The organism is Azospirillum sp. (assembly GCF_035628975.1).
GTDB lineage: Bacteria > Pseudomonadota > Alphaproteobacteria > Azospirillales > Azospirillaceae > Azospirillum.
This window is the reverse complement of sequence record NZ_DASPIS010000026.1, coordinates 1-53,616: the sequence shown is the minus strand read 5'-3', so window position 1 is coordinate 53,616 and position 53,616 is coordinate 1. Positions and strand designations below refer to the sequence as shown.

34 protein-coding genes are annotated in these 53,616 nt (G+C 66.8%); 16 read left to right on the top strand and 18 right to left on the bottom strand.

Annotated elements, in window-relative coordinates; translation table 11 throughout:
- A partial coding sequence (locus tag VD964_RS05240) for a beta strand repeat-containing protein (RefSeq protein ID WP_414637094.1) occupies positions 1 to 4,050 on the bottom strand: 4,050 nt, incomplete at its 3' end.
- Between the two features lie 341 nt (positions 4,051 to 4,391).
- On the opposite strand from VD964_RS05240, the gene VD964_RS05235 reads away from it, so the two are divergent.
- The 5 genes from VD964_RS05235 (at position 4,392) to VD964_RS05215 (ending at position 15,376) form a co-directional block, all read left to right on the top strand.
- Complete coding sequence (locus VD964_RS05235; RefSeq protein WP_324866274.1) at positions 4,392 to 8,528, top strand: peptidase domain-containing ABC transporter; 4,137 nt, start codon at positions 4,392 to 4,394, stop codon at positions 8,526 to 8,528.
- Positions 8,529 to 8,588: 60 nt separating this feature from the next.
- Positions 8,589 to 9,911 (top strand): HlyD family type I secretion periplasmic adaptor subunit, encoded by a 1,323-nt coding sequence (locus VD964_RS05230; RefSeq protein ID WP_324866272.1) that lies wholly within the window; start codon positions 8,589 to 8,591, stop codon positions 9,909 to 9,911.
- A 212-nt stretch (positions 9,912 to 10,123) separates the two neighbouring features.
- A complete protein-coding gene (locus tag VD964_RS05225; RefSeq protein ID WP_324866270.1) occupies positions 10,124 to 10,951 on the top strand; it encodes an alpha/beta hydrolase in 828 nt (275 codons plus the stop codon).
- Positions 10,952 to 10,981: 30 nt separating this feature from the next.
- On the top strand, positions 10,982 to 12,166 hold the full coding sequence (locus tag VD964_RS05220; protein WP_324866268.1) for an efflux RND transporter periplasmic adaptor subunit: 1,185 nt from the start codon (positions 10,982 to 10,984) through the stop codon (positions 12,164 to 12,166).
- 24 nt (positions 12,167 to 12,190) lie between these two features.
- A complete protein-coding gene (locus VD964_RS05215; protein WP_324866266.1) occupies positions 12,191 to 15,376 on the top strand; it encodes an efflux RND transporter permease subunit in 3,186 nt (1,061 codons plus the stop codon).
- 18 nt (positions 15,377 to 15,394) lie between these two features.
- Here the strand turns inward: VD964_RS05215 and VD964_RS05210 are convergent, their stop codons facing one another.
- From VD964_RS05210 to VD964_RS05190, 5 genes are all read right to left on the bottom strand, one after another.
- A complete protein-coding gene (locus VD964_RS05210) occupies positions 15,395 to 16,423 on the bottom strand; it encodes a serine hydrolase domain-containing protein (RefSeq protein WP_324866263.1) in 1,029 nt (342 codons plus the stop codon).
- 264 nt (positions 16,424 to 16,687) lie between these two features.
- On the bottom strand, positions 16,688 to 18,613 hold the full coding sequence (locus VD964_RS05205) for an ATP-binding protein (RefSeq protein ID WP_324866261.1): 1,926 nt from the start codon (positions 18,611 to 18,613) through the stop codon (positions 16,688 to 16,690).
- Positions 18,614 to 18,820: 207 nt separating this feature from the next.
- A complete protein-coding gene (polA, locus tag VD964_RS05200) occupies positions 18,821 to 21,727 on the bottom strand; it encodes a DNA polymerase I (RefSeq protein WP_324866259.1) in 2,907 nt (968 codons plus the stop codon).
- A gap of 90 nt (positions 21,728 to 21,817) precedes the next feature.
- Complete coding sequence (locus VD964_RS05195; protein WP_324866257.1) at positions 21,818 to 22,570, bottom strand: response regulator transcription factor; 753 nt, start codon at positions 22,568 to 22,570, stop codon at positions 21,818 to 21,820.
- 118 nt (positions 22,571 to 22,688) lie between these two features.
- Positions 22,689 to 23,507 (bottom strand): transporter substrate-binding domain-containing protein, encoded by an 819-nt coding sequence (locus VD964_RS05190; protein WP_324866255.1) that lies wholly within the window; start codon positions 23,505 to 23,507, stop codon positions 22,689 to 22,691.
- Between the two features lie 486 nt (positions 23,508 to 23,993).
- Here VD964_RS05190 and VD964_RS05185 point away from each other — a divergent pair, with 486 nt between their 5' ends.
- The 5 genes from VD964_RS05185 to VD964_RS05165 are packed head-to-tail and all read left to right on the top strand — an operon-like array spanning position 23,994 to position 28,395.
- A complete protein-coding gene (locus tag VD964_RS05185; protein WP_324866253.1) occupies positions 23,994 to 25,688 on the top strand; it encodes a SpoIIE family protein phosphatase in 1,695 nt (564 codons plus the stop codon).
- Between the two features lie 19 nt (positions 25,689 to 25,707).
- Positions 25,708 to 26,253 (top strand): SiaB family protein kinase, encoded by a 546-nt coding sequence (locus tag VD964_RS05180; RefSeq protein WP_324866251.1) that lies wholly within the window; start codon positions 25,708 to 25,710, stop codon positions 26,251 to 26,253.
- A gap of 20 nt (positions 26,254 to 26,273) precedes the next feature.
- Positions 26,274 to 26,648, top strand: coding sequence for a biofilm regulation phosphoprotein SiaC (gene siaC / locus VD964_RS05175; RefSeq protein ID WP_324866249.1), 375 nt, complete (start codon positions 26,274 to 26,276; stop codon positions 26,646 to 26,648).
- Between the two features lie 38 nt (positions 26,649 to 26,686).
- The gene (locus VD964_RS05170; protein ID WP_324866247.1) at positions 26,687 to 27,616 is read left to right on the top strand and encodes a HAMP domain-containing sensor histidine kinase; all 930 of its coding nucleotides are present in this window, start codon (positions 26,687 to 26,689) and stop codon (positions 27,614 to 27,616) included.
- Positions 27,613 to 28,395 carry a GGDEF domain-containing protein gene (locus VD964_RS05165; protein ID WP_324866245.1) on the top strand — a complete coding sequence of 261 codons (783 nt, stop codon included), beginning with the start codon at positions 27,613 to 27,615 and terminating at the stop codon, positions 28,393 to 28,395. The genes VD964_RS05170 and VD964_RS05165 overlap by 4 nt, the downstream gene beginning before the upstream one ends.
- 67 nt (positions 28,396 to 28,462) lie before the next feature.
- Here the strand turns inward: VD964_RS05165 and VD964_RS05160 are convergent, their stop codons facing one another.
- From VD964_RS05160 to VD964_RS05120, 9 genes are all read right to left on the bottom strand, one after another.
- Positions 28,463 to 30,376 (bottom strand): AI-2E family transporter, encoded by a 1,914-nt coding sequence (locus tag VD964_RS05160; protein WP_324866243.1) that lies wholly within the window; start codon positions 30,374 to 30,376, stop codon positions 28,463 to 28,465.
- 129 nt (positions 30,377 to 30,505) lie between these two features.
- On the bottom strand, positions 30,506 to 31,537 hold the full coding sequence (locus VD964_RS05155) for an agmatine deiminase family protein (protein ID WP_324866241.1): 1,032 nt from the start codon (positions 31,535 to 31,537) through the stop codon (positions 30,506 to 30,508).
- Positions 31,538 to 32,098: 561 nt separating this feature from the next.
- Positions 32,099 to 32,932, bottom strand: a complete 834-nt coding sequence (locus VD964_RS05150; protein WP_014249599.1) for an ABC transporter permease subunit — start codon at positions 32,930 to 32,932, stop codon at positions 32,099 to 32,101.
- Positions 32,929 to 33,873 carry an ABC transporter permease subunit gene (locus tag VD964_RS05145; protein WP_324866238.1) on the bottom strand — a complete coding sequence of 315 codons (945 nt, stop codon included), beginning with the start codon at positions 33,871 to 33,873 and terminating at the stop codon, positions 32,929 to 32,931. Before VD964_RS05145 ends, VD964_RS05150 begins: the two co-directional genes overlap by 4 nt.
- On the bottom strand, positions 33,870 to 35,021 hold the full coding sequence (locus tag VD964_RS05140) for an ABC transporter ATP-binding protein (protein WP_324866236.1): 1,152 nt from the start codon (positions 35,019 to 35,021) through the stop codon (positions 33,870 to 33,872). The genes VD964_RS05145 and VD964_RS05140 overlap by 4 nt, the downstream gene beginning before the upstream one ends.
- Positions 35,022 to 35,119: 98 nt before the next feature.
- The gene (locus VD964_RS05135; protein ID WP_324866234.1) at positions 35,120 to 36,217 is read right to left on the bottom strand and encodes an extracellular solute-binding protein; all 1,098 of its coding nucleotides are present in this window, start codon (positions 36,215 to 36,217) and stop codon (positions 35,120 to 35,122) included.
- Positions 36,218 to 36,695: 478 nt separating this feature from the next.
- Positions 36,696 to 37,070 carry an EamA family transporter gene (locus VD964_RS05130; RefSeq protein ID WP_324866233.1) on the bottom strand — a complete coding sequence of 125 codons (375 nt, stop codon included), beginning with the start codon at positions 37,068 to 37,070 and terminating at the stop codon, positions 36,696 to 36,698.
- Positions 37,071 to 37,112: 42 nt separating this feature from the next.
- Entirely contained in the window at positions 37,113 to 40,016 is a 2,904-nt protein-coding gene (locus VD964_RS05125) for a UbiA family prenyltransferase (RefSeq protein ID WP_324866230.1), read from the bottom strand.
- 622 nt (positions 40,017 to 40,638) lie between these two features.
- Positions 40,639 to 41,982: a glutamine synthetase family protein gene (locus tag VD964_RS05120; protein ID WP_324866228.1), complete on the bottom strand. Its 1,344-nt coding sequence runs from the start codon at positions 41,980 to 41,982 to the stop codon at positions 40,639 to 40,641.
- A 168-nt stretch (positions 41,983 to 42,150) separates the two neighbouring features.
- Here VD964_RS05120 and VD964_RS05115 point away from each other — a divergent pair, with 168 nt between their 5' ends.
- Both VD964_RS05115 and VD964_RS05110 read left to right on the top strand, forming a co-directional pair.
- Positions 42,151 to 43,431 carry an FAD-binding oxidoreductase gene (locus VD964_RS05115; RefSeq protein ID WP_324866227.1) on the top strand — a complete coding sequence of 427 codons (1,281 nt, stop codon included), beginning with the start codon at positions 42,151 to 42,153 and terminating at the stop codon, positions 43,429 to 43,431.
- Positions 43,432 to 43,500: 69 nt separating this feature from the next.
- Positions 43,501 to 44,553 carry a hypothetical protein gene (locus VD964_RS05110; RefSeq protein ID WP_324866224.1) on the top strand — a complete coding sequence of 351 codons (1,053 nt, stop codon included), beginning with the start codon at positions 43,501 to 43,503 and terminating at the stop codon, positions 44,551 to 44,553.
- A gap of 191 nt (positions 44,554 to 44,744) precedes the next feature.
- On the opposite strand, the gene smc is transcribed toward VD964_RS05110, so the two are convergent.
- The 3 genes from smc to VD964_RS05095 all read right to left on the bottom strand — a co-directional run bounded on the left by smc (position 44,745) and on the right by VD964_RS05095 (position 49,640).
- A complete protein-coding gene (gene smc, locus VD964_RS05105) occupies positions 44,745 to 48,206 on the bottom strand; it encodes a chromosome segregation protein SMC (RefSeq protein WP_324866222.1) in 3,462 nt (1,153 codons plus the stop codon).
- Between the two features lie 246 nt (positions 48,207 to 48,452).
- Positions 48,453 to 49,100, bottom strand: coding sequence for a DsbA family protein (locus VD964_RS05100; protein WP_324866220.1), 648 nt, complete (start codon positions 49,098 to 49,100; stop codon positions 48,453 to 48,455).
- Between the two features lie 66 nt (positions 49,101 to 49,166).
- Positions 49,167 to 49,640: a DUF721 domain-containing protein gene (locus tag VD964_RS05095; protein ID WP_324866218.1), complete on the bottom strand. Its 474-nt coding sequence runs from the start codon at positions 49,638 to 49,640 to the stop codon at positions 49,167 to 49,169.
- 160 nt (positions 49,641 to 49,800) lie between these two features.
- Here VD964_RS05095 and mutY point away from each other — a divergent pair, with 160 nt between their 5' ends.
- From mutY to VD964_RS05075, 4 genes are read left to right on the top strand one after another with little or no spacing between them, the layout of a single operon-like run.
- The gene (mutY, locus tag VD964_RS05090) at positions 49,801 to 50,859 is read left to right on the top strand and encodes an A/G-specific adenine glycosylase (RefSeq protein ID WP_324866216.1); all 1,059 of its coding nucleotides are present in this window, start codon (positions 49,801 to 49,803) and stop codon (positions 50,857 to 50,859) included.
- Between the two features lie 59 nt (positions 50,860 to 50,918).
- Complete coding sequence (locus VD964_RS05085) at positions 50,919 to 51,617, top strand: DUF1194 domain-containing protein (protein WP_324866276.1); 699 nt, start codon at positions 50,919 to 50,921, stop codon at positions 51,615 to 51,617.
- 31 nt (positions 51,618 to 51,648) lie between these two features.
- Positions 51,649 to 52,788, top strand: coding sequence for an FAD-dependent oxidoreductase (locus tag VD964_RS05080; RefSeq protein ID WP_324866214.1), 1,140 nt, complete (start codon positions 51,649 to 51,651; stop codon positions 52,786 to 52,788).
- A gap of 28 nt (positions 52,789 to 52,816) precedes the next feature.
- Positions 52,817 to 53,332, top strand: a complete 516-nt coding sequence (locus tag VD964_RS05075; protein ID WP_324866212.1) for a hypothetical protein — start codon at positions 52,817 to 52,819, stop codon at positions 53,330 to 53,332.
- Positions 53,333 to 53,616: the final 284 nt, after the last annotated feature.

The window sequence follows — 53,616 nt, the reverse complement described above, 5'->3', positions numbered from 1 at the left end:
CGTCGGCGTGTCGGTGACCGGATCGACGGTGACGCGCAGAGTCTCGCTCTTGGTCGCCGCGACGGCAGTGCCGTCCTTGGCGATGGCGGTGACGGTCAGGTCGAAATCGACATCGCTGTTCAGAGGCGGCGTGATGGTCAGCCCGGTCAGCTGGGCCGGAGTCAGAGTCCAGGTGGTGGTGCCGTCCGTCTGCGTGATGGGCGTTCCGGCGCTGAGGGTCGCCGCTGCCGGAACACCGGCGATGGTGACGCTCAGCGCCTCCGACCCGTCGGTGTCGGTCAGGGCCGGGCTGATCGTCAGCGGGATGGCGCTGTCTTCATTGCCCCTAGCGGCCTGGACCGCCAGCGTCGGCATGTCGGTCACGGCGTTGACGGTGACCCGCAGGGTTTGAGCGACCGAGACCGGGGCGGCGACGCCGTCCTTGGCGGTGGCGGTCACCGTCAGGTCGAAATCGACATCGCTGTTGAGCGGCGGCGTGATCTTCAGCCCGGCCAGCTGCGCCGGCGTCAGGGTGATCGACCCGTTGCCGATGACCAGCGCGTCGCCAGCGGTGTTGCTGAGGCTGGCGCCGGCCGGAATGCCGCTGATGGTGATCGTCAGCGATTCCGACCCGTCCAAATCCGTCAGGGCGGGGGTGATCGTCAGTGGAATGCCGGTGTCTTCGTTGCCCGTCGCAGCGCTGACGGTCAGCGTCGGCGTGTCGGTGACCGGATCGACGGTGACGCGCAGAGTCTCGCTCTTGGTCGCGGCGACGGCAGTGCCGTCCTTGGCGGTGGCGGTGACGGTCAGGTCGAAATCGACATCGCTGTTCAGCGGCGGCGTGATGGTCAGCCCGGTCAACTGGGCCGGAGTCAGAGTCCAGGTGGTGGTGCCGTCCGTCTGCGTGATGGGCGTTCCGGCGCTGAGGGTCGCCCCCGCCGGAACACCGGCAATGGTGATGCTCAGCGCCTCCGACCCGTCGGTGTCCGTCAGGGCCGGGCTGATCGTCAGCGGGATGGCGCTGTCTTCGTTGCCCGCCGCAGCCTGGACCGTCAGCGTCGGAGTGTCGGACACGGGATCGACGGTGACGCGCAGGGTCCGGCTCACCGGCACGGCGGTGGCGACACCGTCCTTGGCGATGGCGGTGACGTTCAGAGTGAAGTCGACATCGCTGTTCGACGGCGGCGTGATGGTCAACCCGGCCAACTGGGCCGGAGTCAGAGTCCAGGTGGTGGTGCCATCCGGCTGGGTGACGGACGTTCCGGCGCTGAGGGTCGCTCCCGCAGGAACACCGGCGATGGTGATGCTCAGCGCCTCCGACCCATCGGTGTCGGTCAGGGCCGGGTTGATGGTCAGCGGGATCGCCGTGTCTTCATTGCCCGTCGCGGCGCTGACGGTCAGCGTCGGCGTGTCGGTGACCGGGTCGACGGTGACGCGCAGCGTCTCGCTCTTGGTCGCCTCGGTCGCCGTGCCGTCCTTGGCGATGGCCGTGACGGTCAGGTCGAAATCAACGTCGCTGTTCAGCGGCGGCGTGATGGTCAGCCCGGTCAGCTGGGCCGGAGTCAGAGTCCAGGTGGTGGTGCCATCCGGCTGGGTGACGGACGTTCCGGCGCTGAGGATCGCCCCTGCCGGAACACCGGCGATGGTGACGCTCAGCGCCTCCGACCCGTCGGTATCCGTCAGGGCCGGATTGATCGTCAGCGGGATGGCGGTGTCTTCGTTGCCGGTGGCGGCGGTGACGCTCAGCGTCGGGGTATCCGACACCGGGTTCACCGTCACCTGCAGCGCTTCGGTCCTGGTCGCTGCGACAGCCGACCCGTCCTTTGCGGTGGCGGTGACGGTCAGGGTGAAATCGACGTCGCTGTTCAGCGGCGGCGTGATCTTCAACCCGGCGAGCTGCTCCGGCGTCAGGGTGATGGAGCCGCCGGTGACCGTCAGCACCCCGTTCAGATCGTTGGCGAGGGTGGCGCCGGACGGGATGCCGGCGATGGTGACGGTCAGAACCTCCGTGCCGTCGGTGTCGGTCAGGGCCGGGCTGATCGTCAGCGGGATGGCGCTGTCTTCATTGCCCGTAGCGGCCTGGACCGTCAGCGTCGGAGTGTCGGACACGGGGTTGACGGTCACCGACAGCGTCTTGGCGATCGAGACCGGGGCGGCGACGCCGTCCTTGGCGGTGGCGGTCACCGTCAGGTCGAAATCGACGTCGCTGTTGAGCGGCGGCGTGATCTTCAGCCCGGCCAGCTGCGCCGGCGTCAGGGTGATCGACCCGTTGCCGATGACCAGCGCGTCGCCGGCGGTGTTGCTGAGGCTGGCGCCGGCCGGAATGCCGCTGATGGTGATCGTCAGCGCCTCCGACCCGTCCAAATCCGTCAGGGCGGGGGTGATCGTCAGCGGAATGCCGGTGTCTTCGTTGCCGGTCGCAGCGCTGACGGTCAGGGTCGGCGTGTCGGTGACCGGATTGACCGTGACCAGCAGCGGCGCGCTGGTGCTGGCGGGATCGGCTCCGCCATCCCGCGCGGTGGCGGTGACGGTCAGGGTGAAGTCGACATCGCTGTTCAGCGGAGGCGTGATCGCCAATCCGGCCAGTTGGCCGGGCGCCAGCGTGATGGTGCCGTTGCTGATCGTCAGCGTATCGCCGGCCGTGTTGCGCAGGCTGGCGCCGGACGGGATGCCGCTGATGGTGATGCTCAGCGATTCCGAACCGTCCGTATCGGTCAAGGCCGGATCGATGGTCAGCGGAATCGCCGTGTCTTCCGCCCCCGTGGTGGCGGCGACGCTCAGCGTCGGGGTGTCGGACACCGGATTGACCGTAACGCGCAGGGGCGCGCTGGTGCTGGCCGGGGTGGCGGTTCCGTCGGTGGCGGTGGCCGTGACGGTCAGGGTGAAGTCGGCATCGCTGTTGTTCGGCGGCGTGATCGCCAGACCGGCAAGCTGCGCCGGAGTCAGGGTTGCGGTGCCGTTTACCACCGCCAGCGCACCGCCGGCATTGCGCAGCACCGCCCCGTCCGGAATGCCGGACAGGGTGATGGTCAGCGTCTCCGACCCGTCGGTGTCGGTCAGGGCCGGGCTGATGGTCAGCGGAATTGCCGTGTCTTCCGCCCCCGTGGTGGCGGCGACGCTCAGCGTCGGGGTGTCGGACACCGGATTTACGGTGACCGGCAGGGTGGCGGTGACGCTGGTCGGGGCGGCGGTGCCGTCGGTGCTGGTCGCCGTGACGGTCAGGGTGAAGCTGTCGCCGCTGTTCGGCGGCGGTGTCAGGGTCAGGCCGGGAACCTGCGAGGAGGTCAGCAGGATGGTGCCGTTCACCACCGTCAGGATGGTGCCGGAGGCGTCGCGCAGGACCGCTCCGTCCGGAATGCCAGACAGGGTGACGCTCAGCACCTCCGTCCCGCCGGTGTCGGTCAGGGCGGCGTCGATGTTCAGGGCGATGGCCGTGTCTTCGTCGCCGGACACGCCGTTCACCGTCAGGTTCGGCGTGTCGGACACCGGGGCCGGAGTCGCGGCGGCATCGTCGCCGGTGGTCTCCGCCGCATCCTGGCCAACGGGCGCCGCGATGTCGGGGAGGGCTCCGTCATCGATCACCTGGTCGGGCGTCTCCGGCACCGGGATGTCGGACAGGGCGGCGGGCAGTTCGGTGAAGGCCGTGGTCGTGCGCACGTTGGACAGCAGGTCCACCCGCTCAACCGTCGTGGCGACCGTTTCGCGGCGCTCCTCCGTCGAAAATCCGGACCCGTCCGGTCCGGGTGGGCCGGAGCCCAGCGTGCCTTCCGTGCGCAGCACGTCGCCGGCCAGCAGGGCAGCCACCGCCGCCTGATCGGTCGCCACCGCCACCGACTCGCCGACCACCTCGCCGGTCTGCACGACTCCGCCGATCATCAGTTCCTCGGCGCCGCGATAGTCGGTCTGGACATAGCCGAGCGTGTCGTCCGGGCGCTGAAGCTCCACGGAACTGGCCTCGTGGATCACGCCACCCAGCCGGGTGGCGTCGACCTGCTGCAGGAGGGTCAGATCGTCCAGGATCTGACGGTCGTCGACCGCCGGGGTGTTGCCCTGAACCGCTTCCTCAGCCATCGGACCGCTCCATAAGTCGGGTGCAAAATCGCGCCACGCTACTCGTCACGACCCTAGGTTCTAGCCCTCTTAGTTGCTTGTGATAAGAAACTTCCTGTGATGATTTTCAACAGCTTGGCTGACGTCACCCTCGCCGCCGCCCCTGCATTGATAGGTACACGGACAACAGAAAACCGTTGAAAAATAACGGTTTAACGCCTCTTTCGCGCAGTTTCGAAAGGGTTGAGCGCAGGAAGCTTCGTCACTCGGTTGCCATTTGTTGCTATTCGTCGATTTACCTATCACTAGCAATTATGCTGTTGATTGTCTGCTCGGTTAACCCTGTGCACAGGTTGGTCGTTTTGCAGTCCGCATCCCCGTCTACCACCCGCATCGAACAGTCCGCCGCTTCCGCATCGGCGAAGACCGCATCGGCGAAGTCCTCTGCCGCCCGCGACAGGGTGGCGGAGAAGGCCGCGCGCCGCCTGCTGTCCGGCATGCTGGGGCCGCGCCGGGACCGGGCGATGCTGGTGCTGGCCTCCTTCGCGCTGAACGTCTTCGGGCTGGCGCTGCCGGTGACGCTGCTGCACGTCTACGACCGCATCCTGCCCAACGAGTCCTACGGCACCATGCTGCTGCTCGGTCTCGGCTGCGGGGCGGCGGCGGTGATGGAGGCGATCCTGCGGGTGGCGCGCTCGGCGCTGACCACCTGGATGGGCGCCCGGATCGAACACCGGTCGAGCGCGTCGCTGATCGACCGGCTGATGCACATGCCGCTGAACGCCTTCTCCCAGCAGGGGATCGGCACCCATTTCGAGGTCTACCGCGCCATCAAGATGGTGCGCGAGTTCTACTCGGGCCAAGCGCTGCAATCGGCCATCGACATTCCCTTCGCCGCGCTCTACCTGGGCCTGATCGCATTGCTGGCCGGCTGGCTGGTCGTGATCCCGCTGGGCGTGCTGGCGCTGTTCCTGGTCGTCGGCGCCGTCCTGGGCCGGCGGATGCGCCGGGCGCTGGAGAACCGCCATGTGCTGGAGGAACGCCGCCTGAACTTCATCAGCGAGGTGCTGAGCGGCGTCCACACTGTCAAGGGACTGGGGGCGGAGGCCGGCCTGCTGCGCCGCCACGAGCGCCTTCAGCAGGGCTGCAGCGAGGAGGACTTCAACGTCGCCCGGCTGAGCGGTTCGGCCTCCGTCGTCGCCACCACCCTGTCGCAGGCGACGATGATGCTGGTGGTCATCCTGGGCAGCGTGTCGGTCATCGACGGGATGATGACGACCGGCGTGCTCACCGCCTGCTCGATGCTGGCCGGGCGCTGTGTCCAGCCGGTGCAGTCCCTGTTCGACCGCTGGGTGCGCTATCAGTCGGTGTCGCTGTCGCTGCGCCGCATCGGCCATGTCCTGCTGGAGGTCGGGTCCGACGGCGGCACGTCGCGGGCCGGGGATAGGACCGGGACCGCCGGCGCGGTGACGGAGCCGCTCGTCCCCGGCACGATCGAGATGGACAAGGTCCGTTTCGCCTACGACCGCGGGCCGGAGATCCTGACCGACCTGTCGCTGACCGTCGGACCGGGCGAGTTCCTGGGCGTCGTGGCGACCAATTCGACGGGCAAGACGACCCTGCTGCGCCTGATCCTGGGCGTGCTGCGGCCGAATTCCGGCGAAGTGCGGGTGGGCGTGCGCAGCACGACGGAGACCGACGCCATGATCGGCATCGGCGGCGTCGTTTATGTCGGCGAGCATCCGGAGCTGTTCAAAGGCACCATCCTGCAGAACCTGACCCTGTTCGACCCCGGCCGGGCCGATCTGGCGATGGAGGTCTGCCGGCGCCTCGGGCTCGACCGCCGCATCGCCAGCCTGCCGCAGGGCTATGAGACCATCGTCGGCGACGCCTCGCAGGAGGCGCTGCCGCGCGGCGCCCGCCAGATGATCTGCCTCGCCCGCGCGCTGGTCCGCGAGCCGGCGGTGCTGCTGCTGGACGAGCCGAACTCCTCCCTCGACACCGAATCCGACAAGCTGTTCCGCCGCGCGCTGGAGGAATTGCGGGGCAGCGTCACCATCCTGCTGGTCACCAGCCGCCCGTCGCTGCTGACGCTGGCCGACCGGGTGGTGCAGATCGTCGACGGCCATGCGGTCAGCCGCGGCCCGTCCGGCGGTGAAGCCACAGGCGCCCAGCCCGCCCTCGTCTCCTCCAATCCGGGGGCCTCCAATTCCGGCACGCTGCCGGCCGGCGGGTCCGCCGCGCCGGATGCCGAACCCATCCGCACCGCCCATGACGACGCCGACATCCTGCGCCGCCGCCTGTCGGAAGCGTCGGCTGTGGGTGCCTGCATGGTGCCGCTGCTGGATGCGCTCGGCTGGCGTGGCGCCCCGCAGACCCTGGCGGAGGCGCTCCCCCACTTCTCCGAGGTTCAGACGGTCGAGGAGCTGTGCGACGTCCTCCAGCGCCTGCATTTCGAGGGGCGCAGCCTTCGCATCGACCTCGCGCGGCCCGATTCGTCCCTGATGCCCTGCCTGTTCCGCAGCCGCGACGGCGGCGTCTACACGCTGCTGTCCGCCGATGCCGACGGAGTCGTCGCCTTCAGCGGCCAGTCGCGCGAGACGGTGACGCTGAATTACGGCAAGGGCACCGCCTATGCCTTCACCGCGCTGGAGACCACGGCCGGCGCCGGGACGCAGAACTGGGTCGGCACGGTCATCCACGGCTATGTGCCGCTGCTGTGGGCTGTGCTGGGGCTTAGCGCCGTCATCAACCTGCTGTCGGTCGCCGCGCCTCTGTTCACCATGGCGATCTACGACAAGGTGATCGCCACCGGCTCCTTCGACACGCTCGCCACCATTGCCGTGGGTGCGGCGCTGGTGATCGGCGGCGATTTCGCCCTGCGCCAGATCCGCGGCCGGGCGCTGGCCCATGCCGGATCGCGCATCGCCCGGACCATCAGCAACGCCACCATCGACCGCATCCTCATGCTGCCGGTGGGCATGAGCGAGCGCGCCGCCATCGGCACGCAGATAGCCCGGGTGAAGGATCTGGAATCGATCCGCGACTTCATCAGCCAGGGACAGGTGGCGGCGTTGTTCGACGTGCCCTTCGCCCTGTTCTACCTGGGCGTGATGGCGGTTCTGGGCGGGCCGCTGGCACTGGTGCCGCTGGGCGCCGTGCTGATCACCGCCGCCATCGGCGGCGCCGTCCACCCGCTGGTGCGCGCCCGCACCGGGACCACCGCCCGCGCCGACACCGAGCGGCAGGAGTTCTTCGTGGAGATGGTCGCCAAGATGCCGGCGCTGCGCGCTATCGGCGGGCTGGCCCATTGGCGCGACCGCTACGACCGCCTGTCCGCCCGCACGGCACGATCGGGCCACACCGCCGCCAACCTGTCGGCCACCCATGCGGCGCTGGCCGGCCTCGTCGTTCCGGTCGCAGGATTGGCCACCGTCGGCGTCGGCGCGCTCCAGGTCTTCACCGGCGCAATGACGCCGGGCGCGCTGATGGCATCGATGATGCTGCTGTGGCGGGTGATGGTGCCGCTGCAGACCGCCGTCTCCATGCTGCCGCGCATCGAGCAGCTGCGTGCGAACGCCCGCCAGATCAACGGTCTGATGAGCATCCGGCCGGAGCGCGAGCCGCGTTGCGCCACCCTGCAGCCCCGCAAGCTGAAGGGCGAGGTGTCCTTCTCCCGCGTCTCGTTGCGCTACCGGAACGATGCCGATCCGGCACTGGTCGGCGTGTCCTTCACCGTCAAGCCGGGACAGATCGTCGCCATCGTCGGACCGGACGGCGCCGGCAAGTCGTCGCTGCTGAAGGTGATGCTGGGGCTCTACGCGCCGCAGGCCGGCAACGTTCGTATCGACGGCGTCGACATCCGCCAGATGGACCCGATCGACCTGCGCAAGTCGGTCGGCTATGTCCCGCAGGCCAGCACCCTGTTCTACGGCACCATCGCGCAGAACCTCCGCTTCGCCGACCAGACCGCCGGAGATTCCGAACTGCGCTGGGCGCTGTCGCTTGCGGGCGCCCTGGACGAGGTGGAAGCGCTGCCGCGCGGCCTGGACACCCGCATCGGCGACAATCAGTCGCTGCGCCTGTCACCAAGCCTGACGCAGAAAATCTGTCTGGCCCGCGCCTATATCCGCCGGCCGCGCATCCTGCTGCTCGACGAACCGGCCAGCCGGCTGGACTTCGACGGCGACAAGGCCCTGCATGCGGCGCTTTCGGCGTTGCGCGGGCACAGCACCATCTTCCTGGTCACCCACCGGCCGAGCCACCTGACGCTGGCCGACACGGTGCTGACCATGGATGCCGGCATGATCGCTCCCGCCAGCCCGGCCGGCGGCCTCCCCGGCCCCCGCCCCATCGGTCCGGGGACGGGTCCCGGCGCCGGTCCGGCGGGTGGTCCGGCCGGCGGCGGCAACAGCGTCGCCAACGGCATCGCCGGAGCGCTGCTGGGCGGGATCGGGCTGCAACGCCCGCCCGGCGTCGCCGCCAACCCTCAGCGCTGATCCGCCTTCCCCCCTTCCTCTCCGATCCCCAATCCTCTCCGATCCTGTGTGAACCGCAAGATGGCCGCTTCAGACCTCGCCCGCCCCACCGGCAAATCGCTCAGCGCCGACGATGCGACGCTGTCGCTGGTCCGCGCCACCATCCTCGTGCTGGTCCTGCTGATGGCGGCGCTGCTGGCCTGGGCCACGCTGATGCCGGTGAAGGAGGCCGTCGTCACCGCGGGGCAGGTGGTGCCGTCCGGCAACGCCCAGGTGGTCCAGCATCTGGAAGGCGGCATCGTGTCCACCATCCTGGTCAAGGAAACCGATCTGGTGGAGGCCGGCCAGCCCCTGATCGTCTTCGATCCCAAGCAGGTCCAGGCGGAGCGGGAGCAGATGAACGCCCGCCTGCTGACGCTGGAACTGCGGGCGGAGCGGCTGCGCGCCTTCGCCGCCGGGCGGGAGCCTGATTTCGTGCGCGTCGCCGGCACCGATACGCCGCAGACGGACGCACAGATCGCCGACCAGCGCCTGATCTACGACACCCAGCGCCAGGCCCGCGACACCGCCATCGCCGTGCTGCGCGCCCAGGTCTCCCAGCGCGAGGCGGAGCTGGCGCTGTATGAAGGCCAGCTCGCCAGCATCAAGGACCAGATCACCTTCATCACGGGATCGGTCGACATCCGCAACAAGCTGGAATCGATGGGCCTGTCGTCGAAGCTGCAGTCGCTGGAGACCCAGCGCGAGCAGTCCCGCCTGATGGGAGAGCAGCGGCGGATCGAGGGGCAGATCATCGCCACGCACCAGGCGATCACCGAAGCGGGCAACCGCATCCTCGACCAGACGGCCAAGCTGGCGCAGGACGCGGTGAACGAGATGGGCACCGTCACCGCCGAGATCGCCCAGCTGCGCGAGGCCCGCGCCAAGCTGGACGACCGTTCCCAGCGGCTGACCGTGCTGTCGCCGGTGCGCGGGCTGGTGCAGGACCTGCGCGTCAACACCATCGGCGCCGTGGTGCCGGAGGGCGGCGTCCTGATGCAGATCGTCCCGGTCGATCATGAGATGACGGTGGAGGCCCATGTCACCCCGCGCGACGTCGGCCACCTCCACGTTGGGCAGGAGGCGACGGTCAAGGTGCTGACCTACGACTTCGCCCGCTATGGCGCCATCACCGGCAAGCTGCTGCGCATCTCGGCCTCCACCTTCCTGGACGAACAGCACCGCCCCTATTACAAGGCGGTCATCGCGCTCAGCCGCAACCATGTCGGCCGCGACGACGTCCGGCACCCGGTTCTGCCCGGCATGACCACCCAGGTGGAGATGACCACCGGCGAGCGGTCGCTGCTGGAATATCTGCTGAAGCCGATCTATTTCGCCCTGTCCGACAGCTTCAACGAGCGGTGAGGACCGCCCTACGCCGGCCACGCCCGACAAGTGGCCGGCGATTGTTCATCCCAGCCGAATTGTGTTGCCGCTGACCCGGTATTTATTCGTACGCCTATGGGAGCCACACTCCACCGCAGTGCAATGCGGGAGGGGTGCCACGGCACCGGATGGCGATGGGACGGTCGACGAGGACACACGGGACGGGCACGGAGCGCGGCGGGGCACAGGGCATGGCGCCCTGCCCCTTCGCGGTCGATGACCGGACCATCGCCGGCCATGCCCAGGATATCCGGCTGCGGCTCTACCGGCCGCTGATCGGGCTCGCGGTCCCGGCACTGCTCTATCTGCATGGCGGCGGCTTCACCTCCGGCTCTCTGGAGGAGGCGGAGGAGACGGCGGCGGCCATCGCCGCCGAAACCCCGGCGCTGGTGGTGTCGGTCGGCTATTCCCTGGCCCCCGCCCACCCCTTCCCGACCGCCGCGCAGGATGCCTACCGCGCGGCGCTGTGGACCGCCGACGCGGCGCCGTCCCTGGGCGTCGCCCACGGCGGGCTTGGCGTCGTCGGCTATGATGCCGGCGGCCATGTCGCCGCCTCCCTGACTTTCCTGGCCCGCGACCTGGGCGGGGTTAGCCTTGCGGCGCAGGCGCTGCTCGGCCCGATGCTGGACCCCAGCCTGACGCGGGCCAGCCGCGGCGGCATCGGCGATGCCGACGGGAAGGCCGACACAACGGCCCGCCTGCTCGACAGCACCATCGCCGATTGCGCCCGCTGCTACCGAGCCTATCTGCCCGAGGCGGCGCAACGGCTGCACCCCTATGCCGCGCCGCTGGAATCGCGCCGGCTGGGCGGGCTGCCGCCGGCCCTGATCGTCACTGCCCAGAACGACATGCTGCGCACCGAGGCCGAGCAATATGCCGCCGGCCTAATCGCCGCCGGCGTGCCGACCGAGGTCACCCGCTTTCCCGCCATCTCCCACGACGCCCTGCCCGGCCACCGGCCGGCCCTGCAGGCCGTCACCGACTTCCTGCGCCGCCGGCTGCCCGCCGCGCGCGCCTGACATTTTCCTCCCCATCCGGAGACAGATCTCATGACCAAGTCACGCTCCAAGCTCGCCCTTCTCCTGATCGCCGGGGTCGCCGCGGCGGGCGCCGCCGGCATCGTCGTCAGCCAGGGCCACGCCGACGCCCCGCAGACGGCGGCAGCGGCACCGCCCCCGCCGGAGGTGGATGTCGCCCCCGTCGTGGTCCGCAAGATCACCGACTGGCAGTCCTATTCCGGCCGGCTGGAAGCGGTGGACCGGGTGGAGGTCCGTCCCCAGGTGGCCGGCGCCATCACCGCCGTGCATTTCCGCAACGGCGCGCTGGTTCGCCAGGGCGACGTGCTGTTCACCATCGATCCCCGCCCCTTCGCGGCGGAGGTCGCCCGGCAGGAGGCGCAGGTCGCCGCCGCACAGGCCCGCGTCCGCTTCACCGCGGCGGACCTGGAGCGCGCCCAACGGCTGGTCCGCGACGACACCATTTCCCGCCAGTCTCTGGAGAGCAAGGAGAACGAGGCCCGCTCCGCCGCCGCCAACCTGAAGGCGGCCCAGGCGGCGCTGGAGATCGCCCGCATCGATCTGGAGCACAGCCAGGTCCGCGCCCCGGTCTCCGGCCGCGTGTCGCGCGCCGAGGTGACGGTGGGCAACGTGGTGGCGGCAGGCGCCGCGGCGGCGCCGCTGACCACGCTGGTCTCGGTCTCGCCGATCTACGCCTCCTTCGACGTGGATGAGCAGACCTACCTCACCCACATCGCCGGGGTGAAGGACGCATCCGGCGTGCCGGTGCAGCTGGGTCTCGCCAACGAGGCCGGCTATTCCCGCGACGGCGCGGTCGAGCATGTCGACAACCGCATGGACGCGGCGTCCGGCACCATCCGCGTGCGCGCCCGCTTCGACAATGCCGACGGGCTGCTGGTCCCCGGCCTCTATGCCCGCATCAAGGTCGGCGGCAGCCAGCCGCATGACGCGCTGATGGTGGAGGACCGCGCCATCGGCACCGACCAGGACAAGAAGTTCGTCCTGGTGGTGGCGGAGGACGGCACCGTCACCTACCGCGCCATCGTCCCCGGCGCCCAACAGGCCGGCCTGCGGGTGGTGAAGAGCGGGCTGGAGCCCGGCGAGCGCATCGTCGTCAACGGCCTGCAGCATGCCCGCCCCGGCAGCCGCGTCAGCCCGCGCACGGTCGCGATGAACGGCACGCCGGACCCCATCCGCACCGCATCCACGGCGCAATGATCCTCGCCCGCCGGGAGAGCCGTCATGAACATCTCGAAATTCTTCATCGACCGCCCGATCTTCGCGGGGGTCCTGTCCGTGGCGCTGTTCCTGGCGGGTGCGATCTCGCTGTTCCAGCTGCCGATTTCCGAATACCCGGAGGTGGTCCCGCCCTCCGTCGTCGTCCGGGCGCAATATCCGGGCGCCAACCCCAAGGTCATCGCCGAGACCGTCGCCGCGCCGCTGGAGGAGCAGATCAACGGCGTCGAGAACATGCTGTACATGCAGTCGCAGGCCAACAGCGACGGCAACATGGCGCTGACCGTCACCTTCCGGCTCGGCACCGATCCGGACAAGGCGCAGCAGCTGGTGCAGAACCGCGTTTCCCAAGCCCTGCCCCGCCTGCCGGAGGATGTGCAGCGGCTGGGCGTGACGACGGTGAAGAGCTCGCCGACGCTGACCATGGTCGTGCATCTGCTGTCGCCCAACGACCGCTATGACATGACCTACCTGCGCAACTACGCCATCCTGAACGTCAAGGACCGGATCAGCCGCATCCAGGGCGTCGGCGAGGTGCAGGTCTGGGGTGCCGGCGACTATTCCATGCGCGTCTGGCTCGACCCCAACAAGGTGGCTGAGCGCGGCCTGACCGCGTCCGACGTGGTGGCGGCGATCCGCGAGCAGAATGTCCAGGTCGCGGCCGGCGTCATCGGCGCCTCGCCCAGCCTGCCGACCACGCCGCTGCAGCTGTCGATCAACGCGCAGGGCCGCCTGAAGACGGTGGACGAGTTCGCCAACATCGTCCTGAAGATCGGCAAGGACGGCGGCGTCACCTATCTGCGCGACGTGGCGCGGGTGGAACTGGCGGCCTCGCAGTACGGCCTGCGGTCGCTGCTGGACAACAAGTCGGCGGTGGCGCTGGGCATCAACCAGGCGCCGGGCGCCAACGCGCTGAGCATCGCAGACAATGTCCGGGCCACGATGGCGGAGCTGAAGGCCGACATGCCCGACGGCGTCGATTTCAGCATCGTCTACGACCCCACCCAGTTCGTGCGGTCGAGCATCGAGGCGGTGATCCACACCCTGCTGGAGGCCGTCGCCCTGGTGGTTCTGGTGGTGATCATCTTCCTGCAGACCTGGCGGGCGTCGATCATCCCGCTGCTGGCCGTGCCGGTGTCGATCGTCGGCACCTTCTCCCTCATGCTTCTGCTGGGTTACTCGATCAACGCGCTGTCGCTGTTCGGCATGGTGCTGGCCATCGGCATCGTGGTGGATGACGCCATCGTCGTGGTCGAGAACGTCGAGCGCAACATCGAGTCCGGCCTGTCGGCCAAGGAAGCCACCTACAAGGCGATGCAGGAGGTCAGCGGGCCGATCATCGCCATCGCGCTGACGCTGGTCGCCGTCTTCGTGCCGCTGGCCGCCATGACCGGCCTGTCCGGCGAGTTCTACAAGCAGTTCGCGATGACCATCGCGATCTCCACCGTCATCTCCGCCTTCAACTCGCTGACCCTGTCGCCCGCCCTGTCAGCGGTGCTGCTGCGCGGCCATGACCAGCCGCAGGACTGGCTGACCCGCGCCATGAACCGGGTGTTCGGCGGCTTCTTCCGCCTGTTCAACCGGGTGTTCCACCGCGCGTCCACCGGCTACGGCCGCGGCGTCGGCGGGGTGGTGCGGCACAAGGGCATGATGATGATGGTCTATGTGCTGCTGCTGGGCGCCACCGTGCTACTGGGCCGCGCGGTGCCGATGGGCTTCGTCCCGGCCCAGGACAAGGAATACCTGATCAGCTTCGCCCAGCTTCCCAACGGCGCCTCGCTCGACCGCACGGAGGCGGTGATCCGCGAGATGACCGACATCGCGCTGAAGCGCCCCGGCGTGCAGAGCGCCGTCGCCTTCCCCGGCCTGTCGGTCAACGGCTTCACCAACAGCTCCAGCGCCGGCATCGTCTTCGTCACGCTGAAGCCCTTCGCCGAGCGCGGCGACGCCAGCCTTTCGGCCAACGCCATCGCCGCCGACCTGCAGAAACGCTATGCCGGCCTGAAGGAGGCCTTCGTCGCCATCTTCCCGCCGCCGCCGGTGATGGGCCTCGGCACGTTGGGCGGCTTCAAGATGCAGCTGGAGGACCGCGGCGCGCTGGGTTACGAGGCGCTGAACGCGGCGGTCAACGCCTTCGTCACCAAGGCGATGCAGACGCCGGAGCTGGGGCCGACCTTCTCCAGCTACCAGATCAACGTGCCTCAGTTGGACGTCGATCTCGACCGGGTGAAGGCCAAGCAGCAGGGCGTGGCGGTCGGCGAGGTGTTCGACACCATGCAGATTTATCTTGGCTCGCTCTACGTCAACGATTTCAACAGCTTCGGCCGCGTCTACCAGGTCCGGGTGCAGGCGGACGCGCCCTTCCGGGCGGAGTCCGGCGACATCGGCCTGTTGAAGACCCGCAACGACCGCGGCGACATGGTTCCGCTGTCCTCGCTGGTCCGGGTGTCGCCCAGCTACGGGCCGGAGATGGTGGTGCGCTACAACGGCTACACCGCCGCCGACATCAACGGCGGGCCGGCGCCCGGCTTCTCCTCCGGTCAGGCGCAGGCGGCGGCCGAGCGCATCGCGGCGGAGACGCTGCCACGCGGCGTGCGGTTCGAGTGGACCGACCTGACCTATCAGCAGATCCTGGCCGGCAACTCCGCGCTATGGGTGTTCCCGATCAGCATCCTCCTGGTCTTCCTGGTGCTGGCGGCGCAGTACGAGAGCCTGACCCTGCCGCTGGCGATCCTGATGATCGTGCCGATGAGCCTGATGTCGGCGCTGGCCGGCGTGTGGATCACCGGCGGCGACAACAACATCTTCACCCAGATCGGTTTCATGGTCCTGGTCGGCCTGTCCGCCAAGAACGCCATCCTGATCGTGGAGTTCGCCCGCGAACTGGAGGAGCAGGGCCGCAGCACCGTCCAGGCCGCCATCGAGGCCAGCCGCCTGCGCCTGCGCCCGATCCTGATGACCTCCATCGCCTTCATCATGGGCGTGGTGCCGCTGGTGACCTCCACCGGCGCCGGGTCGGAGATGCGGCACGCCATGGGTGTGGCGGTGTTCGCCGGCATGATCGGCGTCACCCTGTTCGGTCTGGTGCTGACCCCGGTCTTCTACGTCCTGCTGCGCCGGCTGGCCGGCGCGAAGGCGGAGCGGTCGGCGGACATCCCCTCCACCCCGGCGGGAGCGGTGACGCACCACTGACCGCTCGACATTGGCCGCTTACCGTCTGAAGACTTCTTCCGCCACGGCATCCAGCAGGGCCTCGTCGCTCTGCTGGTTTCCGTTCGTCAGGAAGATCAGCGCGGTGCGGCGGCCGGGGTAATAGCGGACATCGGCCTCGAACCCGTCATAGCGGCCGTCATGGCCGACGCTACGCCCCCAGCGGTCCTTCGACAGCGCGACGCCCAGCCCCTGCCCCTCCTCGTTCTCGGACGGGGTCATCATTCGCCGGACCGTCTCGGGTTTCAGCAAGCGGTTGTCGCGGAACAGGGCGAAGACGAAGCGTTCCAGATCGCCGGCGGTGGTGACCAGCGGCCCGTCGCCGGTGGTCGCCGCCCAGGACCGACGGCTGACGTCGCCCTCCTCGGTATAGCCATGGGCAAGGCTGCGGTCGCGCGGATCTGCGCCCACGGTGGTCGAGCCCATCCCGGCCCGCTCCAGCACCCGGCTCCGCAGCACCTGCGCGAAGGGAACCCCGTCCCGCAACGCCGCGATGTGGCGGAGCAGGACATAGTTGCTGTTGGAATACTCGTAATGCCCGCCGACCGGCCCGGTCGCCTCCTCCCCCGCCGCATAGGCGAGCAGCGCGCCGCTGCGCGGCAGCCGTTCCGGCTTGGCCGCCTCGTCCTCTTCATAGGCATCGGTGATGTAATCGGGAATGCCCGAGCTGTGGTCGAGCAGATGGACCAGCCGCGCCCGGTTGGCATTGGCGACCTTACCCAGCGGCAGGTCCGGAGCCAGTTCCCGCACCGGCCGGTCGAGCGAGAGCAGCCCCTCCTCCACCTGCTGCATCACGGCGGCGGCGGTCGCCATCTTGCCCACGGAAGCGACGTAGAAGCGCGTCTCCTCCGTCACCGGCCGCTCCCCCCGCCGGTCGGCGATGCCGGAGACGACGACACGCCGGAGGTCGGGGCCGGACACCAGCAGGACGCCGCCGTCGAGTTCCTCCTCGGCGATGAAGCGGTCGAGGAGGCGCTGCAGGCGGTCGGCGGCGTGGGCGGACGGGGCCGCGGAGCCCAGCAGGAGCACCGCGGCCAGGGCAAACCTCAGCGTCAGTAAACACGTAGCCCAAGATGATGGGGCATCCGTTTCACTCGGTCTATCCTTCATACTCCTGTTCCCTACCCACGCAAGATGAGAGAAGCACGCCATAGAATGAGTTTGAAATCAGACCCAATGCCATACAACTATACGCGGACAAGAGCTGACGGCCATATCACGCAGCTGACGCAGCATATCTCCTTATTGAAAAGAAAATTTTTGCAATGCTTGCGCTCATTTTACACACATATCTTACGCAATAATTTCTATTGGAAGAACAATCTCTTCTGCTCCATTATCTTGAGAATGGCTCACTTTTTCTGATAACTGGCCATCAATATCCAATATCTCTTTGATTTTGTCAAAAAGCTGACGGAATGGCTCAAAGGCGTGCACAGGAAATGTTGGAACTACATGTTCGGCAAATCCAACTTTTGAGTTCTTTATAATCTCCCTGTGCCACTTCTCTTCCGATACATATTGGCCTATAACAACTCCATTTGATATTGCAGGAGCGGTTTTATACCTCATCTCAAGCCCATGCTCGTTTACGCGCATATTTAAAAACTGCTCATCAAACAGGAACTCTATAGGCAAGTTCTTTGCTTGAACATATTCTTCTTTCCCAGCAGGAGCAGGAAGAATAATGGCGAAAGCCTTGCCATTACGATGTTTCTTAAACCAGGATTCATTGCGCGGAGAAGAAAAGTTATTATCAAGCAAAAATGCTTTTTGCCCCTCAATGTCATTATCAAATATACCAATAGTTTTTCTCCCACCAGGGAGAACAGAACAGAGGTGTTTACTTAAAGTATTTGCACCAGCGCCACCGCCACCTTCTCCTGGCGGATGCGTATCGCAGGCCATCAATGCGAAGGGAGCATCTTCTTGATAAAGTTTATTCCAAGCAAACTTGATGATCATAGCGTCCGTCTTACCTTCGGTAAGCACGACGGGACGTATTTCGTCCCTAATCTTCTTAGCTAGCTCTTTCAGTTTATCATTCATAACCTCGGCATCATGCAATTTTTTCTTCAGAATATCATGAAGCGTAGATTGCATTTTTAAATGGCCAAGCTCTTCCGCAAGATCAATGTCGTCATCCAGCCTAAGGTTCTTTTTATTAATATAGTAAACACTTGTTCCCCCATCTCCGGCTTTTGCACGATAAAATTCACATCTCTCATCCGAGAGCGATATGAAAGCGGGGCTATGAGTTGTTATAATTACTTGAGACTTCCTTGAATATGCGCTAGCAAATCGCTCAAACAGCTCGGCAGCGCGCTTATACTCCATCGAATTTTCCGGCTCTTCAAATCCCCACATGAACCTCTTAGTTGATCTCTCCGAAATATAGTTAAGTATAGTAGGAATAAGGCGTAGTCGTATACCGTCACCACGCGCATCTATATCGATAACAGGCTCGCCACCTGCGGTAGCCGCTGTACGAATTCTTAAGGCCTGAAAAAGCTCAGCAAAATTCTCGGGAAGGGATATGCGAGCAGAAACACCGGTAGAGTTCTCAAAATCTTCTTGCAACATTCTTGCAGTCTTAGAAAGCTGCTCGTTAAATTTCCCAACCTCTCCTATAAAATCTCCCCCATCTTTTTCGCCTAATTCAAAAATGGATGATTGAAGATATTTAAGCACAACCTTGAACACATCTCTATCTTTGACCGCAGGGACATACACATATTGAATGCTATTCAAAAACATGCTCAGGCTACGCGCTGCATATCCTTCTTTGAAATCTCTGTCTTTTATCCTGGCAAACTGGTTCTTTAGATCGTCAGTTTGCTTTGGATCTTCCTGATCTCGGAACCAAGTACGCGTAACAGTAAACATTGGAGGAAGCGTATTCTCAAAGCTTCCACCTCGATTGAAAGTAACGGCAATCTGTATAAACTGTTTCCCTTTGATGCTATCACGTCTCACCTCCTCGCGGCGGCGAGTTGAAAAATCTTTTTCGAAAATAAAATGATCTAGCCAATCAGTTTTCCCATTAAAGAATAGATTTAGAGCACGAAGAATATTTGATTTACCAGCGTCATTTCCACCCGTTATGACTGTGAAATGCCCAACGGGATCCATTTTGACGTCAAAAATAGATCGGAAATACTTTATCTGTATCCTACGCACAAGGGGAGGATGTGAAGAAATATCAACAGATCGCGCCATGACAACCCTGAGATTAATTACATTTCCAGATACAGTGATACCACATGCATACGGCTCCGAGTAGGGTTTGTTAAGGCTACAGCATGACAGAGAGTTTCACGCATTATTCATCGGTAGCCCTGCCGTATTCACAGGATGGGCGTTCCAGATCAATGCATTAGGTGCCCTGTATATAGGATTATAGATGCGTGTGCTGAACAGCCTTCCTCAATGCGCCTCCTCCCAATTGTCCCCGATCCCCGCCTCCGCCACCAGCGGCACGCCGAGATGCGCGGCGCCCTCCATCACCCCGCGCACGATGCGCGCCGCGTCCTCGGCCTCCGCTTCCGGGACCTCGAACAGCAGTTCGTCGTGCACCTGCAGCAGCATCCGCGCGCTGCTTCCCGCCGCGGCCAGGGCTGCGGGCATGCGGTTCATGGCGCGCTTCATGATGTCGGCGGCGGTGCCCTGGATGGGGGCGTTGATGGCCTGGCGCTCGGCGAAGGCGCGGCGGGCGGCGTTCTTGTCCTGGATGCCGGGCATGTAGCAGCGGCGGCCGAACAGCGTCACCACATAGCCGTGCTGGCGGGCGAAGGCCTTGATCGACTCCATCCACACCTTCAACTCGTGGAAGCGCTCCAGATAGGTCTTGATGAAGGCGTTGGCCTCGCCGGGCGCGATGCCCAACTGGCGGCCCAGGCCGAAGCCGGAGATGCCGTAGATGATGCCGAAGTTGATCGCCTTGGCCTTGCGGCGGATGTCCGGCGTCATCTGATCCAGCGGGATGCCGAAGACCTGGGCGGCGGTGGCGGCGTGAATGTCCAGGCCGTCGCGGAAGGCGTCCTTCAACGCCTGGATGTTCGCCATCTCCGCCACCAGACGCAGCTCGATCTGCGAATAATCGACGCTCAGCAGCTTGTGGCCGGGGGATGCCACGAAGGCGCGGCGGATCTTCTTGCCCTCCTCCGTCCGGACCGGGATGTTCTGCAGGTTGGGATCGGTGGAGGACAGGCGGCCGGTGTTGGTCGCCGCCAGCGCGAAGGCGGTGTGGACCCGGCCGGTGACGGGGGAGATCTTCTCCTGCAGCGCGTCGGTGTAGGTGCTCTTCAACTTGGCGAGCTGGCGCCAGTCCAGGACGCGCTGGGCGATGGTGTGGCCCTGCTCCGCCAACTCCTCCAGCACGCTGCTGTCGGTGGAATAGGCGCCGGTCTTGCCCTTCTTGCCGGTGCCGAGCTTCAGCGTGTCGAACAGGATCTCGCCCAGCTGCTTGGGCGAGCCGATGTTGAAGCTCTGGCCGGCCAGCGCGTGGACGTCCTTCTCGATCTCGGCGAGGCGGATGGACAGGCTCTGCGACAGGTCGGACAGCGCCTTCTTGTCGATGCGCACGCCGGCCCGCTCCATGTCCGCCACCACCGGGACCAGCGGGCGGTCCAGAGTCTCATAGACGGTGACCATGCGGTCGTCGACCAGCCGCGGCTTCAGCAGCGTCCACAGGCGCAGCGTGATGTCGGCGTCCTCGGCGGCATAGGCCAGCGCCTTGTCCAGCGGCACGCGGTCGAAGGTGATCTGGTTCTTGCCGGTGCCGCAGACCTCCTTGAAGGGGATCGGCGTATAGGCGAGATGCATCTCCGCCAGCTCGTCCATGCCGTGGCCGTGGGCGCCGCCGTCCAGCACGTAGGAGATCAGCATGCTGTCGTCCACCGGCGACACCGCGATTCCGTTGCGGGCGAAGAGCTGGTGGTCGAACTTGAAGTTGTGGCCGATCTTCAGGACCGACGGGTCCTCCAGCACGTCCTTCAGGATCGCCATCGCCTCGACCGTCGGGATCTGCACCGGCGGCGGCGGGGCGTCGAAGTCCAGCTGGCCGGCGGCGGCGGTGGACGCGCCATGGGCCAACGGGATGTAGCAGGCGATGCCGGGCTCGGTCGACAGCGACACGCCGACCAGCGTGGCGGTGGCGGGGGTCAGGCTGTCGGTCTCCGTATCCACCGCCAGCACGCCGGTTTCCCGCGCCCGCTCGACCCAGCGGCGCAGCGTGTCGGCATCCTGCACCAGCTCGTAGCGCACCTCCGGCACATTCAGCACCGTCTTGCGGGCCGGGCGGTTTTCTTCGGCCGGTGTCGGGGTGGGCGCGGGGGACTTCGCTGCGGGCGTGGGTGCGGACCCGGGGGACGGGAGCGCGCTTCCGGCGCCATCGGCGATGCGGCCGTCCTTCTGCATCTCCATCTCGACACGCGAGACGATGCTGCGGAACCCCTGGGCGCGCAGGAAGTCGATCAGGCGCTGGTGATCGGGCTCGCGCACGCGCAGCTCGTCCAGAGGCTTGGGCGGCGGCACGTTCTCGTCCAGCAGGACCAGACGGCGGGAGACGCGGGCCTGATCGGCGAACTCGATCAGCTTCTGGCGGCGGGCCGGCTGCTTGATCTTCTCGGCATTGGCCAGCAAGGCTTCCAGGTCGCCATATTCGGTGATCAGCTGGGCGGCGGTCTTCACGCCGATGCCGGGCACGCCGGGGACATTGTCGACGCTGTCGCCGGCCAGCGCCTGGACGTCCACAACCTTCTCCGGCGGCACGCCGAACTTCTCGAACACCTCGTCGGGGCCGATGGCCTTGTTCTTCATCGGGTCGAACATGCCGACGCCGGGGCGGACCAGCTGCATCAGGTCCTTGTCCGACGACACGATGGTGACCTGACGCCCGGCCTCCTGCGCCAGACGGGCGTAGGTGGCGATCAGGTCGTCGGCCTCATAGCCCTCCAGTTCCAGGCAGGGCAGGCAGAAGGCCTCCGTCGCCTCGCGGATCAGGGCGAACTGGGGCTTCAACTCCTCCGGCGGTTCCGGGCGATGGGCCTTGTAGTCGGGATAGAACTCGTTGCGGAAATTCAGGCGCTTGCTGTCGAAGACGACCGCCACCGCTTCCGCCCTGGCGTCGGCCAGCAGCTTCAGCAGCATGTTGGAGAAGCCCAGCACCGCGTTCACCGGCGTGCCGTCCGGCCGCGTCAGCATCGGCAGCGCGTGGAAGGCGCGGAAGATGAAGCCGGAGCCGTCGACCAGATACAGCCCGCTGCCGTCGCCGTTGGAGGCGGCGGGGAGCCCGGCGGCGTCGTTCTGGGAGGCAGCGGTGGCGTCGGTCATGATGGTCTCTCGTCCCTTCCTTGCGGGCGCTACCATCGCCGAAGGAGGCCCGTGAGTCGAGTGCCGAGACCGGATATCAGCGGCCTGAGATCAGGGCGTGCTGTCCTCGACCACGCTGCTGACCACCGGGCCGACGAAGGCATAGCCGACACCGTGCACCGCCTGAACCGGCAGGGCGCAGCCGCTGCGCTCCTCCACCTTGATGCGCAGGCGGCGGACCAGCGAATCGATGGAGCGGCTGTAGGGATCCCAGTCGCGGCCGGTCAGCGCCACGGAGATGTCCTGGCGGGTCACCGGCTCGCCGGGAGCGGTGACCAGCAGGGAGAGGAACTTGTACTCGGTCGCGGTCAGCGGCACGGCGGCGCCGGTCGGCGGCTGGATGCGCCATTCAATGTCGTCGAACACCCAGGCCTTGCGCGCGTCGGCCGTGACCGCCGGTGCGGCGGACGTCGGCTCCGGTGCCGTGAGCGGAGCGGTCCCCTTCTGCATCCGGCGCATCAGCGCCTTGACCTGCGCCTCCACCTCCCGGAAATCGACCGGCTTGACCAGATAGACGTCGGCCCCGAGTTCCAGCCCGATGACCCGGTCGATCAGGCCGGACCGCGCCGTCAGCATGATGATGGCGGCATGGGACGAGGCGCGGATGCGCCGCGCGACCGAGAACCCATCCTCATCGGGCAGGTTGATGTCGAGCACGATGACGTCGGCCGGGCCGCTTTCCAGCAGCCGGTCCAGCTCCGCACCACGCGACGCCCCCCGCACCTCGAACCCGCAGCGGTCGAGATATTCGACGAGATCGTCACGAAGGTCGGCTTCGTCTTCGACCACAATGATCCGGGCCACGACGCCTATGCCCCCATTCACATTCGTATGAGATTATATTAATCACCCAATCGGGTTACGCAAACCCAATCGGTTCGACCGGACCAAACCGGTTCCGCGCAAGATCGGTTCCACAGCTTTACCTATGGGACAGGTACTGGTCGCCCACGGTCGCGGAGTAGCGCGCGACCGCGGCCTTGTCGATGGCATCGACCCGGCCCTTCCCCTTCAGCTCTGCAAGGCAGCGGTCGAAGTCGCCGCGCAGCGACTCGTCGCGGAACACCATGCTGTAGGGTGTCGGCGGGAAGATGGCGGTGAACTGCACCGGCTGGGCCGGGTCGAAGGGCAGGCCGCCACCAGCCTTGGCCTTGTCCTGAAGCTGGCGGTTGTATTCGGCGAAGATCAGCCCGTCGGCTAGGACCGCGTCGACCCGGCCGGCGAACAGCAGGTTGGAATGCACCATCTGGTCGGCGCGCTCGCGGAAATCACCGAAGCTCGGGATCGCATCGCGCAGGCCGGGCAGGACATCGGGCGCGCCGGAGAATGTGATCACCCGCTTGCCCGCCAGATCGGCCAGCGACTTCACGGTCAGGCCGCTGCTCTTCAGAATCGACGCGCCGTTCTGGTACAGGATGTAGGGGACGGAGCGCGCGCCCGGCATCTCCATGCCGGCGGGCACGGTGGTGACGGCATCGACCTGGGCGCCCTCGCGGAAATCGTTCCAATGGCGGCCGAACGGCACGACCTTGAAGCGTGCTTCATGGCCGCAGGCCGCCAGCGTCTCGGCGATGATGGAGGCCTCGCGCCCGGTGCCGTCGGCGGTCATCATCGGCGGCAGTTCGGGCGCCAGCACCGTCACCGGACGGGCCGCGGCAGGTGACGCCGCCATGTGAAGGGCGGCGGCGAGCGTGGCGGAAAAGACCCCTGCGGCACCGAATGCACGAACACCGAACGCCATCCTTCGCCCTCCACCATTGCGGTACAGGCCGCGACCGTCCTACCGGCAAGCGGCGGGCCGGGAAGCGGCGGGCGGGAAGGTAGCATGGGCAACTGTGCGGCCGTCCACCGAAAATCCCATACCGGGCAACGGCTTCGCTCCACCCAAGACACTATTCGGCCGGCGTCCGTTACAGTTCGTTGCAATTGGACGACATTGGTCGCCCCTGGTTGCCGGTCGTTCCCATTCTCTCGGGCTTTCTGACAATGAAGAAAGCCATTGCCGAATGTTATTTCACGACTGGCTAAAACGATCGTGCTATGGATAGGCTCATCCGCCACACGCATCATGCCCGCCGGCCCTTTCGATGACTGTCGGCGCATTGCACGCAGGGGTGGATTTACTGATGGGCGTGGGACTACCGCACTCCCGGTCAACCGGACCGGGGCTGCCATGAAGACCGTCATGAACGAACGCGCCCCGGTCACCCGGGTCAGGAGGATGTGGATGAGCGTCACAGGATGGGACGACACCGAATCCTATACGCTTCGCGGCTCCGGCCCCCGCGGCACGGACGAGGACGCCGCCCGCGCCGGCGGATCGTCGCTGCTGACCCGCGTCATCCTGATGATCGTCGGCTGCACTCTGCTGGTCGGAATGGTCGCCATGGGCGTTTCGTCCGTCCTGGTCGGCCGCCAGCAGCGCGAGGCGGTGACCCACCGCGCCATGCTGGTCGGCACGCTCCAGGCCTCGGCCATGGGTCAGGCGGTGTGGGAGTTCGATACCCGCGCGGTGGAGGGAATGATCCGCGGCCTGATGGCCGAGGATGCCGCCGTTCGCAGCGTCAAGGTGTGGGCGGCCTCGGGTGGCCGCGGCGGCCATGGCGAACCGCTGGTGGCGCTGGAACGCCCCGCGGGACGGGCGGAACTGACGACCGTCGAACGCCAGATTTCCATTTCCGGTAGCAGCGGCGAACGCACCATGGTCGGCCTGCTGCGCCTGACCTATTCGCTGGAGGAGGCGGAAAGCGCCACCATGACCGCGCTGGCTCCGATGGCCGGGCTGGTCTTCTTCTCCCTGCTGGCCGTCATCGGCATGATCAGCATCCTGCTGAACCGGCTGGTCCTGGCGCCGCTCGCCCGGCTGACCCGATCGGCCGGCGCCATCGCGGCCGGCGACTACCGGGTGCGGCTGCGCAACCGCCGCGCCGACGAGATCGGGCAGTTGACCGTCGCCTTCAACCACATGGCGGAAACCGTCCACGACTACACCGAACGGTTGGAACAGCGTGTCGCCGAACGGACGGAAGAGCTGCGCCAGTCCAACGAGCAGCTGGCGGTGGTGAACCGTCAGGTCATGGACAGCATCCAATATGCCAGCCTGCTGCAGTCGGCCATCCTGCCCGACGAGCGCGAGATGGCGCGGCGGCTGGACGGTGTCTGCGTGCTCTGGCGCCCGCGCGACGTGGTGGGCGGCGATTTCCATATCTTCCGCGAGTTGGAGGACGGCCGCTTCCTGATCGGCGTCGCCGACTGCTCCGGCCACGGCGTGCCGGGCGCCTTCATGACGATGACGGTTTCGGCCATCCTCGACCATGTGCTGTCCGACACGCCCGACAGCGATCCCGCGGCGATCCTCGGCCGGCTGAACCGCATGGTGCGCTCGGCGCTGGCCCGCGGGCGGGACAACCCGCGCTTCGACAACGGGCTGGACATCGGGCTTTGCCTGGTGCGGCCGGACCGCGGCGACCTGCTGTTCGCCGGCGGCCGGATCGGGCTGCACATCGTCGATACCCAAGGCGGCAATGCCAAGGTCGGCGGCTCCGCATCGGTCAGCGAGGTGAAGGGCGACGCCCAGAGCCTGGGCTACCGCCGGTCGGACATCGGCCACCGCTTCACCACCCACCGGGTGGAACTGGCGCCGGGCCGCAGTTTCTACCTCACCACCGACGGTTTCCTCGACCAGGCAGGCGGCGCCCGCGGGTTCGGGTTCGGCAACCGGCGCTTCAACGCCATGCTGCTCGATCACGAAGCCATTCCCATGGCGGACCGCAAGGCCGCCTTCGCGCAGGCTCTGGCCGACCACCAGGGCGACCGTGCCCAGCGCGACGACATCACACTGATCGGCTTCTCGCTGTCACCGGCATCGGCCGCAGCGGTTTCCGGGGCCGCCGGCCCCTCCTCCCAGTTCATCCACCCGTAAGGCAGGTCGTCAAGGTACGATGAAAGGCAACGAACTCTTCAACCTGCAGGAGCTGCTGTCGCGGCAGAAGCTGCTGATCTGCTTCAGCGGACCCTTCAGCCACAGCGTCATCGAAGAGCTGGGCAAGGCGGTCCGCAATCACCTGGAAAATGAGCAGATCGAGAAATCGGCGATCATGGACGTCTTCTCCGTCTATGTGGAGCAGGCGCAGAACGTCCGCAACTATACGGCGTCGCGCGAAGCGCTGGGCAGACCGATCCCCGCGAACAGCGGCATCGTCGTGATCGGCAAGGAGGACGAACATTACGTCGTCAGCTCCGGCAATCTGGTCGAGGCGGACGACGTTCCCGGCCTGTCGGCGATGCTGGAGAAGCTGCGCGGCCTGGACAAGGCGGGGCTGAAGGCCGCCTACAAGGAACAGTCGCGCAAGCCGCGCGAAGCGGGTGCCAGCGGCGCCGGCCTGGGCCTGATCGACATGGCGCGCAAGGCCACCCGGCCGCTGGAATATTCGCTGCGCGCGGTGGACGACCGCTATTTCTTCTTCAGCCTTGAAGTCCAGCTATAAGAAATCACGGAACACGCATAATGGACAGTTTGCGGATCGAGGCAACCTCCTGCTCGCCCCTGATCGATTTCGATCCGGCGGCCGGCCTCCTGCGCATCGAGGGGGAGTCCTACCCGGAAAACTCCTTCGATTTCTACGCGCCGGTGTTCAGCTGGCTGGAGGAGTATTTGAAGGAACCGGCGCCTTCGGTGGTGCTGGACATCGGGCTCAGCTATCTGAACACCAGCAGCATCAAATGCATGATCGACGTGCTGGAGATGCTGGACGTCGCCCATCAGAAGGGCCAGACCGTATCGGTGCGCTGGCATTACGACAGCGACAACGACCGCGCTCTCGACATGGCGGAGGAGTTCGCGGAAGACGTCTCCCTGCCCTTCGAGATCCTCGCCCATTGATGACGCGTCCATCAGCCGAAATGAACTGAGCACCCGAGATGACGATGCGGTCGCAGGAACAGGAGCTTCGTCAGTGGATCGAGCGGCTGGCCCAGGATCCGGCCAATGCCGACAATCCTCTGCTGGCGGAATTCCAGAAGCTGGCGGAGCGGCATGGCAAGCTGTTGCACCAGTTCCGCAAGATCGCCAAGATCAGCGACCGGCTGCAGACCGAGACGAAGGAGATGGCGCTCCAGCAGCGCCAATTCGTTCTGATGGTCAGCCACGAGTTCCGCACGCCGCTGGCGATCATCGACAGCGCCTCGCAATTGCTGGAGCTGGAGCCGAAGCTGCCGGTCTCGGCCATGCCGCGGGTGGGAAAGATCCGCAACGCGGTGCAGCGGATGCTTCACCTGATCGAGCGCTGCCTGACCGATGAACGGCTGGGGACCGCCGCCGCCCGGCCGACGGCCTTCGACCTCGCCGCCATGCTGACGGGGCTGGTGGGGGACATGGGGGCGTCGGCGGCCGGCCACAGGGTCGAACTGCAGGGCGTCGATCGGCCGGTGCCAATTCCCGGCGACCGCGACCTTTTGGCCGTTGTGTTTTCCAACCTGCTGGAGAACGCTGTGAAGTACTCGCCGAACGGAGGGACGATCCGCCTCGACCTCTCCACCGGCGAGGGGCACGTGACGGTGCGGGTGGCGGACGAAGGGATCGGCGTCAATGCGGCCGACGCGGCGCGGCTGTTCGACAAGTATTTCCGGGCGTCCAACGCCGCCGGCACCACCGGCGCGGGTTTGGGGCTGCATCTCGCCCGCTGCATCGTGGAGACCCACGGCGGCGGGATCACGGTGGCGAGCCAGCCCGGTCAAGGCGCCGCCTTCACGGTCCGCCTGCCGCTCGCCCGCACCACTCCCGCTCAGGCGGCTGCGGTTGCGGCGGAACCGCCTGTACCGGAGCCGTCCATGACGGAGCCGGCGACATGAGCGGCGGCGCGAAGTCCGGTGACGCGAGGGTAACGGGCCTGCCCAGGCGCTGGGCACTGCGGCGGGGAACGGTGGGGATGATGCTGCAGGAACAGAAGCTCCAGGACTGGCTCGCCCGCCTCGCCGAAAACGAGGATTACGCTGCCCACCCGCTGATGACCGAATTCCGCGCCCTGGCGGACGAACACCTGAAGCTGATGCGCCAGCTGACGAAGATCGCCAAGATCAGTGACCGCATGCAGACCGACACGCGGCAGATGGCCCAGGCGCTGCATGCGGCCTCGCAGACCGATCCGCTGACAGAACTGCCCAACCGCCGCCATATGGTCGATCGCCTGGAAGCCGAGCTGTGCCGCGTCGGCCGGAACGGCGGCGGTAGCGGCGGCTTCGCCCTGATCATGTTGGACATCGACCATTTCAAGGAGGTCAACGACGCCTTCGGCCATGCCGCGGGCGATCACGTGCTGGTGGAGGCCGCAGGTCTGTTGCGCCGGAACCTGCGCGGGCATGACCTGTGCGCCCGCTGGGGCGGGGAGGAGTTCCTGATCCTTCTGCCGGACACCGATCAGATCCAGGCGGAAGCGGTGGCGGAAAAGCTGCGCGGGCTGATCGCCCACCAACCCATCGCCCACCAGGGGAACAGCATCGCCGTCACGCTCAGCCTGGGCGTCGCCGCCTACCGGTCCGGGAGGACCGCGGACGACTGCATCCAGGCCGCCGACGATGCGCTCTACATTGCCAAGCGCGCCGGACGAAACAGGTGGGCCACAGCGGCATAAGCCGCCGTGATGCCGGCCTTTCTCAATCCACCCTTTCTCAATCCGCCCCTTCTCAATCCGCCCCTTCTCAATCCGTATCGACCTGCGGCTCGGCGGCTGCCGGTGCCGCAGCGACGATCTGCAATTCCTCCAGCTGCGCCAGGGCGCCGGCCATCCCGGTGGCGACCAGATTGGCATCGGTCTCCGCACTTGCGCGTTCCGGCACTTCGGCATCGGGGTGGGCGCTCCACAGGCAGAGCAGGATCGGCAGGCGGGGACCGAAATGCAGGCGCAGCCGGCGCAGCAGCCGGCGCGAATGACCCAGCGACGAGGGGTTGAGGGAGGACAGAACCACCGCGTCGATGCCCGCCGTGCCGAGGCTGGCGATGGCCCTGGTCGACACCTTCTCGCACGGGATCACATCGGTGCGGATGCCGCGGCCGGTCAGCAGGTAGGCGAGCAGCCCGGCCGCCGCCTCGTCCAGATTGTTGCGGGCGCCGATGCAGAGCACCCGTGGCGCATCCTCCGGCGGAGTGCCGGTTTCGGACAGTTCGTCCAGCAGGCTCGCCATCCCGTCCGCCACCGCCTGACGGCCCTCAGGGTTCAGGGTCCCGCGCTGGCGGTCCTGCTCGGCCAGCGACAGGGCGGGCAGCAGCAAGCCGTCCGCCATTTCCACCGGGGTGCCCTTGCCGAGCCGTTCCTCCGCGATCTCGGTCGCCTCGACCGGATCGCGGGCCAGCAGGCGCTGGTAAACCTTCGCCTCGTCGGGCAGGACGGGGCGGTCGCCCAGCATCACCTCCAGGAAATGCAGCTGCGGCACGTGGCGGCCCAGCACCACGAGGCAGACGGTCAGCGGCGTGGCCAGCAGCAGGCCGACCGGCCCCCACAAAGTCGTCCACACCACCGCCGCGATGATGATGGCGAGCGAGGACAGGCCGGTCGCCGTCCCGTAGAGCCAGGGCTCCACCACATTGTTGGAAAACAGCTCCACCGCCACGAACAATGCGATGCACAGCAGGGGCAGGGTCCAACCGGTGTCGACCGCAAAGGACAGCAGGATGGGAAAGGCCGAGGCGATCACCGGCCCCAGGAAGGGGATGAAGCGCAGCACCGTCGCCATCAGCCCCCAAAGCAGCGGATTCGGCACGCCGAGCAGCCACAGGCCGATGCCGATCGGAATGCCGTAGGTGACATTGACCACCACCTGCATCAACAGGTAGCGGCTGACCCGCTCGCCCGCATCGTTCATCGCCTCCGTGGTGCGGCTGAGATCGCCGGACCCGACCAGCCGGATCAGGCGGTCGCGCAGATCCTCGCGCTGCAACAGCATGAAGATGGTGAAGACCAGCACCAGGCCGGCCATGGCGATCGGCGTCATCGCCGGGCCAAGGACCCGGCGCACGAGGTCGAAGACGCCGGCATCGGATTGGTCGAGGCGGACCGGCACCGGCTCCCGGCGCGGCGGGCTGGCAGTCGTGCCGGAGGGCGTGCCGGATGGTGGCGCGGCCGGAGCGGCACCGGCCGCGGGTTGCGCCGGCTGTTCGCCGGCGGTCGCCTTCTCCAACTCCTGCTGAAGGTCGCGGAAGGCGTCGGTCGCCTGCTTCAGCGCGCCGCGGTCCCCGGTCGACGAGGTGGCGGTGCGCAGGGTCTGGATCTTGGTGTGGATGTTGCGCTGGTAGGTCGGCAGATTCTCCGCCAGATCGCCGAGTTGGCTCCCCACCACCGCGCCGAAGCCGATGATGGCCATGAACAGCAGGACCACCACCGCCAGCACCGACGGCACCCGGCCCAGATGCCAGCGTTCCAGCCGGCTTACGATGGGCGTCAGCACGAAGCCGAGCAGCACCGCCAGCGCGATCGGTATCAGGATGTCGGCCGCCAGATACAGCGTCACCACGATCAGCGTGATGATCAGCAGGATCGTCTGGGTCGAGGCGGGAGGCGCGGCCTTGGTCACCGCGATGGGGCGTGCCTGCAGCCGGCGGGCGGTGTCCTCGGCCATGATCGTCGGGCTTTCCGGAAGGGAGAATGCCCCACAGGAACACCGGCCATACCGACGCGTTCCCTCGCCCGCCGAACGCAGTGACGGAGAGGGAGCCGCAGCCAGGAAGTCGTCGTCAGGAACCCGCCGTCAGGGAAGCGGCTGCTGTTGCGTAATGCAGTGGATGCCGCCGCCGCCGCGAACGATGTCCATGGCGGCGATCTGCACCACCTCGCGGTCGGGGAAGGCCTTGCGGACGACACGGTAAGCCTCGTCGTCGGCCGGATCCTCGAAGGCCGGCATGACGATGCCGCCATTGGCGATGTAGAGGTTGGTGTAGGACAGGGTCAGGCGCACGCCGTTCTCGTCGCGGCGGGCGGGCTGCTGGATCGGGATGACCTCGAGCGCGCGGCCCTTGGCGTCGCGGGCGCGCTTCAGCCGGTCGAGATTGTCCTGGAAGGCCTTGAAATTGGCGTCGCGGGGATCGTCGGTGGTGATCGCCATCACCACGCCCGGGCGGACGAACAGCGCGATTTCGTCGATATGGCCGTCGGTCTCGTCGTCCTGATAGCCCTCGCCCAACCAGATGACCGTCTCGATGCCGAGATGGTCCTTCAGGTTCCGCTCGATCTCGTCCTTCGACAGGCCGGGATTGCGGTTGGGGTTCAGCAGGCATTGTTCGGTGGTGATCAGCGTCCCCTCCCCGTCCACATGGAACGAGCCGCCCTCCATCACCAGCGGGGCGGAAATGCAGGGAAGCTTGAGGTGGTCGAGAATCAGGCGGCCGACCTGTTGGTCCTTCTCGCAGCCGTCGTAATTGCCGCCCCAGGCGTTGAAGCCCCAGTGCACGCCGGCCAGCCCGCCCTTGCCGTCGACGACGAAGCTGGGACCGGTATCGCGAATCCAGGAATCGCTGATCGGCAGCGGCAGGATCTGCACGCCGGGACCGCAGGCGAGCGAGGCTTCGGCCACATCCGCCGGGTCGCACACCATCGTCACCGGCTCGAACCGGGAAATGGACTGCGCGACCTCGGCGTAGGCGTCGCATGCCGCGTCGAAAGCGCCCTCCGGCCAGGTTTCCGGCCGGCACGGCCACGCCATCCAGCAACCGCTGTGGCGAGCCCATTCGCCGGGCATGTGGAAGCCTTGACCCGTCGGCGTCGGGGCGTTCGGTGTCGTCATGCGTCGATCCCTCTACCCTTTTGTTCTCTGCGCATATCCCTTGGGCGCATATCCCTTGGCCCATTACGGCGGCGGCACCAAAGCCGGCCGGCACACCGTATGGTCGGGACATTTTTCATCCCAACCCACCCTAACCACGGGAGCGCGCGTTTGGCAATCGCGTCCACGGCAGCGGGCACTTGGCCTGATGGCAGAGGAACTTTTCAAAGGACGCGATCAAGGGGTCGCGTCGGCATGCCGGGAGAGGGAGCCGGCATGAAGTCCGGTCAGTGGCCGGACGGCGGGCGCAGGGCGCGGCGGGCGGTGACCGTACGGGTGGTCGAATAAGCAGTGGAAACGGGATTGAAGAATCCGAGCCTCAACAAGGGGAACCACAGGAGCGCGCGCATGGCACAGCCTCTTTCGCTGTTGACGATGGCTTCAACATAGCAAAAGAAACGGGCAATTGCCATCCGTAGCGGCACGGGTCTGCCGAGCGCGGATGGGTAGGCTGGTGAAAACGACTGCGGACCGGCCGGCAAATGCTTCCGGCCGGACCGCGCTAACCTCAATCCTCGAGGCTCAGCCGTTCTGGATCGCCATCTGCTCGTCGCGTTTGCGCTGACGCTCCTGGCGGGCCATGACGATGCTGGCGACGAAGATGCCGGTCGCCACCACCAGCACCATCAGGGTGGCCAGCGCGTTGATCTGCGGGCTGATGCCGAACTTCACGCTGGAGAAGATCACCATCGGCAGCGTCGTCGAGCCGGGACCGGAAACGAAGCTCGCCACCACCACGTCGTCCAGCGACAGGGTGAAGGCCAGCAGCCACCCGGCGACCAGCGCCGGGGCGATCAGCGGCAGGGTGATGACGAAGAACACCTTGGCCGGGCGGGCGCCCAGATCCATCGCCGCCTCTTCCAGGCTGCCGTCCATGCCGGCAAGCCGCGACTGGATGACCACCGCGACGTAGGACATGGTGAAGGTGGTGTGGGCGATGGTGATGGTGGTGATGCCGCGCCCGTCGGGCCAGCCCAGCCACTGCTCCATCGCCACGAACAGCAGCAGAAGCGACAGGCCGGTGATGACCTCCGGCATGACCAGCGGGGCGGTGATCATGCCGCCGAACAGCGTCCGGCCGCGGAACCGCCCGAACCGGACCAGCGCCAGCCCGGCGCAGGTACCCAGCAGCACCGACAGCGTCGCCGACACCGCCGCCACCTGGAAGGACAGCAGGGCCGCGTCCAGCAGGGTGTCGTTGTGGATCAGTTCCGCATACCATTTGGTCGAGAAGCCGCTCCACACCGTCACCAGCCGCGACTCGTTGAAGCTGTAGACGATCAGCAACGCGATGGGGACGTAGAGGAAGGCATAGCCGAACCACAGCGCCCAGGACAGGAACCCGATCCGTTTCATCGGCCGGCCTCCGCCTGTTTGCCCTGCACATGCTGGAAGATCATGATCGGCACCACCAGGACCAGCAGAAGCGCGATGGCGACGGCCGACGCGACCGGCCAGTCGCGGTTGGCGAAGAACTCGTTCCACAGCACGCGGCCGATCATCAGCGTGTCGGGACCGCCCAGCAGTTCCGGAGTCACGAACTCGCCCACCGCCGGGATGAAGACCAGCAGCGAACCGGCGATGATACCCGGCAGCGACAGCGGCAGCGTAATCGACAGGAAGGATCTGAAAGGCCGCGAGCCGAGGTCGGCCGCCGCCTCCAGCAGGCTGGGGTCCATCTTCTCAAGCGTCGAATAGAGCGGCAGCACCATGAAGGGCAGATAGCAGTAGGTCATGCCGATATAGACCGCCCAGTCGGAATAGAGGATTTCCACCGGACCGCTGGTGATGCCCGTCCATTCCAGCAAATTGCTGATGACGCCGTTGCCCTTGAGGATGCCGATCCAGGCATAGATGCGGATCAGGAAGCTGGTCCAGAAGGGCAGGATCACCAGCATCATCAGCGGCCCGCGCCGCGACGGCTCGGCCTTGGCGATGGCGTAGGCCATGGGATAGCCGATCGCCAGGCACAGCAGCGTGGTGACCGCCGCGATCCTCAGCGAGTTCAGGTAGGCGAGGATGTAGAGATCGTCCCCGCCCAGCCGGAAGTAATTGCTGATGTTCAGCAGGACCTGCAGCTTCGAGGTGCCGGCATCCTCGTCGGTCAGCCATTCCACCAGCGACGAATAGGGCGGCTGGGCGATGATCGATTCGGAGAAGCTGATGCCGAAGACGATCAGGAAGGGCACCATGAAGAACAGCAGCAGCCACAGATAGGGGACGGCGACGACCACGCCGCGCCCCCACAGCCCGATCCGGCTGAGGCCAGAAACGAGGATGGCGACGACCGTCCTCATTGGGTCAGCACCACGCCGGCGAAGGGACGCCAGGTCAGGGTCACCTCGTCCTCCCAGGTGATCGGCATTTCGGTGCGGCGGGTGACGTTGGGGGCGGTGACGCGCACCGTCTTGCCGGTCGGCAATTGCACCAGATAGATCGACACGTCGCCGAGATAGGCGATCTCCCGCACGATTCCGGTGGTGCGGTTGCGGCCGTCGCCGTCGGGGCCCGGCTCCTTCGACAGCGCGATCTTCTCCGGCCGGATGGCGACGGAGACCGGGGAGCCGGCCGGCGCCGGGGTGGCGTGGGCGATCAGCAGCTCGCAGCCGGCCTCCTCCGACGCGACGATCACCTGATCGCCGTCGGTCTCCACGACGCGACCGTCGAACATGTTGATCGAGCCGATGAACTCCGCCACGAAGCGGTTGTGCGGGTATTCATAGATTTCGGTCGGCGTGCCCACCTGCGCGATGACGCCATGGTTCATCACGGCGATGCGCGAGGACATGGTCATCGCCTCTTCCTGGTCGTGGGTCACGACGATGAAGGTGACGCCCAGCTTTTCCTGGATGTTGACCAGCTCGAACTGCGTGCGCTCGCGCAGCTTCTTGTCGAGCGCCCCCAGCGGCTCGTCCAGCAGAAGCAGCTTCGGCCGCTTGACCAGCGAACGGGCGAGCGCGACGCGCTGGCGCTGGCCGCCGGACAGCTGGTGCGGGCGGCGCTTGCCGAAGGCCGACAGCTGGACCATGCCCAGCATCTCCTCCACCCGGTCGCGGATCTCCGCCTTCGCCACCCCGTCCTGTTTCAGGCCGAAGGCGACGTTCTGCTCCACCGTCATGTGGGGGAACAGGGCGTAGGACTGGAACATCATGTTGACCGGCCGCTCATAGGGCGGGATGCCGGCCATATCGACGCCGTCGATGAAGATCTTGCCCTCGGTCGGCTGCTCGAACCCCGCCAGCATGCGCAGCAGCGTCGTCTTGCCGGAGCCCGAGCCGCCGAGCAGGGCGAAGAACTCGTTTCGGTAGATCGACAGGCTGACCTCGTCCACCGCGACGAAGTCGCCGAACGTCTTTGTCACCTTTTCGATGCGGACATAAGGCGTCTGGCCCGCGTCCTGCCACGGTTCCAGGCGGGTGGGCTTGCGAATCGGCTGACCGGCCATCCGGTATCCTCTTTCATGACAACGCCCCGGCAGTTCCCCATCGCTGGGGATCGGCCGGGGCGGGCCGGCGCCACGAAACGGCGCCTCAGGGGGGCGGCTTACTTGCCGGTCTTGACCTTGGTCCACACGCGGGTGCGGGCGCGGTCGGTGGCCTGCTTGATCTGCTTCAGCGAAAACAGCTTCAGATTGCTGTCGGCCGGCAGGAAGATGCCGGGGTTCGACTTGATGTCGTCGGCGACCGTCGCCAGCGACCCAGGCACCGCGTTGGCGTAGCTGACCTTGTTGGAGATGTTCGCCATGTTGGCCGGATCGAGCGCAAAGTTGATGAACTCGTGCGCACCGTCCTTGTTCGGCGCATCGGCCGGAACCGCCAGCGTGTCCCACCAGACCTGCACGCCTTCCTTCGGCGTGATGTATTCCACCTTGGCGCTCTTGGCCTCGGCGGCGCGGGCGGCACCCTGAATGGCGTCGCCGTTGTAGGCCATCACGACGCAGGCATCGCCGCCGGCGAGGATGTTGATGTTCTCACCCGTCACGAAGCGCTTGATGTAGGGGCGGACCGCCATCAGCGTCTTTTCGACCTTCTCCAGATCCTCCTTCTTTTCGGAGTTCGGATCCAGGCCGAGATAGTTCAGCACCGACGGGATGACGTCGATGGCCGAATCCATCACGGTGATGCCGCAGGCCGAAACCTTCTTTGCCACTTCCGGCTTGAAGATCAGGTCCCAGCTGTCCAGCGCAACGTCGGGGGCGACGGCCTTGATCTTTTCCGGGATGATGGCGATGCCGACGGTCCCGCCGAGATAGGGCACGGCGAACTTGTTGCCGGGATCGGAATTCTCCAGCAGCTTCAGGACCTTGGGGTCGATGTTCTTGTAGTTGGGGATCTTCGACTTGTCGAGCGGCCCCACGACCTTCGCCTGGATCAGGCGCGACAGGGTCGGCTCCGCGGTCGGCACGATCACGTCGTAGCCGGACTTGCCGACCAGCACCTTCTGCTCCAGCAGTTCCAGGCTGTCGTACAGGTCGACCTTCGTCTCAGCGCCCGTGGCCTTGGTAAAGTCGGCGAGGGTCGTCTCACCCAGATAGTCGTTCCAGATGTAGATGTTGACCGGCTTCTTGGCCTGGGCCATCGCCGGGCCGGCGATGGCAATCGCCGCGACCGCGCCGATGAGGCTGAGAGCGAATTTCTTCATGGTTTGCCCCGACCTGTTCGTCTGTGTTGCGGGCGCCGCCACATCCCAACGGCACACCCGGCTCGCGGGCGCTATTGCACCCAGGCCCGGGTATGTTGTCAACGGTTTGGGTCGAGTTTTCAGGTGCCTGCGACTGACGCCTGCGGAGTTGGGGCATGCCGAAAGGAAGGTGGCGGCCGGCCGCGCTGCCCAAGGGCCGAAAAGCCCATGTTGCAGGTATCGCGGCCGGCAAGGCAAAGCCTCTCCCCGTTTGATGGCCTGACGGCCGGCAACCGGGTCGCCCACGCTGAAATTGCATACGCCAGTATTTTCGCTCGCGACTATGCGGTCAGTTATATCCCTCGCAACTTTCGGGTCAATGCCACAATTGTCGCGGTTTGTTTCCGAACTGAAAGACGAGACGACACAAGGCGTTTCCGGACAATGGCATGCAATTCGACGGGTGCGGATGGAGCCCGCCGCCTCCCCGCCACCTCCCTCAGCTTTGCGCCGTCAGCACCACGCCCAGCACGACCAGCAGCGTGCCGATCACGCGGGTCAGGCTCATGCTTTCGCCCAGCAGCAGGACGCCGAGCGCCAGCGTGACCAGGAAGCCCAGACCGACGAAGGGATAGGCCATGGTGACCTCGACCTTCGCCAGAACGGCCAGCCACACCACCATGCCCAGCCCATAGCAGGCGAGGCCGGTCAGGACATGCGGCGTGGCGACGACCGACAGGGCGATCCGCCCGGCTTCCCCCTGCGCCAGGGCGGTCGACACCGCCGGGCTGGACATGCCGATCTTCAGGGAAATCTGAGCGATGGCGGACAGCGTAACGCTCAGCAGGATCAATCCGACGACAGCGATGGGCATGGGAACTCCGGCAGGATTGCGGAAGACAGGGGACCGGCTGTTTCAGGTCCGGCCGAAGACGAGCACGACGGCGCAGACCAGACCGATGGCGAGGCTCCACTTGTCGCGGGCGGCAAACACCACCGGGTCGTCGTGCATCAGCCCGCGGTGGGTCTGCAGCCACACCCGCCCGATCCAGAAAAGCAGAAGCGGGCAGATGATCCACAGCGCCTGCGGCTGATCATAGATGCGTCCGACCTCCGGACTGTTGATGTAGAGCGCCATCACCAGCACCGAGAGGAAGCCGGCGGAAACGCCGATGGATTGCAGGACCGGCATGTCGGCGGTCAGGTAGCCGCGCCCCTCCGCCTGCCCCAGCCCGAGCTTCAGCATGCTGTCCATCTCCGAATAGCGCTTCACCATCGCGAGGCTGAGGAAGAGGAACATGGAAAAGGCCAGCAGCCAGAAGGACGGGACGATGGCCGTCGCCGTGGCGCCACCAAGCACGCGCAGCGAATACAGCCCGGCCAGCAGCATCACGTCCCAGATCACCCGGTTCTTGGCGAACAGGTTGTAGAACAGCGACGAGGCGGCATAGGTCGCCAGCGCCGCCAGGAACAGCGGCGGCAGGGTCAGCACCGACAGGACGACGCTCGCCAGCAGGAGGCCGGGGATCAGCGACAGGCCGAGGTCGAGCGGCAGGTCACCCGCGGCGAAGGGCCGCCGGCACTTGCGCGGGTGGCGCCGGTCGGCCGGCAGGTCGAGCAGGTCGTTCAGCACATAGATGCTCGACGCGCACAGCCCGAAGGCCAGGAAGGCCGCCACCGCTTGCAGAGCCGGCCCGATCTCGCCCAGCTTCTGGCCGGCCAGCAGGGGCACGAAGACCAGAAGGTTCTTCAGCCACTGGTGCAGGCGCAGCGCCCGCAGGATCAGCAGCAGGCGCGGCCGGCGCGGGGTTGCGATGGTCTCGATCGGGCACAGGGTCGCGGCGTGGCGCACCACGGCGGCGGACGCGTCCACCGCGATGCCGCGGCGGGCCGCGCGCCAGACGGCATAGTCGGCCTCGTCATTGCCGATGTAGTCGAAGACGCCGGACGGCACCTGAGCCCGGATCGCCGCCAGTTTGCGCTCGCTCTTCAGGTTGATGCCGTCGCTGCTGGCGAGGACCTGATCGAACAGGCCCAGATGGCGGGCGATGGCATCGGCGTAGCGGTGGTGTGCGGCAGTGGCCAGCACCAGCCGGCGACCGCGTTCGCGCTCCGCCTGCAGCCGCTCCAGAACGGCTTGGTTATAGACCAGACCGGCCGGATCGATGTCCACCCGCCGGGCCAGCTCCGCCTTCAGCCGCGCCTTGCCCCCGGCCAGCCAGACCGGTACCAGCAGCGCGGTCCAGGGCCGCGCCTTGATCAACCCGAACAGCGATTCGTAGAGCAGGTCGGTCCGCAGCAGCGTGCCGTCGAGGTCGACGAACAGCGGGGGCTCCACGGCGACCGGTGATGCCGGCCGCTCGGCTTCGGCAGCCGGGGTCAAAGCCGCGACGTTGGGAGCGGGAGCGGAGGCACCGGCAACTGCGGCACCTCCTTCGGCCGCCTCGCCCCGGCCCGGCCCGGACGTTGCGGTACGGTCATGCCGGCCGGTCAGCACGCACACGAGGCCGAGCAGCATCAGCGTGGCGAAGAACAGGTAGGACTGCAGGATGTTCAGCGGCGTCGCCGCAAGCGCATTGACCGGCCAGAACAGCAGGTTGCCGGCCAGGAAATAGGCGGTCGCCAGCAGCGCGAAGGCACCCGCAGGACGCCTCACGCCGGGCGCCAGCAGGATGAGGAAGGCCAGCGCGAAGGCCGGCAGAAGGATGCCGTAATGATGCACCCAGGCGACCGGAGACCCGGTGGTGAAGCAGAGGCCGGCGATGGCGAAGGCGACGATCCGGTCCGCGCCGCGGTCGCGGCGGCGCCACAGCAGGCCGAAGGCGAAGAAGGCGATGCCGGAAAGCTGGGTCGCGATGTGCACCACGGGGTGGTAGGGGGCGAAGGCCTCCGCCGACCAATCCAGATTGTTGCCGTTGTGCAGCAGGCGGTTGACCAGCCCGTTGACGGTCTGGTTGACGTGATAGCTCTCGCCATGGCGGCCGATGAACAGCAGCACGTCGAGGTAATCGATCATCGGCGCGAAGCCGTAGAGCAGGGTCGCCACCGCCACGCCGGGGACCACCACAGCCGCCCAGCCGGCCGCCATGCGCCAGTCCCCCCGCAGGACCGCCCAAGCCAGGAACAGCGACATCTGCGGCTTCATCAGCGTCGATGCGCCGAGCAGCGCGCCGCACAACGCCCGGCGGTCGCGCAGCAGGGCGATGCAGGCGAAGACGAAGGCGGCATTCAGCCAGACCTGCACCTGCCCCAGCGAAAAAGCCTTCAGCACCGGATAGAAGCACAGGGTTGCGGCGAAGCCGAACCCGCCCAGCAGCACCTGGGTCAGCCGGTCGTCCCGTTGGTCTGGGCGCAGTCCAGGCAAGCGCAGCCATGCCGCCATCTCCAGCATCAGGATCGCCATGCCGGCCGCCGTCGCCAGAACGAACATCAGGTTGATGCGTTCGAACGCCGCGAGGTTCAGGATGCCGAACGCCTGCATCGCCTCCAACGGCAGAAGCGATGTCACGGGATACTGGAACTTGATGTGCTGCTGGAAGAACACGCCTTCATAGACGTTTTCGCCGGGGCGGTCGTGCAGCCAGTTCAGCGCCGCGATCATCGGATCCCACGAATCGACCGGAACCAGATCCGGATTTTCCAGCACGAACAGATTCTGGATGTCGGTCAGGTTGCTGGCATGGCCGCCACGGTGAAGCGCCAGCCCGAGCAGGCCGGTGGTCAGCACGACGAACAGCAGCGCGAGAACGACGACGCGCTGGATCCGCCCGGCTCGATGGACACCTGTTGGAAGGGATGTGATCGCGGGCTGCATGCTCATACTTGGCCATCCATCGGTTGCGTCGAGACGGTGCGTTTCCGCCGGCTCGACAAGCCGGCAGAGCAAAGAGGGCGCACACCACGGCGACGCGGCGCGCAATGCCCACGGCAGATGCGGTCGAAAAGCTTGACTGTTTTCAAAGGAGATAACAAATTGGCCACTGCGGCATTGCCGGGTGGCGCCGGCACTTCCTTTTTCAGCCCGACGGTATGGTTGAAAAATACATCACTGTTTTATTTTGAAAGTCTTCGATTTCGTGTGCGGCCGCCCATAATCGAGATATCGGCAACCTCGCGTTTTTCTGCTTTCTGCCCACGACCGGGCAGCGCGGACGTGGAAAGCCGCGGCCCCAGGCGCCTGGACGGGGTGGGAATGCCTCCCCGCCGGGTTAAGACTTGGGCCGGGATGGGCCGGGATGCGCCCGCAGGGTGGAGCGTTCCGCCGGATGTCGGGAAAATCCGGGTGGATGAGCTCACGAAAGGAGAATTGGCCGGCGCGAAGCGGCAGACGGCGGTCGGCCTTGGCCAGCGCGGAGATGCGCAGGAAACGGGTTCCGGATACGTAGAGGGGCGGCCCGCGGGAACCCCGCCGGCCGCCCCTGTTGTCTACCGATAGGTTCGGATCAGACGTTCAGCAGCAGGTTCTCGCGTTCCCACGAGCTGATGACGCGGTTGTAGGCCTCGTACTCCGCCTCCTTCACGCAGGTGACGGCGTCGATGAAGCGTTCGCCGAGGATTTCCTTCAACGGCTTGCAGGCGTTGAACTTGGTCAGCGCCTCCGACTGGTGGCGCGGCAGGGTGAAGGCGAGGCGATAGGCGGACCCCTTGATCGGGTCGTTCGGCTCCAGCCCCTGGGTCATCCCGATATAGCCGCAGGCGAGCGACGCGGCGATGGCGAGATAGGGGTTGGCGTCGGCGCCGGCCACCCGGTTCTCCACCCGGCGGGCGTCGGGCTGCGACACCGGCACGCGCAGGCCGGTGGTGCGGTTGTCGCGGCCCCAATGCACGTTGATCGGCGCATCGGAGTTCGGGACCAGCCGGCGGTAGCTGTTGACGTTGGGCGCCAGCAGCGGCATCACATAGGGCAGGTATTTCTGCAGCCCGGCGACATGCGACATGAACAGGTCGCTGTCGGTGCCATCGGGGTTGGAGAACAGGTTGCGGCCGCTGTCGGCGTCCACCACCGATTGGTGGATGTGCATGGCGCTGCCGGGTTCGCCCTGCATCGGCTTGGCCATGAAGGTGGCATAGATCTGGTGGCGGATCGCCGCCTCGCGCGCCGTGCGCTTGAAAAGGAAAGCCTGGTCGGCCAGTTCCAGAGCGTCGCCGTGGTTGAAGTTGATCTCGATCTGGGCGGCGCCGGCCTCGTGGGTCAGCGTGTCGATGTCGATGTCCTGCTTTTCGCAGAAATCGTAGACCGCCTCGAAGATCGGATCGAATTCGTTGACGGCGTCGATGCCGAAGGCCTGCCGGCCGCTTTCCATCCGGCCGTTGCGACCCACCGGCGGCACCAGCGGATAATCGGGATCCTTGTTGACCTGAACCAGGAAGAACTCCAGTTCCGGCGCCACCATCGGCTTCCAGCCGCGTTCCTCGTACAGCGCCAGGACGCGCTTCAGAACATGGCGGGGCGAGACGTCGACCGGGCGGCCGTCGGCATAGACGCAATCGGTGATCACCTGCGCCGTCGGCTCGTTGTACCAGGGGACGAAGCGGATCGTGCGTTCGTCCGGGATCATGTAGATGTCGGAATTCTCGTCCGACGTGATGTCCTCGTCGTCGGGAAATTCACCGGTCACGGTCTGGACGAAGATCGCCTCTGGCAGGCGCAGGCCGCGGTCGCGCAGGATGCGGAGGAACTTCTCGGCGGGAACGATCTTTCCCCGCGCGATGCCCGACATGTCGGGCACCAGGCATTCGACTTCGGTAATGCGGTTCTTCTTGATGAAGTCTTCCATAAAACCCATGGGTATGGCGGACCGCTCCGGGCGATGGGCAGCCCCCTCCGTGCTGTGGACGACAGCGACACTATGACGCCGTTCCGGCGGGCCGCGCCAGAGGGTTCAGCATGACCGTTCGGTGAAACATCCGCCTTTCCGTTGACCTCCCCCATCGGCTGGGACTTAACTGCCGCCATGCCAAAAGCCTCATACCTGAACAGCTGGTACGCGGCCTCCGCCGCTCCCCGAGCCGACCGCCCGATCCTGGAAGGAGAGGTCGCCTGCGACGTCTGCATCGTCGGCGGCGGCTATACCGGCCTGACCGCGGCGCTGGAACTGGCTGAACGCGGCTTCGACGTGGTGCTGCTGGAGGCGGAGCGCTGCGGCTGGGGCGCTTCGGGCCGCAACGGCGGGCAGATCATCACCGGCTACAACAAGCCGATGGCGACCATCGAAAGCTGGGTCGGCAAGGAGGATGCCCGCCGCCTGTGGGAGTTCGGGGAGGAGGCGAAGGCCCAGCTGGCCCAGCGGGTGGAGCGCCACGCCATCGCTTGCGACCTGACCTGGGGCTTCGCCTATGCCGCGCTGAAGCCCCGCCACATGCAGGACGTGGCCGCGCTGGAGCGCGAGATGCGCGACGGCTACGGCTATGACCGGGTGCGGAGGCTGGACGGCGCCGGCATCCGCGAACATGTCGGCAGCGAAGCCTATATCGGCGGGTTGCTGGACGAGGGCAGCGGCCATCTGCACCCGCTGAACTACGCGCTCGGCCTCGCCCGTGCCGCCGATACCGCCGGGGTGCGCATCTTTGAGAACAGCCGCGCCATCGCCATGGACAGCGGGTCCAAGCCCTGGGTGAGTACCGGACGCGGGCGGGTGACGGCGAAGCACCTGATCCTGGCCGGCAATGCCTATCTCGGCGGACTGGTGCCGACGCTGGACCGCACCATCATGCCGGTCGCGACCTACATGATCGCCACCGAACCGCTGGGCGAGGAGCGAGCGCTCGCTCTATTGCCGACGAACATCGCGGTATCGGACATGAAGTTCTCGCTGAACTATTTCCGGCGGTCCGCCGACCACCGGCTGCTGTTCGGCGGCGGCGTCAGCTATTCCGGGGTGGACGCGCCGGGGCTGAAGCAGGCGATGCGGCTGAAGATGCTGGCGATCTATCCGGAGTTGAAGGACGCCCGCATCGATTACTTCTGGGGCGGGCGGGTCGCCATCACCATGAACCGCATGCCGCATCTGGGCCGGCTGTCGCCCACCACGCTCTACGCCCACGGCTATTCCGGGCATGGCGTGGCGCTGGCCGGCATGGCCGGGCGGGTGATGGCGGAGGCGGTCGGCGGCAACGCCGGGCGCTTCGACGTGTTCGCCCGCATTCCCCACACGCCCTTCCCCGGCGGTCGGCGGTTCCGCACCCCGGCGCTGGTCCTCGCAATGATGTGGTTCCGTCTGCGCGATCTGCTGTAGGCTGGGGAAGCAATCCGCAGTCTTCCCCCCTCCCCCGCCCCTTCATACTGCCGAGTACCGCCCCCGCCCATGACCGACACCTCCAGCAGCGACGAGACCACCCCCTCTCCGGAGACCGCCCCGGCCGCGGATGCCGCCCCGGACGCTGCGGTCGCCGAAAAGGCTGCGCAGGAGAATGTGCTGGTCCAGCCGATGCGGGACACGCATTTCGACTTCCAGCACAAGGTGTTCAGCCTGCCCGGCGCCTTCTTCTGCCAGGAGCCGAACAGCAAGGAACCGGTGCTGAACATCCTGCTTGGCGACCTGAAGGCGGCGCTGGCCTTCCCCACCCTGATGGAATCCTTCCAGATCGAGGAGGGCACGCACGACGCCCGCCTGCTGGAAATCATCGAACAGGGACTGGCCTTCGTGAAGCAGATCCGCCCCGGCGAGGAAATCCCGGGCGAGTTGCTGGACGGCCGCGCGTCCTGGTCGGTGGAGGACAAGCACCGCATCATCGCCAAGGGCCGACTGACCATGCAGATCGTCTCGTCCTTCACCGGCAACGAGATCATCGTTTCCGACCAGTCGGAACTGGAACAGTTGTTGGATGATCCGCAGACACACGAGAAAATGAAGGCGGCCTTCGCCAAGATCGCGGAGCGGCTGAAGCTGACCAACAATGCCGAACAATACCTGACCGACCGCATCGACGATTTGGCGCAGGAGTTGTCCTACATCGAGGCCCTGCGCGACCGCTTCAAGCACATCCGCCGCATCGACCAAGCGATGGCGAAGCTCGCCACCATCTACCGCACCGATCGCACCTTCTGCAGCGAGCTGAACCGGATGCAGGGGCTGATCCGCAAGCCCTTGCGCGAATACGATCTGATCTTCGACCAGGCCGACGCCCAGACCGGCGACATCGTCGGCGCGTTGCGCAACTTCCACCCTACCATCCAGTTCATCCGCAAGATTCGCGACGACCTGCGCGCCAAGCTGCTGGAATGGGAGGAACTGCTGCAGGGCTGGGACGAGGTCACGATGGAACGCTCGCCGAAAGTGGAGGCGCTGCAGAAGCAGACCTACCGGTTCCTGGCGAGCCGGTACATCGAGACGACGGTGTGGAAGCGGGGGGGATGAGGGTTTGGGGGAGTGCTGGCTACCGGATGCCCCCTCCCCATCCCTCCCCCGCCCTCGGCCGGCCGAAGGCCGGTCCGATCGCGGGAGAGGGGGCAGGAGGCTTGCAGAAGTGATGCAAAGGAGCGGCGGCAGTCCCCTCTCCCGCGTTGGCGGGGGAGGGTTAGGGAGGGGGCAACAGCACCTCGCATCCCTCAAGCCACCCCCCGCAATTCCTCCGCCCGGCTCAGATCCACACTCACCAGTTGCGACACCCCTCGCTCCACCATGGTCACGCCGAACAGACGGTCGACGCGCGCCATGGTCAGGCGGTGGTGGGTGATGATGAGGAAGCGGGTGTCGCCCTGCCGCGCGATGTCCTCCACCAGATCGCAGAAGCGCCCGACATTCGCCTCGTCCAGCGGGGCGTCGACCTCGTCCAGAACGCAGATCGGCGCCGGATTCGACCGGAAGACGGCGAACAGCAGCGACAGCGCGGTCAAGGCCTGCTCCCCGCCCGACAGCAGCGAGAGCACCTGCAGCTTCTTGCCCGGCGGGCTGGCGTAGATCTCCAGGCCGGCGTTCAGCGGGTCCTCGGCATTGACCAGTTCCAGATAAGCCTTGCCGCCGCCGAACAGGCGGGTGAACAGCTCCTGGAAGTCGCGGTTCACCACGTCGAAGCTGGCGACCAGCCGTTCACGGGCCTCGCGGTTCAGGCTGGAAATGCCCTGGCGCAGGCGGGCGATGGCGGCGGTCAGGTCCTCGCGCTCGCCATGCAGTCCGGCGATCTGGGTTTCCAGTTCCTCCGCTTCGATCTCCGCGCGCAGATTGACCGGCCCCATGTTCTCGCGTTCGCGCGTCAGCTTGTCGAGCCGGGCTTCCACCGCCGCCGCATCGGGCATCGGTTCGGCGGGGTCGAGGTCGGCGGCGGCGCGGGTGTCCTCCGGCCGGCAGTCCAACCGTTCGGCGATGCGCTCCGTCAGGGTGCGTTCCTGCTGGAGAGCGGCGGACACCGCGGCTTCGGCACGGGCGCGCGCCTCGCGGCCATCGGCCAGTGCCTCCTCGGCATCGTGCAGCGCCTGTTCGGTCTCCGCCAGCCGGGACTCGGCCTCGGCCAACCAATCGGCGGCGCGCTTGCGCTCGCGCTCCGCCATGGTGACGCGGTCGAGCAAATCCAGGCGTTCCGCTGCGATCGCCGCCGGTCGTTCGGACAACTGTGCGAGTTCGCCTTCGGCCTCCTCCGCGCGCTGGCGCAACTCCGCCACCCGTCCCCCGGCCCCGGCGGAGCGGGTGTCCCACGACGTGGTTTCGGCCTGAATGGCGTCCAAGCGCTGGCGTCGGGCCTGCGCCTCGCGCGTCAGGCGGTCGACCGCATTCTGCCGCTCGGCCAGCACGGCGCGGCGTTCGGCCAGTGCGGCGCGCTGGTCGTTCACCCGCTCACGCCCCTCGCGCGGATCCGGCAGCGACTCCAGCAATTCCAGCGCTTCGTCGCGGCGGGCGGCAGCCTCGCGCTCGTCGGCGGAGAGCCGCTCGACGGCCTCAACCAATGCCGCAAGGCGCGAGGATGCGGCATCGGCCTCGCGCGCCAGCTTGGCGTGGCGGTCGCGGGCGACATTCAGCGCGGCGAAGCCTTCGCGGACGGCATCGCGGGCAAGGCGGTCGGCCCGAGCCGCCTCTTCGACCGCCAGTTTCGCGGCGTCCAGAGTCTCGCGCGCCAGTTCGACCCGTTCCTCGGCAAGTTCCAGTTCGCCGCGCAGTTCGGCCAACCGGTTGCGCTGTTTCAGGCGAACGGCCGCGGCGGTCGGCGCGCCGGCCTGAACGGTCAGACCGTCCCAGCGCCACGCGCCGCCGTCACGGCTGACCAGCACCTGACCCGGCGCCAGCGTCGCGGCCAAGCCCCCGGCAACGGCGGCATCGTCGACCACTCCGACATGGGCAAGGGCGCGGGCGGCGGCCCGCGGCCCCTCCACACGGCTCGACAGCGGCTCCACCCCATCCGGCAGCGGCGCCACCGAATCATAGGCCGGCAGCGTGCGCCAATGCACCGGCGCTTCCTCGTCCAGCGGAGCGGTCAGCGCATCGCCGAGCGCGGCGGCCAGTGCCCCCTCATAGCCGGGCGACACCGCCACCGCATCGACCAGCGGCGGGAAGGGCCCGCCGGCTCCGGCCTCCAGCAATTCGGCCAGCGCGCGTTCCTCGGCACGCAGCTTGGCAAAAGCGGACTCGGCGGCGGACAGTGCCTCACGGGCGCGGGATTGGGCCGGTTCGGCCTCTGCCTTCGCCTGTTCAGCAGCCTCGGCGGCTTCGCGGGCCTGCTCCAGCCGCTGTTCGGCGAGTTCCACCGCCAGTTCGGCGTCCGACAGGTCGGCGCGGGCGGCGATCTCCACCTCCAAGGCGGCCCGCTGGGCCTGCTGCTCGGCCAGCCGCTTGGCGAGTCCGGCGGCGCGGGTTTCCAACTCGGCGGCCTGACGCTGCGTGGCGGCGCGGCGGGCCTCGTCGGTGGCGACCGATTCGGTCAGGCGGGACAGTTCGCGGTCGAGGGCATCGACCTGCTCGCGCGCCTCGGCCAGAGCTTCCGCCGCGGCTTCCTCCAACATCTCCTCGTCGGATTGTGCGGCGATCAGGCGGTCGCGTTCGGCCATCAGCCGGGCCAGCGCCTCCCCGGCATCCGCGGCCAGAGCCTCCTCACGGCCGAGATCGCCGGCGATCTGGCGCAACCGGGCCTCCAAGGCGCGCTGATGGTCGGCGACGCGCTTTTCCTCGGCGTCCAGCTGTTCGCGGGCGATCACCAGCCGTTGCAGGGCGGATGCCGCGCGCGCCTCGTCCTGTCGTTTCTCCGGCAGGCCGGCGGCGGCTTCCGTCCGGCGGGCGGTCAGCTGGTTGACGGAGAGCATGCGGTCGCGCACCGCGGCCTCGGCTGCGGCGAAGGCGGCATGGGCGCGGGCGCGCTCCTCCTGGGCGGCGATCCAGCGCAGGTGCCACAGCACGGCTTCCGCCTTGCGGATCTGGTCGGACAGGTTGCGGTAGCGGGATGCCTGCCGCGCCTGCTTCTTCAGGCTTTGCAGCTGGGTGTCCATCGCCCCGATCACGTCGTCGAGACGGGTCAGGTTGCCTTCCGCCGCCTTCAGCCGCAGTTCGGCCTCGTGCCGGCGGGAATGCAGGCCGGTGATGCCGGCGGCCTCCTCCAGCAGGGCGCGGCGGTCCTGCGGCTTGGCGGAGATGATCTGCGCGACCTTGCCCTGGCTGACCAGGGCCGGCGACGCGGCACCCGAGGCGTTGTCGGCGAACAGCAGCTGGACATCGCGCGCCCGCACCAGCTTGCCGTTGATGCGGTAGTCGGAACCGGAGCCGCGCTCGATCCGCCGGGTGATCTCCAGCTCGTCATGCTCGTTGAAGCCGGCGGGCGCGGTGCGCGACCGGTTGTCCACCGCCAGCGTCACCTCGCCCAGATTCCGGGCCGGCCGGCTGGAGGTGCCGCCGAAGATGACGTCGTCCATGTCGCCACCGCGCATGCGCTTGGCCGACGTCTCGCCCATCACCCAGCGCAGCGCCTCCACCAGATTGGACTTGCCGCAGCCGTTGGGGCCGACGATCCCGGTCATGCCGGGTTCGATGACCAGTTCCGTGGCATCGACGAAAGACTTGAAACCCGACAGGCGGAGACGCGTGAACTGCACTGGGGAAGAACCTTCGGTGTACTGGGCTTTGAGGGGGTGCGGGGTGTGGATGGCGGTTGCCCCCTCCCCGACCCTCCCCCGCTCTCAGCGGACCAAAGGTCCGCCTGTCGCGTCAGCACAAAGCAGAGCTTTGTGCGAGAGCTTCGCGGGAGAGGGTGCCTTATGCGAAGCGGCGGCAGTCCCCTCCACCGCCAAAGGCGGGGGAGGGTTAGGGAGGGGGCAATATGGCTTCGAACCCCGACAGCCTTACTTCAACAGCTTGTCGATTTCCTTCGAGAACTCCTCGAATGACTGGGCGCCTTCGATGCGGGCCTTGCCGTCGTTGAGGATGAAGGTGGGGGTTGCCTCGATCTTGAACTGGTTCTGGCCGGTCAGACGGGTGTTCAGGATGGCGTCGGCCAGTTCCTTGTTGGCGAGGCAGGCGTCGATGGTCTCCTGGGTCATGCCGGCCAGCTTGCCGTACTGCGCCAGCGCCTTGCCCGGGTCGGAGGAGCGGCTCCAGTTCGGCTGGCTCTTGAACAGGACGTCGGTCAGCGGGAAATACCGCTCGGGCGGGGCGCAGTGGGCCAGCATGGCGGCGCTGAGCGCGGCCTGATCGAAGGGGAAGTCGCGGAAGACCAGCTTGGCCTTGCCGGTGTCGATATAGGCTTCCTTGATCTTCGGCAGCACGTTGACGTGGAAATTGGCGCAGTGCGAGCAGGTCATCGACGAATAGTCCAGGATCGTCACCGGCGCCTTCGGGTCGCCCAACACGCGCTCGGCCATCATCTCCGAGACCGGCGGCAGGGTGGCCGCGGCCTGTGCGGCCGTGGACGCCGCGGTCATGGCGGTGCCGAACGCGGCGGTGAAGCCGATGGCCAGAAGACCGGCGATTCCCAAAATTTTGCGGTTCACTTTGCCCTCGTTCCTACCAGATGTTGACGTATAGACAATGACGTACCGATGCGTCCAGCAAGCCGGCTATCGCGCGGCGCGTTTCGGCCGGCCCATCAGCGAACGGCCGAAGCGTTCCAGGGTGGCGCGCAGTTCCTCGTCCTCGATCGCGGCGGTGGTGGTGGTGATGCCGATCTCCTCGTCCATCGTCAGGGCGCGGGGGCGCACCACCGGCGAGGGGGTGGACGGCAGCGCTGCGTGGATCAGCTTGATCTTCGCCACGGCGCGATAGCCGAAGAAGCTGTTGATGCGCTCGATGATCTGCGGTTCCAAATGCTGCAGCTCCAGCGCGATGGCGCCCATGGCGCGGATGTGAAGCGTCGCCTCCTCGCGCTTGCCGCGGGGGAAACTGAGCTTGTCGGGGGCGGTGCGCAGCGACAGCTGGTGACCGACGATGGACGGCCAGTCGGTGATCAGCGCGCCGAAGGCAAGTCCGCGCTTGCCCAGCACCTTGCCGGCGACCTCCGGAACGGATTGGCCGATGCGACGCGGTCCGCTCATGCTCTGCGATCACTCCTGTGCGGCTCCGGTCCGGGAACCGGTTCCGGGTCATGTGGGATGGCGGCACCCTAGCGCAAGCGTGGGCCGATGCCCAGCATCCGGCCGTGGATATGGCCAGCTCCCTTCCCCAGACGCTCCCGGCCCTCTATTTCTTCCCATCATGATTCCAAATTCGATCGAGGCCGCCCGGCGGCTGCTGTCCTGGTACGACCGCCACCGCCGCGACCTGCCATGGCGCGCCAAGCCGGGGGAGACCGCCGATCCCTACCGGGTCTGGCTGTCGGAAATCATGCTGCAGCAGACCACCGTGCCTGCCGCCGCCCCTTATTTCCGCAGCTTCACCGAACGCTGGCCGACCGTGCGCGATCTGGCCGACGCGCCGCTGGACGACGTGCTGGTGGCCTGGGCCGGGCTCGGCTACTACGCGCGCGCCCGCAACCTGCACAAATGCGCCCGCGTCGTGGCGGACGGGCATGGCGGGCGATTTCCGGGCAACGAGGCGGCTCTGCTGGAACTGCCGGGCATCGGCGCCTATACCGCCGCCGCCATCACCTCCATCGCCTTCGACCGCAAGGCCACCGTGGTGGATGGCAATGTCGAGCGGGTGATCGCCCGCATCTTCGCGGTGGAGGAGCCGCTGCCCAACGCCAAGCCGACCCTGCGGCGGCTGGCCGCCACCCTGACGCCGGATTTCCGCCCCGGCGACTATGCCCAGGCGATGATGGACCTGGGCGCCACCATCTGCACCCCGCGCAAGCCGAAATGCATGCTGTGCCCCTTGGCGGAGTATTGCGAGGCGCGCGCCGCCGGCATCGCCGAAAGCCTGCCGCGCAAGGCCGCCAAGGGCGAAAAGCCGACCCGGCGCGGCGTCGCCTATTGGCTGCTGAACCCCGACGGCGCCGTCCTGCTGCGCCGCCGGGCGGAGGAAGGGCTGCTGGGGGGCATGGCGGAGGTGCCGTCGACCGCCTGGGGGCCGGAACTGCCCGGAGAGGCCGCGGTCGCGGCGCAACAGCCCCTGCCCGCGCGCTGGCGCCGGCTGCCGGGACTGGTCCGCCATACATTCACCCATTTTCACCTTGAGCTTGAGGTGGTCGCAGCCCAGGCCGGTCCGGACTGGCAGCGGGCCGACGGGAATTGGGTGCCGGTGGACCGCCTGGGCGATCAGGCGTTGCCGTCGGTGATGGTGAAGGTGGTGCGTCACGCGCTTGCCAATGCGTGACGGGCCGGCCGCTCAGCCGATTGCGTGATGGAGTGCCGATGGGAATGCCGCGTGCCGTGATGACCCTTCTATTCGTTCTGCTGGCCCTGACCGGAGTTGCGCAGGCGGACGCGCCCACCAAGGAAGGACAGGCGGGCGTGGCGCTGGTGCTGGCGCTCGACGGGTCGGCCTCCATCACGACCGGCGATCTGGAATTCCAACTGCAGGGCCATGCCTCCGCCTTCCGCGACCCGGCGGTGGCGGATGCGCTGGCGTCGGCCAGGACGCGGGTGACGCTGGCCGCCTATTCGGGGCCGAACAGCCTGAAGGTGCTGATCCCCTGGACGGCCCTGACCACTCCGGAGGATGCCGGGCGCTTCGCGGACCGCATCGACGCCCTGCCCCGCGGCTTCCAGGGCGACTCGACGGCCATCGGCAGCGCCATCCTGGAGGCGGCGAAGCTGTTCGACCGCGGCGGCAAGGCGCCGCGGCAGGTGATCGATCTGGTCTCCAACGGCTTTTCCAACGGCGGGATCGAGCCGGCCGAGGCCCGCGACCGGGTGACCAAGCGCGGAATCATCGTCAACGGCCTCGCCATCCTCGACGAATTCTCCTGGCTGGAGGAGTATTTCGAGGAGAGCGTGATCGGCGGTCCGGGAAGCTTCGTGAAAAGCGCCATGGACAAGGACAGCTTCGTCGCCGCACTGCGGCAGAAGCTGATCCTTGAAATGGTCGCCCTGCCCGATCACATGCCACCACAAAGCGCCGCCAGCCAATAGGCGGCCGATAAGACTCTGAGGAGCGGGACAGTTGGAAAGCGTCGATTTCCTGGTGGTCGGGGCCGGCATCGCCGGTGCGTCGGCGGCCTATGAGCTGGCCGAGCATGGCCGGGTGCTGGTGCTGGAGCGCGAATCGCAGCCGGGCTATCACTCCACCGGCCGGTCCGCGGCGCTCTATACCCAGACCTACGGCCCGGCGCCGATCCGCGCCCTGACGGTGGCGAGCTGGGATTTCTACACCAGCCCGCCCTCGGGATTCGCCGAACACGAAATGCTGACGCCCCGCGGCGTGCTGATCATCGGCCGCGACCATGAGATCGACCGGTTGGATGCGGAATATGAACAGGGCCGCCGCCTGACGCCGTCGGTCGAGCGTTACGACCGTGACCGGGTTCTGGCCCGGGCACCCTTCCTGCGTCCGGATTATGTGGCCGGCGGCGTGTGGGAACCCGATGCCCGCGACATCGACGTCCATGCCCTGCATCACGGCTTCCTGCGCGGACTGAAGGCGCGCGGCGGCCGGGTGGTGACCGATGCCGAAGTGCGAGCGCTCGCTCGCCGCGACGGCCTGTGGGCGGTGGAGACGAGCGCCGGCAGCTTCGCGGCACCGGTGGTGGTGAACGCCGCCGGGGCCTGGGCCGACGAATTGGCGAGGCTGGCCGGAGTCGCCACGGTCGGGCTGGTGCCGAAGCGGCGCACGGCCATCACCTTCGATCCTGTTTTCGAGGACCCGGCCGACAAGGCGGGGCTGGACGGATGGCCGATGGTGTCGGACGTGGCCGAGTCCTTCTACGTCAAGCCCGATGCCGGCCGCCTGCTGGCCTCGCCCGCCGACCAGACGCCGGTGGAGCCCTGCGACGTGCAGCCCGAGGACATCGACGTGGCGGAGACGGTGGACCGGCTGGAACAAGCGTCGCGATTCTCCGTTCGGAGATTGGCCCACCGCTGGGCGGGGCTGCGCAGCTTCGTGGCGGACAAGGTGCCGGTCGTGGGGTTCGCGCCCGATGCGGAGGGGTTCTTCTGGCTGGCCGGCCAGGGCGGCTACGGCATCCAGACCGCGCCGGCCATGGGCCGGGTGGCGGCCGGGCTCGCCACCGGACGAGGCCTGCCGGAGGATGTCCGGGCGTTGGGTGTCGCCGAGTCCGACCTGTCGCCGGCCCGGCTGCGGTAAACGACTGCAGGATATGGGGAGGCGTGCGATGGCTGTGCGTCGGATGTTCGGGAGTCTGATGGTGGAAAGCGGGCCGGCCCGTCGGCTTCCGGCCGTGGCGGCGTTGTGCGTCGCCGGGGCCTTGGCCGGCTGCGCCAGCCCGGCGGCGGACGAGGCGCTGGTGGCGCAGACCGCCCTGATCGGCCTGCCGAAGGAAACCCTGCTGTCCTGCGCCGGCGTGCCGGAACGTCAGGCCGCGGTCGAAAATCGCGAGTTCTTCACCTACCGCAGTTCACGCCTGGTCTCCTACCCCAGCCCGCCGCCCATCGGCTATTACGGCGGCTGGGGATGGCCCCATTACGGCTATGGCTACGGCTGGCCGGCATATGGTTATGAAGTCAACAGCTTCGACTGTGAAGCAACCTTCAGTTTGAGAAACGGCGTGGTCGAGCGCGTGGTGTATGGTGGCGCATCAGGCGGGTCGGCACGACTTGGCCAATGCTATGCCATCGTCCAGAACTGCATGGCGCTGGTTCCGCAGCGAACGATCAAACCAACCCCTTGATTTTCTTGTCCATGCGACAACTCGTCACTGTTGCATAGCTGCTGCATAAGGAGAGGAAGGGTTGTAGCCCCCTAGTACCCGCACACGGTGTCTGGTAATAGCTCCATCGGCTGATGCCACAGAACAGCAACAACGCATTGCCTGGAGCAGACCCCATGACCATCCTGTCGCGCGCCGCCGCCGCCCTGCTGGCGACCTCGGCCCTTGTCGCCATCGCTTCCCCGTCGCTCGCTCAGGACTTCAAGGGCAAGTCGGCCGGCGACATCGTCGTCCGCGCGCGCGGC

Bases quoted from the DNA above. Each gene is read 5' to 3' on its own strand.
- VD964_RS05145 (WP_324866238.1), bottom strand. From the start codon at position 33,873: ATGAGGACGGTCGTCGCCATCCTCGTTTCTGGCCTCAGCCGGATCGGG.
- VD964_RS05160 (WP_324866243.1), bottom strand. From the start codon at position 30,376: ATGGCCGAGGACACCGCCCGCCGGCTGCAGGCACGCCCCATCGCGGTG.
- VD964_RS05230 (WP_324866272.1), top strand. From the start codon at position 8,589: ATGGCCGCTTCAGACCTCGCCCGCCCCACCGGCAAATCGCTCAGCGCC.
- VD964_RS05120 (WP_324866228.1), bottom strand. From the start codon at position 41,982: ATGGGTTTTATGGAAGACTTCATCAAGAAGAACCGCATTACCGAAGTC.
- mutY (WP_324866216.1), top strand. From the start codon at position 49,801: ATGATTCCAAATTCGATCGAGGCCGCCCGGCGGCTGCTGTCCTGGTAC.
- VD964_RS05170 (WP_324866247.1), top strand. From the start codon at position 26,687: ATGACGATGCGGTCGCAGGAACAGGAGCTTCGTCAGTGGATCGAGCGG.
- VD964_RS05205 (WP_324866261.1), bottom strand. From the start codon at position 18,613: ATGGCGCGATCTGTTGATATTTCTTCACATCCTCCCCTTGTGCGTAGG.
- VD964_RS05225 (WP_324866270.1), top strand. From the start codon at position 10,124: ATGGCGCCCTGCCCCTTCGCGGTCGATGACCGGACCATCGCCGGCCAT.
- VD964_RS05085 (WP_324866276.1), top strand. From the start codon at position 50,919: ATGACCCTTCTATTCGTTCTGCTGGCCCTGACCGGAGTTGCGCAGGCG.
- VD964_RS05190 (WP_324866255.1), bottom strand. From the start codon at position 23,507: ATGGCGTTCGGTGTTCGTGCATTCGGTGCCGCAGGGGTCTTTTCCGCC.
- siaC (WP_324866249.1), top strand. From the start codon at position 26,274: ATGGACAGTTTGCGGATCGAGGCAACCTCCTGCTCGCCCCTGATCGAT.
- VD964_RS05155 (WP_324866241.1), bottom strand. From the start codon at position 31,537: ATGACGACACCGAACGCCCCGACGCCGACGGGTCAAGGCTTCCACATG.
- polA (WP_324866259.1), bottom strand. From the start codon at position 21,727: ATGACCGACGCCACCGCTGCCTCCCAGAACGACGCCGCCGGGCTCCCC.
- VD964_RS05150 (WP_014249599.1), bottom strand. From the start codon at position 32,932: ATGAAACGGATCGGGTTCCTGTCCTGGGCGCTGTGGTTCGGCTATGCC.
- VD964_RS05110 (WP_324866224.1), top strand. From the start codon at position 43,501: ATGACCGACACCTCCAGCAGCGACGAGACCACCCCCTCTCCGGAGACC.
- VD964_RS05165 (WP_324866245.1), top strand. From the start codon at position 27,613: ATGAGCGGCGGCGCGAAGTCCGGTGACGCGAGGGTAACGGGCCTGCCC.
- VD964_RS05095 (WP_324866218.1), bottom strand. From the start codon at position 49,640: ATGAGCGGACCGCGTCGCATCGGCCAATCCGTTCCGGAGGTCGCCGGC.
- VD964_RS05125 (WP_324866230.1), bottom strand. From the start codon at position 40,016: ATGAGCATGCAGCCCGCGATCACATCCCTTCCAACAGGTGTCCATCGA.
- VD964_RS05215 (WP_324866266.1), top strand. From the start codon at position 12,191: ATGAACATCTCGAAATTCTTCATCGACCGCCCGATCTTCGCGGGGGTC.
- VD964_RS05140 (WP_324866236.1), bottom strand. From the start codon at position 35,021: ATGGCCGGTCAGCCGATTCGCAAGCCCACCCGCCTGGAACCGTGGCAG.
- VD964_RS05180 (WP_324866251.1), top strand. From the start codon at position 25,708: ATGAAAGGCAACGAACTCTTCAACCTGCAGGAGCTGCTGTCGCGGCAG.
- VD964_RS05185 (WP_324866253.1), top strand. From the start codon at position 23,994: ATGAGCGTCACAGGATGGGACGACACCGAATCCTATACGCTTCGCGGC.
- VD964_RS05135 (WP_324866234.1), bottom strand. From the start codon at position 36,217: ATGAAGAAATTCGCTCTCAGCCTCATCGGCGCGGTCGCGGCGATTGCC.
- VD964_RS05075 (WP_324866212.1), top strand. From the start codon at position 52,817: ATGGCTGTGCGTCGGATGTTCGGGAGTCTGATGGTGGAAAGCGGGCCG.
- VD964_RS05115 (WP_324866227.1), top strand. From the start codon at position 42,151: ATGCCAAAAGCCTCATACCTGAACAGCTGGTACGCGGCCTCCGCCGCT.
- VD964_RS05130 (WP_324866233.1), bottom strand. From the start codon at position 37,070: ATGCCCATCGCTGTCGTCGGATTGATCCTGCTGAGCGTTACGCTGTCC.
- VD964_RS05220 (WP_324866268.1), top strand. From the start codon at position 10,982: ATGACCAAGTCACGCTCCAAGCTCGCCCTTCTCCTGATCGCCGGGGTC.